Raw genomic sequence first — 57,671 nt, 5'->3', positions numbered from 1 at the left:
CTTTCAGGGAGTGAAAAGTTATGGGCGAGAAAACCAAAATAAAAGCGATTACTGACACCACACTGATAGATGGTGTCTACCAAACCGATTATCGCTCGGGAAAAGATCGAAGAAAAAATCGCCATGTGAAATGGCGATTTTATGAAAGGCGAATCGGACAAGATCCTCGTAACTCTCAAGTAAAAAAGATAGATGAGGAGATCTAGCTCACTCATCTATCCCGGATTACTTACTACCAATTACTTGGTTATGATTTCTGGCCCCATCAAGGTCGTTGGTAACCAAGTGGATACCCAAGGCACGTAAGTAACTATGATGAGGAAGAGGAACATCACACCAACCCACGGCAGCGCCGCTTTTACTACCTGCATCATCGACATCTTCGCGACCCCAGCAGTCACAAACAAGTTGAGACCAACCGGCGGCGTTATCATCCCTATCTCCATATTCACCACCATCATGATACCTAAGTGAATTGGGTCGATACCAAGTGCGATTGCAATAGGGAAAACCAGTGGTGCGACAATGATCAGCAGCCCTGATGGCTCCATAAACTGACCACCGATTAGCAGCAATACGTTAACCACAATCAGGAAGGTAATTGGCCCTAAACCCGCAGATAGCATCGATTCAGTAATCATTTGCGGAATGCGCTCCTCGGTAAGCACATGCTTTAGAATCAGAGCATTAGCAATGATAAACAGCAGCATAATCGTCAGCTTACCCGCTTCATACAAAGTATGTTTAGTATCTTTGTGTACAAAGGCTTGGAAGATTTTCACAATCGCAGGTTTGGTATTTTGCTTATCCGCAAACGGCCCCATGTCTTTATAGACAAAGTTAGCAATAAAGAACGAGTAAACTGCCGCAACGGCTGCCGCCTCAGTCGGCGTAAATACGCCACCGTAAATACCACCAAGGATGATGACCACCAGCAGCAAACCCCAACTCGCATCTTTTGCGGAGGCAAACATTTCGCCCCAACCGACAAAAGGCTGCTTAGGTAGGTTCTTCACACGTGCTGCGATGTAGATGGCAATCATTAACATCACACCAGCAAGTAAGCCTGGAATCACGCCACCTAGGAACATGCGACCAACCGATACGTCGGTTGCAGCGGCGTACACCACCATTACGATTGATGGCGGGATCAAAATCCCCAACGTACCGGCGTTACAAATAACCCCGGATGCAAACTCTTTCGAGTAACCATTGCGAACCATACCTGCGATAACGATACTACCAATCGCAACCACGGTGGCTGGTGATGAACCTGAAAGCGCGGCAAACATCATACACGCCACAACAGAAGCCATTGCAAGTCCACCGCGGAACCAACCCACCATAGCGATTGCAAAACGAATGATTCGTTTTGCTACACCACCGGTCGACATAAAGCTTGAAGCTAAAATAAAGAACGGGATCGCAAGTAGAGTGTAGTGCCCAGCAAAGGCATTAAAGAGTGTTTGCGCGACCGATGCCAATGACGCATCTGAATGCATCATCAAAAATAGCATACTGGACAAGCCCAGCGAGACAGCGATTGGCACACCTATCAGCATGAAGCCAATCACCATAACGAATAGCAACAAAATATCCATTATCTAGCTCTCCTTGTCGCTTTTATTATTTTTTGTATCCATTGCATCGCCTGCATCTGCAAGCTCCGCTTTCAGCGCTTCCAAATCTTCCTCAGCTTCATGACCGGCAATCAAACGATCTTGTTTGTTGGTTGCAATGTACCAAGTCACTTGAGCAAAACGGAAAGTCAGCAGTGCCATGCCAATTGGCAGAGCCATATAAGGAATAAAGCGCGGCATTTTTTCATAACGCTCGCCTTCATTAAGCCAATCGGCTAGAAATTGCAGCATCTCTGGCATTGGAATGTCATCGGTTTCGTACCAAGCGCGGTCGGTAACAAATGGGAACCAGTAGTTCCATGAACCAATGAGTAGCAAGATAGAAAACGCCAAACAGCACGCCGCTGCCAGCAAAGCGTAAACTTTACGCAGATTATCCGGCGCCATATTAATGATCACATCAACACCAATGTGAAAATGCTTTTTAACGCCATAAGAGGCACCAACAAGCACCATCCAAGCAAACATAAATACCGTGAGCTCTAATGCCCAAAGTATGTTGTCGTTAAACACATAACGAGAGATGACGTTGGCAAACGTCAATAGAGTCATTGCGCCAAGAAAAAAGGCGATAAGAGACTCTTCAATGGCGTCAGTTACCCGTCCGACTTTGGTAAAAAATGACTGTTCCATAGTTATTCGCTTCTAAATTGTTTCCCTAAAAGAGAAAAAGAAAAACAGGCCCTTATCCCGAAAACTCACATCACCTCAAAGGGGGCAAAGAGGCGATTGGAATATACCCAAGCAGCTAAAATCACTCGGGTATAAAAAGGACCTAAAATTATATTTGAAGATTAATTATTAGAATCTAGAGCGGCTTGGATTAGATCAGTGCCGATATCTTTCTCGAACTTATTCCAAACAGGTTGTAAAGCTGTTACCCACTGTTGGCGCTGTTCTGGAGTAAGCGTACGCACTACACCACCCGCTTCAATGATGTTGGCTTTGTTCTGGTTATTTACCTTGGTAGACTCAGCATTACGTGTTGCTGTCACTTCTTGAATAATCGTGTTTAGCTGTTCACGCTGATCCGCTGGTAGACCTTTCCAGAAATCCGTAGAAGTCACGACTAGGTAATCAAGAATACCGTGGTTGGTTTCAGTAATACCGTCTTGAACTTCGAAAAACTTCTTACCGTAGATGTTTGACCAAGTGTTCTCTTGACCGTCGATAACTTTAGTTTGCAGACCGCCGTACACTTCTTTAAATGACATCTTCTGTGGGTTTGCGCCTAGCTGTTCAAACTGTGCGACCAATACATCGGATGCTTGTACACGGAACTTCAATCCTTCCGCATCTTGAGGAGTCAGTAGTGGCTTATTCGCCGACATCTGCTTCATGCCGTTATGCCAAAACGCAAGGCCTTGCAGACCGCGACGGTTCATCGCATTTTTCAGCTTCTCACCTGATTCCGAGTTTTGGAAACGGTCAACCGCATCCACATCTTCAAACAGGAATGGAAGGTCAAAGATACGGTACTTTTTCGTGAACTTTTCAAACTTAGAGAGAGAAGGGGCAGCAAGTTGCACATCACCGTTTAGTAGCGCTTCGAGTACTTTGTTATCATCGTATAGCGTTGAGTTTGGAAAAACCTGCATACACAGTTTGCCATTCATCTCATCGTTTACACGCTGTTCCAGTAGTGAAGCGGCTATGCCTTTAGGGTGCTTATCTGTATTGGTTACATGGCTGAACTTAATCACTGTCTCGCCAGGGTCACAAGCGGCCATCGCATTAAAACTTGTCGCTGCCAGTACAGATACGGATAGTAGGGTCAAAGGCTTAAACATTATTATTCTCCTTGTTAAGTGGACAACCCCATCACTGGGTGTTGATGCTTAACTAAGGGCAATAACTAAGCCAACTTAGTTAACTAAATGTTAAATCATTATTTAACAAATAGTTAACTTATTGTATTTGTACGATTGCTAGCGATCGTTCTTAGGGATGCAAAATAAATGGGTAGATTTTCACCCATTAAAAATAACAAATGGGTGAAAGTCCCACCACGTTGCGAAAGATATCAAACTCAAGAATATTTTTTAGAATGAAGCCTTACAGCATCAATCTTACTTGGAGTCAGCAATTAACCGGCGCTCAACCTAAGCTCACTACTCGCATCAAAAAACACCGCTTTCGTCATATCAAATTTTAGTGGTACCACCTGCCCTGTTTGAGCGACAAAATCCGGAGCTAAGCGACAGGCCACTTCTTCTCCGTTGAGGCTAAACATCGCAATGGTATCAGGGCCCGTAGGCTCCAACACATCAAGCGATAGCGAAATACTTGGCTCTATCGCAGATTCATTATCTAAATGATTGAGCTCACAAGTGATATGCTCAGGTCGCAAGCCAATCACGATCTCCCGATTAGCATGTTCAGCTAGCCAGCTGGGTAACATCAATCGCTGCTTAGCACCTGCATGGTCGTGCACCTCAATAAATGGTTGTTTCTCCGCACTTAAACACACAACCTCTCGGATAAAGTTCATCGATGGAGAGCCCATAAAACTGGCAACAAACATATTATTAGGGGTTGCGTAGATTTCATTAGGTGTACCTAATTGCTGCACTTCCCCATCTTTCATCACCGCAATACGGTCTGCAAGGGTCATCGCTTCAATTTGATCATGTGTCACGTACACTATCGTGGTATTCAGTTGCTGATGCAGACGCTTTATTTGATGACGCATTTCTACCCTAAGTTTTGCGTCAAGGTTAGACAATGGCTCATCGAACAAATAGAGTTTGGGCCTACGGGCAAGTGCGCGCCCCATGGCGACGCGCTGTCGCTGTCCACCAGACAGTTGTGAAGGCTTGCGATCAAGTAAATGATCAATCTGCAGCATCTTGGCAACCCGCTGTACTTCAGCATTGATCTCTTTGTCTGCCATCTTGCGGATCTTCAAACCAAAAGCGATATTGCCATAGACCGTCATGTTGGGATAAAGCGCATACGACTGAAACACCATCGCGATATCACGATCTTTCGGCTCCACTTGAGACACTTCGCGCCCATCAATCACAATATGCCCTGAGCTGATATCCTCCAGCCCCGCAATGGTGTTCATTAGGGTCGATTTACCACATCCAGATGGACCAACTAAAATCAAAAACTCACCGGACTCAATACTAATATCGATACCTTTCAAGGTCTCTTGAGCGGCTTTCGGATAAGTTTTACGTATCTGTTTTAAATCTAAAGTTGCCATGTGTTATCCCTTCACTGAACCTGCTGTTAATCCGCGTACAAAATACTTTCCTGCTAAAACGTACACCACTAAAGTGGGCAGACCGGCGATAATCGCTGCAGCCATATCAACGTTATACTCTTTCACGCCAGTACTGGTGTTGACCAAGTTGTTTAATGCAACCGTGATTGGCTGAGTATCCGAGCCGGAATAGACCACACCGAACAAAAAATCATTCCAAATCGATGTAAACTGCCAGATCACGGTCACCATGATGATCGGCGTCGAGAGTGGCAGCAAAATCTTAAAGAAAATGGTAAAAAAGCCTGCGCCATCGAGCTTGGCCGCTTTGATCAACTCATCTGGAATGCCGACATAAAAGTTTCTAAAAAACAGAGTCGTAAACGCAGCGCCATAAATGATATGCACCATCGCAAGCCCGGTAGTGGTATTGGCCAAGCCAAGCTTGCCCAGCACAGCAGCCATTGGCAGCAAGATCACTTGAAAAGGAATAAAGCAACCAAAAAGCAGCAGACTGAAGAATAGGTTTGAGCCGCGAAACTGCCATTTGGTCACAACGTAACCATTAAATGCGCCAATTAAGGTCGAAACAATCACCGCTGGAACCACCATTTGAAATGAGTTCCAAAAGTAACCTTTTACTCCTTCACAAGTAATGCCGGTACATGCCCCGCCCCACGCTTTATACCAAGCATCAAAAACCCACTCGGTAGGTAAACTCATTAAGTTGCCCGATTTAATATCTGGTAAGGTTTTAAGTGAAGTGATCACCATGACAAATAATGGCATCAAATACACTAAGCAAAACGCAATCAACAAGCAGTAGAGGAACAGTCGCGAGAATTGAACGTTATTCATGACTTTTTCTCCCTAAGCTCGGAATAAAGGTATGGCACCAAAATCGCCAAGATGCCGGCTAACATCATCATGGCACTGGCGGCCCCCAAACCGATTTGACCGCGGGTAAAGGAATGCGCATACATAAACAGTGCTGGTAAGTCCGATGAATAACCAGGTCCACCAGCGGTCATGACCGTCACTAAGTCAAAACTCTTAATCGCAATATGGGAGGTAATAATCACCGCACTTAAAAATACCGGGCGTAAGCAAGGCAAGATAATACGCCAATAAATCGTCGGTAAGCTGGCACCATCAATTTGTGCGGCTTTGATAATTGACGCATCAATGCCACGAAGCCCAGCCAAAAACATCGCCATGACAAACCCCGAGGATTGCCATACTGCGGCTATCACTAAGGTGTAAACGGACATTTCTGAATCGACTAGCCAGTCAAATTTGAATGACTCAAATCCCCAGTCATGGAACAACTTTTCTAACCCTAAGCCTGGATTCAATATCCATTTCCAAGCGGTGCCTGTAACGATAAATGACAACGCCATTGGATAGAGATAGATGGTGCGAATCGCGCCTTCTTGACGAATATTCTGGTCCAGTAAAATCGCTAACATAACGCCAAGCGCAATCGAAATAACGATGAATAGCACACCAAATATACCCAAATTAGCAATCGATGTGAGCCAGCGATCGTTGTCCATCAGCTTTTCATACTGAGCAAAACCTACAAAATTAAAACTGGGTAAAAACCGAGAATTGGTCATAGAGAGTATTGCCGTCCAAAAGATGTACCCATAGATGCACACCACCGTAATCAGCATAGTGGGTGCGAGTACAATTTTTGGAAGCCAATGCTGTAAACGGTCGGCAAAACTCGGCCTAGCCACTGGGTGAGTCACCGAGTGGTTGATTGTCTGTTCCATAAAAAATCCTAGCGAAAATAAAGCAAGCCAAGGAGAGAATAGTTAGACTTTCTCAAGCCTAACTATTAGGAGGAATTTGCGAAATTAGATCGCCGCTTTAACCGCTTTTGCTAACTGATTCGCCGCTTGTTTCGGATCCGCGTTATCATCATTGAAGAAGTTGGTTACTACATCAAAGATCGCCCCTTGCGCGTAGCTAGTAGTCGCCATACCGTGCGCCATACTTGGAACTAAGTCACCGGTTTTGGCGGTCGACTTAAAGTCAGACATTGAATCTAAAGCACAGGAGTCAAACTTCGACATATCCATATCGAGGCGGACAGGAATCGAGCCTTTATTGAGGTTGAATACCTCTTGGAACTTAGGATCTAAAATGGTTTTCGCCAACGCTTTCTGCGCTTTACGGCTCTTTTCATCGCTTAACTCAAAGAATGCGAAACTATCAACATTATGGGTAAATTGCCCTGCCGTACCAGGCGCGGGGACACAGACGTAATCTTTACCAGCCACTTTGCCGGCGGCAGAAAACTCGCCTTTCGCCCAGTCACCCATAATCTGCATTGCTGCTTCACCATTGATCACCATTGATGTTGCGACGTTCCAGTCACGCCCTGGCGAGTTTGCGTCAATATAGTCGCGCATCTTTTTAAACTGAGTGAACACTTGCACCATCTTGTCACCAGAAAGTACATCCATATCTAACTCAACAAACGCCTTCTTATAATCGCTACTGCCCAAAACATCGAGAGCCACCGCTTCAAACACCGTTGCGTCTTGCCAAGGTTGGCCACCATGAGCAAGTGGAATGATGCCAGCAGCTTTTAGTTTATCGCCTGCGGCAAAGAACTCTTCTAAAGTGGTTGGTACTTTGGCGCCAGCTTTTTCAAAGGCAACTGGATTGGCCCATAACCAGTTTACACGGTGGACATTGACTGGCACGGCAACAAAACCATTGTTGTATTTCATGATATCAGTCACCATTGGCGGCACTGCTTTTTCCCAACCTCCTTGCTCGGCGACATCATCCAAGTTAGTCAAAAAGCCCAATCCGCCCCATTCTTGAATATCATGACCGACAATTTGTGCAGCCGATGGCGGATTGCCCGATACCGCGCGCGTTTTCAGAACTGTCATTGCGCTTTCACCGCCCCCGCCTGCTACAGCGAAATCTTTCCAATCGTGACCTTGCTCTTCAAGCATATCTTTTAGTTCATTGAGTGCTTTCGCCTCACCACCGGAAGTCCACCAGTGGAGTACTTCTACTTCACCGGCATTTACCACAGAAGAGGCAGTTAAAAGAGAAAGAGTCAGTAGGGTTTTGTTCAGTTTCATCGTTATCTTCCTTGTCAGGACTAGACTTTAAACGCCAGTGTGAAAACACCTCCCTGCGCGGTATTTTGCGCGTTTTCTTACACTTGGAGCTCGTTTGTTATGTTCGACATTGAGTCTAACCAATTGAAAACAAGCCGTTTGAAACAAATCGTAAAAACACAGTAACATTCCTGTTACATTAACCATCTAAGCCTGATGGAACAAAGAGTTCGACATGCAGCCCACCTTGAGGGCGATTGCTTAAAATGAGATCTCCACCATGCCCATGAACAATATTACGACAGATTCCCAGCCCTAACCCATGCCCCTCTAAATCTGGCTTAAGACGGCAATAAGGTTCAAATACTGCTTCAAGTAAATGATCGGGAACGCCGGGACCCTCATCTAAAATCGTCACCATCACCCCTTTATCGAGTGGCTTTGCCACCACATGCGCCTGATTGCCATATTTAACTGCGTTATCCAGCAAATTGCTGAACACTCTTTTGAGCGCTAACGGCTTTGCCATCACCAGCAAAGCCGGTTGAGCATCAATCGTTATCTTCAATTGGGTTTGATTGAACGGCTCTGCGATTGAATGCAACAAAGCAGTGATATCAATCTCCGCATTATTCTCGTGCAGATCCGTGTCTTTAACGCACTGTAAAGCGCCTTTCACTAGGATCTCTAGTTCATCGAGATCTTTATTAAATTTGTCTCGCTTGTTGTCGTCTTCAAGCAATTCACTGCGCAGTCTTAAGCGTGTAATGGGAGTTTTTAGATCGTGAGAGATAGAAGAAAACAGCTGCTCACGATCGGCAATATATCGCTGTATGCGGCGCTGCATACGATTAAATGCACGTGTCGCAGTGATTAATTCACTGGCTCCCTCTTCTTTTATCGCTGGTTGCTCAACATTTAAACTCATCTCATTCGCCGCTTTTGCTAAACGTTTTAAGGGTTTAATTTGCTGACGCATCAGCAAAAAAGTCAGCCCTAGTAGCAATGATGTTGAAATGGCCAAAAACCACCACTGCTCTTGGCTAAAAATACTGTCGTCTAAATTCATGTAGGGGGCGGGCAAAATCGCTGCTATATAAAGCCATTGATTTGCAGCAAGTTCTATCTGTACAACCAGTACAGGAGGATCAATTGGTGCCAGAGTAAGGGTATGCTGTACCCAAGATTTGGGCAGGTCGACTAAATAAAGATCGTTTTTGAGTAAACGTAAGTTTTGTCTTAAAGAGAAGTCAACATCAATAGAATTTACTCGAGGTAATTTTTGTTGCAATACGCCTTCAATCGCCCCGACAGACGCCCGCTTTAATGCATTATCTTTGATAGGCTCAACCGTCAGCTTCTGCTTATTAAATGAGACAAAGAAACGTGTTCCGCCCATATTGCGGATCTGATTAAGTACAATGTGACGATAACTAACTGGTAAAGATTCAAAGAATGTCACCGTCGAGGCAAACATATTGGCCAAGCTTTCCGATGTCGAGGTGATCCCTTCAATTTCCCGCTTTTTAGACTCTGTGTACCAAATGGTTGTCGCAATAAGTTGTGCGACAAGTGCCGCAAACAAGGTCAAAGCCAATGTTCGAGAGACTAACGAATTCATGCGCATGACTCTCTCCAACTCATTAGTGTTCGTAATTGACAGGAACAGAGAGGATATAACCATTACCACGCATGGTTTTGATATAACTAGGGTACTTACCACTGTCACCCAATCGCTGTCGCAAGCGACTTAACTGGACGTCAATCCCTCGTTCAAAAGGTAAAGCTTCTCGCCCGCGAGTCGCAACGGAAATGGTGTCGCGATCAAGCACCTCATTAGGTCGAGACAAAAACAGCATCAACAAGGTAAAGTCACTGCCTGATAGATCATGCTGCTGTTGATTATCTAGGTGGGTGAGTTTATGAGCTAACGTATCTAAACGCCAATCACCGAAAACTATCGATTTAGGTACCGCATTAACTAGCACATCTTCAGTTCGCTGGTGATTTTTCTGGCTTCGCCTCAATACGGCTTTTATTCGGGCAATTAAATGGCGAGGGCTAAATGGCTTCGCAATATAATCATCTGCGCCAATTTCCAAACCAATAATTTGATCGGTATCGTCAGAGACGGCGGTCAGCATGATAATCGGCACATCCGAATCGCGTCTGATTTGCTGACAAAGAGTAAAGCCATCATCGCCAGGTAACATGACATCCAGCAGGATTAAGTCTGGGTATGCGTGTTGTAGTTGCGCTTTAAGCTCCACACCATCTTTGACCGTACTGACTTGATAGCCTGATTTAGTGAGGTACTCATCAAGCAAATCTCGAATTTCTTGATCATCATCGACAACCAGTATGTGGGCATTCACTCACGACTTTCCATCTACAAAGGCTCATACTGGAATTTTATGATTTCACGCGCTAAGTGAGAGTAATATCTTGTCATTGTTTGAACTCACCTCAGACTTATTTCACACTTTGTTAACAATTGCATGCTGAGATAGATATTGCGCACATTTATCACTCAACGACCAATGTTATCGCCTAATTACTGAACAATTAGGAAAAACTGAGTAGCTAAAAGCACGATGAAGAACAACTTAATTGTTGTTTTAACGGTTTTGAAGGTGCATTTTCAAGTAAAGCGAAGTTTTTAGCAAACTCACCATTTCATGTCACCCAACAAGTATTTTGTTATTGGTTAAGGTGTCACTCGGCTATAAGAATTTTTTGGCCGTTGAGCGTATCGATTGGAGATAAGAGGTAGGCAATCGTTAGCCATTTTAAGTCTGTCTAATGGCTAAACTCAGACTTCAAACTAACTAATAAAATATGTGGGCGCTATAGGATAAGGGTACAATGTTAGTACCCACATACTTGATACTGCTTTACTAGATAATGTGTTGAACTAGGAAGAACACACTTACAATACCTGCCAGCGAAAAAATGCAAGTACGGCTAATCACTCCAAAATTGGAAGGTTGTATCATTTCTTGTTCTCTCATAACCACCTCACTTAATATGACATCTTAATTACAATAATATGAAAATTTGGCTAATTAACAATCAGATTTATCGTGAATTTTTTATGACAGAGCCAGAATAAGGGCTTAGTGATGGCTAAGCCCTAAAAGTATCAATTCAACCTAAAAATCGACATCTAGTTTTAGATAATAAGTACGACCAAACTCTTGTTCTTCATACTCATCTTCTGATTCATCAAGACGTTCATCTAGCAAGTTAGTAATGCCAAAACTAACAGAAAGCGCATCACTCACTTGGTAGCCAGCACCAACGTCTACAACCTCATAACCAGACAGCTGTTTGTCATCACTGTTAACTTGCTTGCCCACATAGTTAACGCCTGCAAACAAGTTCCAATTGTAGGATGGCGTCCAAGTGACCGTCGCATTCGCCAACCAATCCGGTGAATAAGTTAACTCTTCCCCTGTGGTTTTATCTTCGGTATCGATGTAAGTCGCATTCGCTGCTAAAAAGACCGTATCAGTGATATCAAACTCACTTTCTAACTCAATACCTCTGGTCTCAACCGAGTCATAGTTCACATATTGAATCAGTGGTTTTCCATCTGGTGCCGTGCCCACCGAGGTTGTTGTATCGCGATCAATAAGATCGTTAACTTGGTTGAAGAAAACGGTCCCTTGTACGAACCAACTTGGCTGATGGTAGAGTGTAGAAAACTCATAAGTCTTTGAGCTTTGCGGCTTCAAGTCTGGATTACCCACCAAGTAACAACTACCACCACAACTAATCAGGCGGAAGTTTTCATCTGATTGGAACATTGTCGGTGCTTTAAAGCCTTCTCCGTAACCACCTTTAAATGTCAAACTTTCGGTAGCATTGAAGACCAAGTACGCGCGAGGACTGATATCGCTACCAAACTGATCGTGATGAGTAAAACGCCCACTTAACGTAAGAGCTAAATCATCCGTCAAGGTTATTTCATCTTGAATATAAACGGCACTTTGACGGGCACTTGGTTTTGAAACATAGTCACGGTCATTTTCTAAAGTGGAGTAAGAAAGATCAAAGCCAGTCGTCAAGTAGTGGATTTCAGCTAACTCAAATGACACATTACCATCTAGACTATGGTTTTTTTGTTCTATCTGAGCCATACCCACTGCCGGATGCCAATGATCTTCATCAACAAAGCTTCGCTCATAGAAGTAACGTAAGTCGGAATCTCCCCAACTCCACTCGTTTTCCAATGCTAAGCCTGCCGTAAATTTACTGGTATCGTAATTACTCTCTACTAAAGAACCACGGCTAATGGCTAAATCGACGCGCTGATCATCGATGTAGCCTAAATCCAATATGACATTGGTGGAGTCGCTCGCGAGCCAGGTTAGACTTGTGTTGAGACTCGTTCTCTCTTGTTCCGAGGTAGGATTGAAGTTGTCTGTTGCGTTATCAGGGAACCACTCATCTCGCTGGCTAACATCAACCGCTGCAGTATAAAGAAGCTTATCCTCTACCACAGCGCCGCTGACAAAACCGCGGAAGTTATTAAAACCACCATCAGCTTTGGGCGCTGCATCGACTGGGTTGTCATCTTTAGGTTTGCTATAGGTAAAAGAGACATTACCTTGGGTTTCATTGGTTGGCTTCTTGAGAATAATGTTCACCACACCACCAATCGCCTCACTGCCATAGAGTGCAGACATCGGCCCACGAATCACTTCCACTCTCTCAATAGCACTCATAGGTATGCTAGATAAGTCAAAGCCAGCTCCTCGAATCACCGTTTCGCTTGAACTAATTCGGCGGCCATTGACTAGTACTAAAGCAAAGTTATCATTCGAAGAGTATTGGTTTTTCAGCCCACGAATGATGATCTTAGGTTCGCTACCTGTTGTTCTTGCAATCCTGACCCCTGCGACACTTTCTAAAGCAGTCGTAATATCAGTGGCCGGTAATCGATTAAGATCCTCTTCCGTCACCACCGTTAGCGAGGCAGGAGCATCTTGCAATGAAACCTCACTTTTTGTGGCGGTCACGACCATAACTTCCGATACATCAACGGAACTATCTTGGGCAAAAGTCGGGGCAACAACAACCCCTAGCGCTGCAACCAAAGTAGTGGGGCGCTTAAACATATCCATAATTTTTCCTTAATTAATGGTTATATAATTTTTTGTTTTTACTGAAATAAATAGTCAAGCCCGTTAGCGATAGTTACTCGCCAGCTATAGTAGTCATGTCCACTTGCGAGCTCGTCGAACTTCACGTCATAGTGTTTTTCTTGCAGTACTTGATACAACTTTCTATTGGTATCAATAATGCTTGCGCGATCTGGTTTCTGCTCAAACAGTCCTGCATTCATATAGATTTTCAGGCTGTTTTCCGGGGATTGACTGATCTGTTTGGTCAACCATTCCTTTTGCAGTCGGCTAGGCGCCCACCAAAAGGAACCCGACTGACTGAGGACATTGCCAAAGATTGCTGGATATTGGTGAGCGACGTACATCGACGCCAGCCCCCCATAACTCGAGCCTGTAAGGATGGTTTTGTTTGCAGGTGGGGCAATTTGGAATGTTTGTTTCACCCAAGGAATCAACTCGGTCGCCATAAATTCAGCAAAATCCGAATTGGGTGGCAGTTCTGTTCCACGCAATTTGCTAGTAGGATGATTGATGAAAATCGCTCGAAGTGGCGGTATTTTTTTCGCTGCAATGAGGTTGTCTAAAATTGTTGGTGTCGGAACGCGCGATAAGTATTGGTCGCCATCGAATACAATCAATAGTGGCGCATCTTTCGCTACTTGGTATTTTTGATGCGGTAAATAGACTTTAACCGAACGGGTATTGTTGAGAATATCACTCGCCAGTTGATAGGATTCAACTTGTCCTTGAGCTGAACCTAACTCCAAGGTGTATTGATCAGAAAACACATTACCGTATTCCATCGTAGATGCATCACCAAACTTATCATTTGCAGCAACGAATTTAGGTCGGATATTGAGCGGATCCGTTTGTGCTGTGGCCAGTACAGCTCGTCGCTGTTCAATCCACTCAAAGCCGGAAAGTTGCGGAACATTTGGAGCCATACGATAAGAAAGCCTGCTACCGTTTGGGACTTGGTAGCTTTTGTGCCAAATGTCACTATTCTTTAATCGTGAGAGATAAACATGGCCATCATAAGGTGCGCCAAACAGACGAACATTATGTTCATCACCTCTCCATAAAAAAGTAACGATGGCACTACCATCATGGTTGGGTTCGATTAACGGCGTACCTTTCAGCGCAATTTGTTGCCAAAACAGTTTTTCTGCATCTTCGATACCCGCAGAAAGGCTTTTGCTAACCTCAATTAATTTGGGACTAATTGGTGACTCATTCGGATTGACACTTTGATCAGATTTGAGTGATTTTTCTTCAACCACCACTTTAATTTGATTCTCTTTTTCCTGCGTAACAACTTCCAAAATATATTTACCTGGCGTTGTTGCTAGCCAAAAAATCTCACCATCACGCAAACCTTCATCGATAATTGTTTTTACGACTCGACCTTGTGAATCAACAATTCTGGCAAACGCTAACGACTTATCGCCCTCAACACTGCCGCGTATGTAGCTCGTCTCATCAACGTTTATCTCAGCTCGGTAATCATTCGATATCGTTAACGTTTCTTCAATTTCACTGACCGCGTGAACTGCTGTTGTCGTTAATGATGCTAAAAGAGAAATCACAACACTCTTCATAATAATAATTCTCACTCGCAATTGAGAATGAAAATTATAACCATGCGCGAATCTAATGAAAGGGGTGGTTATAATATTTGATCCTTATAGATCACATTACACGGTGTAACACATTACATAAGTTGCAAAATAATAAATGTCTTCTAACTTTGTATGCCTTTTAATCTACGATTTCATTCGCTAACTTAGTGAGTAGACACTGTTCAGCATCTGTAAAACGGTATTCGAAATTTTTGGCTGTAACATTTATCGATTGTCGCAGTTCAATCGGAACAGTTTGATTATTCTCCCTTAAGATTTGTAGAAACTCTTCGGTTGTTATATTGCGAACACGCTTAATCTCTTTATCAAAACCACCAATATCGGCCATCGGCGTAACAGCATCATCAGTTTTACGAAACGGGCTTTGAAACTTAGCTTCGGAGGCTTGATAATCAATATCTTCAAAACGCAACGCGGCTGCATCGGGTATAGCTTTAACTCGCATTTGACCATGCAATTTCTCCCACGTTACTGCGCACACAGACAAAGTAAACAAGGCTGGAACATTCTCAATTTTATTCGGTTGCGTCCAATTTCCTCGACTGAGTTCTCTACACAAAGATCCTAATGATTCCTCACTAATGCTTTCATAAGTGACTAAGCCCGCTTGACTCGAATAACTTAGCTTTAAGGTATCAAGCAGATAGTAAAAATGCCCCGTAAAGTGCCACTGCTTGGTACTGCCCTCAGTCGCAATAAAATCTGTCCTGTAACGCTTTTGCAGATTTTTCTTCATAAAATGAGCCATAATCCTGTGCATAACCCCTCCTCATATCACAAATTTCACATAATATAGATCCAAATGATAATAATTACCATTACGATTTATGAGGTAGCCTTGCAAATGGTTATGACAACAATCACGTGAAATAAAAAGTAAAGGAGAAAGCAATGAGCTTCATTGTTGGTTTAAGGAATCTTTTCTTTAGAGTCCTATATCGAGTTATCCGCCCACTTATTTTCTTAATGGATCCTGAAGACGCTCACTACCTATTTAAACGCGTAGGTGTATTTTTAGGCTCAAACCCACTGACTAAATCTCTAACATCACTACTGTTTAATTTTGAGCACAAAAGCCTAAATACCACTGTAGATGGCGTGGAGTACCGAAACCCAATTGGCCTTTCCGCTGGCTTTGATAAAGATGGCGAGTTAACAAGCATCTACCCTTCTATTGGCTTCGGGCTAGCTGAGCTTGGTTCATTTACTGGCGAAGTTTGTCCCGGCAATCCGGGTAAACGTCTATTTAGAATGGTGAAATCTAAATCTATCTTAGTTTGGTATGGTTTGAATAACCAAGGGGCTGAAAAGATATCTTCCCGTCTGCAAGGTACAAACTTCGGTAAGCTTAAAGTTGGTATCAATGCTGCAAAATCTAACATTACGCCCGAATTTGACTTACAAGATTCCATCGATGACTACGTAAAAACCATGCGGTTGTTTAAAGATATCGGAGACTATTACACCATCAACATCAGTTGCCCAAACACACAAGATGGCGAACCTTTTGTGGATAAACGTAACCTCGATGCACTGCTGATTGCGGTCAATCAGAATCGAGTTGAAGGGAGACCAATTTATGTCAAACTCGCTGCCGATATGGAAATTGAAGAGATAAACACCATCGTCGATTGCTGTGTTGAACACAAAATTGATGGTGTCGTTTTGACTAACCTCGCTAAGCCAGCTCACAATCAAGAGTATGTCAAAGAAGAGTTACCTTTCCACAAAGGGGCAATGAGCGGATTGCCACTGCAAAGGATCTCAACAGATGTGATTCGACATGTTTATCGACGTACGCGTGGAGAACTGACCATAATTGGTGTCGGTGGTGTATTTAGCGCTCGTGATGCTTACGAGAAGATCACTTCTGGCGCAAGTTTATTACATATGATCACCACGATGATCTTTGATGGGCCACAGAACATCAATGAGATCAATCGTGGCTTAGTAAAATTGCTCAAAGAAGATGGCTTTAATTCAATAGAAGAAGCGGTCGGCTCTCGTAACCCTCTCCCTAAATTAAAACAAACGCCTAACGATACCGAAGTAAAAGAAGTTGCTTAATAGCCAATTTTTATTACTCGCAAATAAGCCAGATTTAGCATGACTGGCTTTCTGATCCGAAAAAAACTATCTATTGGTGTGATCATTTCACATTTAGGCTTGCTGTAAGAAATTGCAAATAAATTAGAGCTTGATATCAATATTAAGACTTTGCTTACCATCAACATAGAATGCCAACACGCTGTATGTAAAATGGTTTAAAAGCCCTCTAAATACAGGAAAGTAAAGATGCTTAAAACCATATTCTTGGTACTGGTTCTTTCAAGTTTCAATGTATTGGCAGATTATGGAAATTTTGCTTGGTCGGTCAGTGACAATAACGGCAACCGGGTCTATGACACCAACAATGTCATCAAAGCCGCTATCGAGAACAATAATTTTATCCCATTGAGTTTTAACGCTCAGTTTGAAAGTGCCGCCCCAGAGCTTTTTAAACAAGTAGACACTTTAGGTCAGTTCGAGTTGGATGCGTTTGCCTCCCCTGCATTACTTAAAGGCATTAAAAGCCTTGTAACCGAGTTTGCTTGTGCCACCTATCGCTTTGAAGCTCGAAAAGGCGAAAGCCAAAAATGTAATGGTTTTGTCGCCGATAAAGATAAAAAAGAGGGAAAGCCTTTTCAAAGCGGGCAGTTTGTCGAAAAGCGACTCGACATTGCCATTAATAGTATTCGCCCTAACATGCCTAATCGCAGTTATGACATCTATCTCCCGAGCGCAAAAGAAGTTTCTTTAGAATACACATGGGGAGCGGTGCATGAACTCGGAACGTTTTTTGTCGACAAGCGAGATAAAAAAGATACGGTGTTAACCGTGTATATTGATGGTTATAAATTGGACGCAAACGGTGAGCGCGGCCCTAGAATAACCAAGCGACCCGAAATAATTTTCGTGGTTATCCCTGAGGCCAAAAAGATTGGTAAACAGAGTAACCAAGACAATGCGGCATCCTTTACTTTAGCGAAAGCCGACATCATAGTGCCACTGTACCAATAGATTTAAATTACTCGCCCCTCGGATTGAGGGGCGAATAAATGTTGCTTAGGCTGCTTCGATTACTTCGGCTGCTTAGCAAGCACTTGATCTATGTCGTCAGCACTATGGCGCTCCACCACTTGCTCCCACTCTTCACCCCAAGCTCGATTGACAATACGGCCACGTTGCACCGCTTGGCGTTCAGAAATTTCTTGCGCCCAACGAACGAGATGTGGATAGCTGGCAACATCCAAAAACTCTGCTGCGTCATAAAGCTTACCGAGTACTAAGTTGCCGTACCAAGGCCAAGTCGCGATATCAGCAATTGAGTATTCTTCGCCTGCCAAATAGCGATTATCCGCCAAGTGATTGTTAAGCAGATCTAACTGGCGCTTAGTTTCCATCGTGAAACGATTAATTGGGTATTCAAACTTCTCAGGGGCGTAAGCATAGAAATGCCCAAAACCGCCACCAAGATAAGGCGCACTGCCTTGCAGCCAAAATAGCCAGTTCATCGCCACTGTTTTGGTTGCCGGATCTTTCGGCAACAAGCAGCCAAACTTCTCTGCCAGATAAAGCAATATATGTCCCGATTCAAACACGTTTGCCACCGGAGACACAGATTTATCCACCAGCGCAGGAATTTTTGAATTTGGATTCACAGCGACAAAGCCAGATGAGAACTGATCACCATCACCAATTCGGATCATATGGGCATCATACTGAGCTTCAGTGATCCCTAAAGCCAGCAACTCTTCGAGCATAATGGTAACTTTTTGACCATTTGGCGTTCCCATCGAGTAAAGCTGTAAAGGGTGCTCGCCTTCTGGCAGAGCTTGCTCATGTCTCGCCCCAGCGGTTGGTCGATTAATGCTTGCCCAAGTTCCACCCGTTTCAGTATCGGTTGTCCACACTTTCGGTGGCGTATATTCACTTGTCATGACAGTTCCTTATCGATTGCTGTGTGATTCCGATTGGAATGACTATAGATAATCTGGTGACAAAAGCAGCAAAACACAACCTCTATTGATTAAATTGTTGCTTTGAATAACATCGACAACACAATTTATCCTTGACCCGACTACCAGTGTAAGGTTTAGTGTGCGCCCCCCTTTTTTCCCTAACGTTGAGGTTAAGATGTCCCTAGGATTTGATTTTGGAACGGCCAACTGCTGTGTCGCTCATCTTGTTGAAGATAAAGTCACACCGATCCCTTTGGTAGGAGAGAACATCTATTTGCCATCAACACTTTGCGCGCCAAATGCGGAGTCGGTTTCAGAGTACCTATTTCGCTGCTTAAACATCGAGCCAAGTAACGACGCAAACCAAGCGGTATTAAGAAGAGCTATAACAATCAACCGTGAAGAAGGGCTTGAAGTGCGCACCGATGACGTAAAATTCGGTAATGAAGCATTGGAGCTTTACCTCGAAGATCCTAAAGACGTTTACTTCGTCAAATCACCTAAATCGTTTTTGGGTGCAATGGGTTTGCGCGATTTACAACTCTCGTTCTTTGAAGATCTGGTCTGCGCTATGATGAGTAACATCAAACGCCGCGCGGAAAGTTCAGCAAGAAAAGAATTTACTCAGACTGTTATTGGTCGCCCTGTCAACTTCTTAGGTCGCGGCGGCGAAGCATCCAACATTCAAGCGGTGGATATTCTGACTCGCGCAGCAAAACGTGCTGGCTTTAAAGATATTGAGTTTCAATATGAGCCCGTTGCAGCAGGCTTGGACTTTGAGGCAACCTTAAATAGCGACAAAAAAGTACTGGTTGTCGATATCGGTGGTGGTACGACAGACTGCTCGATGATTCAAATGGGACCAACTTGGCGTGGTAAGCAAGATCGCCGTGATTCACTGCTGGCGCACACCGGTCAAATGGTGGGTGGTAACGATCTGGATATCTTCATCGCCTTTAAGTGTTTGATGACCGAATTCGGCTTGGGTAGCAAACTAAAAAGTGGGTTAGATCTGCCTTTAATCCAATTTTGGAATGCGATTGCAATTAACGATGTTCAAGCTCAACGTGACTTTTATGCCCACGATAACCTATCGATGCTGCGCCAGTTCCACAAAGAAGCAATGCAGCCTGAAAAGCTACAACGTCTGGTTAAGTTGCACCAAGAGACATTAGGTCACGGGGTTATCCATCAAGCAGAGTTGGCTAAAATTGCCATGTCTGAACATAACGATTACACCACCACTATCGACCTGGTGAGCGAAGCATTCAACGTGCCTACCACGCGTGAAGCCATTGATGCTGCAATTGAAAACCCAATGCACAAGATCCGCAGCTTGGTTCAAGACGCCGTAACACAAAGCGGCATCCAACCAGATGTGATTTACATGACTGGTGGTTCATCACGCTCAAAAGCGCTCACCTCAGCAGTGGCATCAGTGTTGCCAAATACAGAGATTGTCAGCGGCAACTACTTTGGTTCTGTCACCGCTGGTTTAACTCACTGGGCAAACCTAATCTATCGCTAATCAAAGCGGATAGCACAACTCACTACAAGGCTCGCGTCCTATTGCGAGCCTTTTGTTAAGTCGATACTCACCGATTGCAACACCCAATCACCGCACCATATTCCAACCTTTCACTCAACTTGATAACAGTTTGCTAAATTTCGCCGTATCCCGTTGTCTTTCGCATCATTCTCTCTACCTCATTTAGTAGGCTAGCTCTCATCTTTAGCGGTTTGCTATTGATAGAATTAGACAAATTCGACTGACCTAACTGCTCATGAGTCTCAATAAACAGCATTTTGATATCGTCACTGCCCTTACGATGCAATGCACGTCCCTCAATGCCCTCGCTTCAGTATTCAATATGACTTCGCGCAACCTGCGCTATGCGATTGAGAACATCAATTTCTATCTAGAAAAGTTGGGAATGACACCCATCGCCTTAACCAACGGCGAACTCCACTACCCGTATGATGCCAGTCCATTCTTTAGCGATGTATTCGCGACTAACTTTGTCTACTCCAAACTGGAACGGGAAGAATACTTAGCCGTCATTGCGCTCTTTGCACCGCAAACGCCATTATGTGAGATTCAGCAGTATCTTAAAGTCAGTCGCCCAACACTCAACAAAGATCTACGCGCCACCAATGAGATGTTCAGTAGCTTGGCATTAGAGCTCGAAGTGATCGATCAACACCTGCACGTTTCCGGCAAAGAGAAGCAAATACGTTACTTGCAAATGTGTTACGCCTCTAAATACCTTTTTTGTAAAAACGACCACGTTCATTATCTCAAAAAGCGCTATTTCTATGAACGGGATATTGTGTCGATTGTGCAGGCATATGTTGAAAAGTATCAGCCATATGACGCATTTTTAGCGGTTACTCAAATTGAACAAAGTGCCAACTGCGCTTTGAGTGATGAGTTTAGAAATCTCTTTACCATCTATGTGATGATCACCTTGAGCCGTATTCAGCAAGGGGTGTTTATTAACCGCAAAAATAACGGTACGTTTTTGCAATCAACCAAAGCATTTGGCTATATCAAGCAGGCGCTCGGTTGGCAACAGGAAGGGTATCATTTTGAAGCGCTGCATTTAGCCGAGTACTTCCTTGGCGGGATCAATACCGATGGCTTCTATGAAAAACGCCTGCAAGCGGAAAGCTTTATATTCCAACTGCTGAGTGTGATTAGCCAAGATTGCGGCAAAGATTTGTTAACTGATACCGCGTTGCTGAATGACATCGTCACCTACCTGACGACCGCCGTTTATCGCGCGAAGAATAATCTCAACACACAACTTGGTGAACAAAGCCCATATTCCAAAGCATTGTTTGAACAAGTTAAAACCGTTACCGAGCAGTATCGACATCATCTTGTTGAGCCACTGCGCAACGAGGAAATTGGTTACATTACCCGTTTAATCAATCGGGCGATTGAAGCGCGCAGCAGCCATTGTGTCTCTTTGGAAACCTTACTGGCGATTGCGAAAAGTAGCAGTGTTGAGCTCAACAACGAAGCGTTTGTGAGTCAGGTGCTGGCGCAACTCGGTGACAAGGTGATCGATGATCGCGCTTTACCCTCACTGGATGATCTACTCGTTACCCTAAGCGATACGTCAACATTGCCCGCTCAAGGTGAATTAGTGCCTATTCTCAACTGGTTAAGTGGTGAAATGGTACAACTTGGCCTAGTTAACGAACGCTATTCACACGGTATAGTCACGTTATTTTACGCCCGTAACCATGCCTACTTTGCTCAACACGGTTTACTCGTTTGTCACGGCAAAAGCGCATCACACTGTGAACGAATAAGCATCGCTCATTTGCGCTTGGATAAGTCAATCAGTGATGTTTTCCAGCGCAATATCCGCCAAATCATGATGATCAGCCATCTGGATAACGTACAGCACTTACGTGCTGTACATCAATTACACCAAAAGCTTACCGAGCAAGGACCGTTCCTTCTTGCCGCAGATACGGAAACCCCACTCAGCAATAGGAGTACAAGCGCGCTGTCTGCGTTTCATCCAACTGAGTAACCACATGCTTGAGCAAAGCGAGACAATTGAGCGCATCGCTTTGCTTCACTTGGGTATAAGCCGAATGGCAGTTACGTACAGGTAATATAATCGCTAAACCAGCAATGCCACTGCCTACCAACGTTGCCGGGCCATTGTCAGTACCGCCACCAGCAAGAAAATCGCGTTGAACGGCAATACCGTATTCTTTCGCCACATCACTGACCAAGTTCAGCAAAGGGTAATGCCCTAAAGCAATCTTGTCAGCTACCACTAAACATGGTCCGTGACCAAACAAACGTTGAGAACCAGACTGTGGCGTTAGATGTTTAGCCGTCGCCACATCCAGCACAATGACCACATCCGGCTTCAATTGCTCAATCGCAGTTTTTCCGCCTTTGGTGCCCACTTCTTCTTGCACTGTAGCAACAAAATAAAGATCACACTGTGGTGCGCTCTGTTTGAGTGAGCGCATCAACTCTGCTCCAAGCCAGCAGCCAATGCGATCATCCATCGCTTTGCCGACTAAGGTTTCGCTGTTATTTAACTGGAAGTGACGAGTAGCAAAGACCGCACTATCACCAATTTCGATACCCATTGCCGCCACTTGCTCGCGGCTTGTTGCACCGACATCAAGCCACAGGTCATCAATGGTGAGTTCTCCCAGCGGCTTATCGCTCCACAGCAGCCCTGTGAATTTTTCACCACTGCGGGTTTTGAGCTCGATTTCACTGTTGATCGCAACACGCGGATCAATACCGCCAAGCTTAAACACTTTCAATAAACCGTCACTACGAATTTCGCGGATCAAAAAGCCCACTTCATCCATATGTGCAACCACCGCTACTTTAGGACCAGTAGCGTTGCGATTGAGTCGTGCAATCAGGCTGCCTAAACCATCAAAGCTGATTTCATCAGCGATATCGGCAAGCTCATCACACAAAATTTTTCTTACTTCATACTCACGCCCAGATGGTCCATGAGCATTATTCAATTGCGCCAACAAACGGAAGTCATTCATTACTTTAATACTCCTGGCTCTCTGCTTTGGTGACCAGATTCTTGGGTTACTGGCTCAGTTGAAACAGGCTGTAAGGGAATCATGCGTAGCTCTCTTGGCAATTGAGTCAAACTTTCACAGCCGTTTTCAGTGATCACTAAGGTATCTTCAATCCTGACACCGCCGATCTGAGGCAAATAGACGCCCGGTTCAACAGTAACCACCATACCGACTTCTAATGTGGCGCTGCTATCGGAGGCAAGTTTCGGGTATTCATGACCTTGCAACCCAACGCCATGACCTAAGCCATGACAAAATGCCTCTCGATACCCTTGGCGAGCAAGGTACTGTCTAACACCATCATCCACTCGACTGGCAGCGATACCTGGTCGAAGCATTTCAACCCCCATTCGCTGCGCAGTAAACACCACATCAAAAATTGTCTGCAGTTGCTCAGAAACCTGTCCGGTACAAAACGTTCGGGTCACATCAGAGTGATAACCTTGATACACCACGCCAAAATCAATCGTGACCAGTTCATTTTGCTCAATGACACGCTGGGATGGTCGCCCATGAGGTAACGCCCCTCGCTCACCAGAAACCACAATCAGAAAATCAATGCTATCAGCCCCTAACATTCGCGCTTGGAACTCTAGGTGGGCCGCGAGTTGATGTTCAGTCATACCAAGATGAAAATCACGTAAACCTCGCTCAATCGCTGTTTCGGTGATTTCGCATGCCTTGCGGATCAGAGCAATTTCTTGCTCTGACTTCCAACGTCTCATAGGAGTGACGACATTGTTGGTCGGCACCAGTTGTTGCGAGAGCGCCTGTTTTAACTGTTCTACTTGTTGAAAACTTAGCGCATGGCTCTCAAAACCTAATCTCTGGATACCGTGAACATTGAGCCTTTGTTGCAGCGTCTCCAACCAACCGTGTTGGTCTGTCGACACTCTCAAACAATCCGGGCTTTGCTCTGCCACTTGCTGCCAATACTTACCTGCGACCAAGAGTTCGCACCCTGACTGCGTCAGCAATAAGTACCCGCCACTGCCAGTAAAACCGCTCAGATAACGCTTGTGGTGAGTGTCACTAACAAGCAAAGCATCAAACTGTTCTAAGTAAGGATCTAAGCTGAATGTCCGCATTTCAATATCCATTCATTCGTTATTTCGAGAAACCATGCATCGAGTGTGTTGCGTTAGAAATCGAGTCCCAGCTCATCCAACAATTCATCGTCTTTCTTACTGAATACTGATTTCTTCTCTTGTTCTGCTTTTAGCGCCGCTTCACGAGCCATCTCTTGTCTATCCATGATTCTAAAGAACGGGTAGTAACAGAAGAATGAGGCGACAATCTGTAGTGCTTGAACAAATGGCGTCTTCCAGTCAAAGCTTGTTAAGTAACCTTCAAAGAACAATGGTAGATACGGTGGATCAAAGAACGGTTTCGCTAAGAAGCCATATTTCATCAATACCAGTGGGAAGATACCAATCAGCGAACCACCCAGTACGAACGGGATAAATAGAATCGGGTTCAAGATAATTGGCGCACCAAATAGCACTGGCTCGTTAATACCAAACAAACTTGGCACTAAAGAAACCTGACCAACCTTGCGGTAGCGTTGAGTTTTCGCAATCAACATCGCGATAACCAGACCTAAAGTAACACCTGACCCTGTAAAGTTAACGAACGCTGAGAACGTACCGCCAGTAACAAAGTGAGTCAGTTCAACGCCTGCCGTTTTCGCGGCAATGTTTTCAGAAAGATATTGCACGAAGATTGGCGATAGGATCGGGCTTAATACTGCTGAGTGGATACCAAAGAACCAGAACAACAGACGTAGCATGATCACAAACCACACCACCCATAGGTTATCCAAGCTACCTACCACTGGCGCAAGCACTTGCATTAGGATTTCAGGCAGTAGTAAACCACCCGTCCACTCCGCAATAAAGTAACGTGCTGAAACAAACAGTACTGCAATAAATGCGGTCGGCGTGATCAGTTCAAATGAGCTAGATACGAAGTCTGGCACACCCTCTGGCATTCTGATCACCAGTCTCTTTTCGGTAAAGAAACGATAGATTTCCACACTGGCAATCGCGACAAATATCGCTGTAAATAGACCTTTTGAGTCAAAGAAGCGAATATCTAACGAACCATCTGGGTTGACCGACGTGGTCATGATCAAATAAGCAAAAAGGGATAAGGCAACCGCACCCACTGTATATATTTTGTAGCCTTCACTCAAAAAATAAGCAATTGCTATCACAGTGTAAATGGCGATAAAACCAAGTGAAAATTTAATTAAAAGATCGATAAGATAAGTGTTATTAATAAACCATTCTTGCACTGCTGCCGAATCAGAAAATACGTTTTTCAGTGCTTTTAATGGGTAAGCCATTGAACCTAATAATAGGATTGGCGTTAATACCACCATGCCTTTTTTAACGGCACTAAGATGGACTTGTTTATCTATTTTCTCTGCAATCGGCAATAATATTTTGCTGAGCAGCTTTTCAAAAGAGGCGAATAGGCTCATATACGTAACCTTCATTCATTATAATAGGTAACACCTGCGTGTATCCGCAGGTGGTAGGGAGAGAGGTAAAACTTAGTCAACCAGGCTCATTTGGTGCTTTTTATGGGCAAGTAGTGCTTGCTTAAGCACCGTCGCACCATCCATTGCACCGTAAATTTCTGCTGATAGTAGAACTGATGGTTTGTTATTTTCTAAAGCTGCCGCTTCAATGTTTTTATATTTGTGGCTTAGCTGAGGACCTACCAAGATCACATCAAAGTTATTAATTTTTTCTGACAGGCGATCTACTGAAATAGCTTCAAGTGTAAAATCTTCAATATTCAGCATTTGACTACCATTGATGGTTTTCTTCATTTCTTCCATCATCATCGTGGTTGAAAAACCGCCAGCACAAACTAATAAAATATTCATCATACAGCCCTTTGTTTTCATATTTGAGTACGGGCTAATTAACAAACATTTACTTACATTCGTCAACGAAACTTGATTTCACTGATATTGTGAAATCAAGTTTCATCGCTTTTTAATTCGCTTCTGCTAATGTGCAACCATCAAGTGAAATCCAAGGAACATCCCCATGAGCAACTCTCAAGAAATGAATGAAGAATTCGAAAAAATCATAATCTCTATCGTTAGTTATTCTGGCGAAGCGAAGGGCTATGCTTATGAAGCTTTAACGCTGTCTGAAGAAGGCAAATTTGAAGAAGCGGCAGCTATGATGGAACAATGCAACGTCAGCGTGCGCAAAGCACATGAAGTGCAAACTGACCTGATTCGCCAAGAGATCAGCGGTGAAAAAATCGTGGTGAGTATGATCATGGTACACGCACAAGACCACCTGATGACCACGCTATCTGAACGCGAACTCATCCGTAAAATGATTGAACAAAACCGTCGCCTATACAAATTAGAACAAGCATTGCTGAACCAATAAACTGCCTTTCCCCCAAAGGTTTGTCGCTCCTGCAGTAATGCCGACGTGGCGTGTAAGCGCCACGTCTCCCTCAGGTTTAATTTGGATATGATTTAATTTGGAACTGCGCAATGAGTTTTGATTTTTCTGCCCCTACCTGCCGCCTTAATAGCTATTCAACCCAATGGGATTACGTCAGTGACCGTTTTGGCGCTGCTGACCTTTTGCCATTCACTATTTCCGACATGGATTTCGCGGCGGCACCTTGTATTACCGCTGCGCTGCAAAAACGCTTAGACCACGGGATCTTTGGTTACAGTCGTTGGAATCATGATGACTTTAAACAGGCGATTTGCCATTGGTTTAGTAGCGAATATAACGCCAATTTAGACCCAGAAAGCTTGGTTTATGGACCTTCGGTCATCTATATCGTCGCAAAACTCATTCAGCTCTGGTCTGCTCCTGATGATGGCGTGCTGTTTTTCGACCCAGCTTATGACGCCTTTCGTCCACTGATAGAGAGCGCCAATCGCCAAGCATTGGCAAGTCCACTCACTTATGTCGACGATGATGAAAACAGCGGCTATCAAGTCGATTGGCAACACTTCACCACACAAGCGGAAGATCCGCGTTGTAAAGTGCTGCTATTGTGTAACCCGCACAACCCAACTGGCAAAGTTTGGTCGCGAGAAGAACTCAAGAAAATTGCCGAAATAGCCAAGCGTAATCAGCTCAAAGTGATCAGTGATGATATCCATATGGATATCTGCTTTACCCCGTATACACCTTGGGTAGAAGTCGCCTGTGACGATCAATGGGCAATCGTCAGCTCTGCATCGAAATCATTTAACATTCCCGCTTTAACTGGCGCGTATGCGGCGATAGCGTGTGAAGAAACCAAGCAAGCCTACCTCAATATTCTTAAACAGACGGAAGGGTTATCGTCACCCGCAATTCTCGGGGTGATTGCCACCATGGCGGCTTATCGCGAAGGTGCTCCTTGGCTACATACGCTGAAAGAATATCTGCACGGTAACTTGCAGTGGGTAACCGAGCGTCTCAATCAAGAATTTCCACAACTTAGCTTGCACGTACCGCAAGGGACCTATCTAGCGTGGCTGAATTTAACACCGCTCAATATCGATATGGATAAACTGCAACACGCGCTTATCCACCAGCAGAAAATTGCCATCATGCGCGGCGATTGCTACGGTCCACTTGGCATCAACCATTTAAGATTAAACGTGGGTTGCCAACGGGAAAAAGTCGAGCGTGGCGTGGAAGGGCTAATTAAAGCCATTCACTCATTAAGATAAACGGCTGATTCAATGAACAAAACCCAGCAGTTTGACACCACTGGGTTTTGAGTTAGCCAACGTTGATTAGTGAATGGGACGAAGCTTTAAACCAGTTCTTGGATGATTTTTTCCAGCTTGTCTAACCCTTCATTGAGGATTTCAGATTCGATTGTCAGTGCCGGTAGCAAACGGATTACGTTCGCTTTCACCCCACATGACAGCAAGATCACGCCATTTTCCTGCGCTTTACCGATAATAGCTTTAGTCAAATCTTGTAGCGGCTGACCCGTTTGCGGATCAGTAAACTCAATCGCCATCATTGCACCGTGCGTACGCACCTGACCGATCTGCGGTACTGTTTGCTGCAGCTTAGTCATACGTGCATTGACGATTTCACCAATGCCATTAGCTTTGGCACACAAGTCTTCCTCTTCGATAATCTTAAGCACTTCAAGACCTGCCACACACCCCATTGGTGAACCGGCATAAGTGCCGCCCAGACCACCAGCAGGAGCTGAATCCATTACCTCAGCTTTACCGACGACCGCAGAAATTGGGAAACCGCCGGCAATACCTTTCGCTAACGTCATCATATCCGGCTCAATACCCAAATGCTCTGTGGCAAACATCTTACCGGTACGAGCAAAACCCGCTTGGATTTCATCGGCAATCAACATGATGCCGTGCTTATCACAAATCTGACGTAGTGCTTGAGCAAACTCAGCTGGCGCTTTATAGAAACCACCCTCACCCTGCACAGGTTCAAAGATAATCGCCGCCACACGGGATGCTTCAATATCGCATGTAAACAGATCTTCAAGCGCTTGTAGGCTCTGTTCAACACTCACACCGTGGAATTCATTTGGGTATGGTGCGTGGAACACTTCACCAGGGAAAGGACCGAAACTCGCTTTATACGGCGCAACCTTACCAGTTAGTGCCATGGTTAAATTGGTACGACCATGGAAAGCCCCTTTAAACGCAATCACACCGCTGCGACCAGTATGCGCACGCGCCACTTTGACGGCGTTTTCGACCGCTTCTGCGCCTGTGGTTAAGAAAATCGCTTTCTTTGCAGACTCACCTGGGGCAATTTCTGTCAGCTTTTCTGCCAGTTCAACAAACGACTCATATGGCGTAACTAGCGCACAAGTATGGGAGAAGTTATCCAGCTGAGCCTTAACCGCTTCGGTAATGCGCTTATTAGAGTGACCGGTGTTGTTTACCGCGATACCCGCGGCAAAATCGATATAGCGATTGCCTTCGACATCCCAAATTAACGCGTTTTCTGCTTTAGCGACATAAATTGGGTAGAGCGCGCCCATACCGTTAGAAAATGCCTGACTTCTTCTCTGGTGCAGTTGTTGGTTGGTCATTGTCTATTCCTTGAGTTTGTGAGTGTACCTCCGCCAGGAATTACTCCCTTTGGCAGCTTAACTTTATGGTTATGATTATGTGCGCCGTTTGGCGCGAGATTAATTAACTGGGATCATCTTTGACGACAAACACCGAGCAATGAGAATGGCGCACAATCTTGGCGGCATTTGAGCCAAGAAAATATGAACGCAACTTGGGCTTGGCAGATGCCATTACAATCGCATCCACTTGAGAACGTTTGGCTTGCAGTACCACTTCATCGAATACCACACCATTGCGCACAATCGCCTTACCGCGGTGCTGCTTGGGTACATACATCTCAAGCATGGTTTGCACGCTGTCAAAGGCGCTTTTATGCTGCTCAGAAAAAGCACTGCCGGAAGCGGTTGGCACCATACTGTGGTGAACTTTCGCCTCATCAACGTAGAGCATGTCGATAACACCATGTTCATCGATCAATTTAAGCGCCATATCGACCTCTTTTTTCACCACATCTGGGTAGACAAGGTCAACGGGCATCAAGATTCGCTTAAGGCTCATACTAATTTACTCCCATCACTTTATTCGGTAGCCACATCACCACTTCAGGGAACATCATGCACATGATCAGCACACACAGTTTCAAAGCGATAAACGGCAGAATTGAGCGATAAATATCCATCATACTGACACCCGGAGGCGCGATACCTTTCAGGTAGAAAAGTGCGAAACCATAAGGAGGGGTTTGTACCGCGATCTCAATATTCAGAATCATCAAAATGCCGAACCAAATTGGGTCGTAGCCAAGCGAGACAACAATCGGGGTAAACAGTGGTGCACACATCAAGACGATGATCAGCTCGTCGATGATAAAGCCGAGCAGTAACATGATCACTTGCATCAGAATGATCACCCCAAGCGGAGGCAAGCCAAGATCTTGAGTGATTTGCGCTACCATATTTTGCACGCCACTTAACATGTGGAAGTTACTAAATAGCGACGCGCCGAGAATGATCCACATCGAGACACTGACTAACATCGCAGTCTCAAAACCCGATGACTTGAACATTTCAAAGCGAAAGCGCTTAAACAAAATAGCCAAGATAATCGCGCCAACTACCCCAATCGCCCCGGATTCTGTTGGCGTTGCAATGCCGGTAATAATGCTGCCCAATACCGCGACAATCAGTAGCAAAGAAAAGAAACCATCACGGGCTGTTGTGAACTTTTCTTTGCCCGACATTTTGGTTTCACTGCCAGTGCCAAGCGGAGCTTTTTTCGGGTTGAGTTTACAGCTGATAATGACGTAAGCCATCAGCAAAACGATCGAGATTAGCGCCGGAATGATCGCAGCAAGGAACATACGCCCTACCGAGTTTTGCGTCGTCGCAGCATACATGATCATTGGAATGCTCGGCGGGATCAAAATACCCAATCCGCCACCCGCCATGATCACACCAAGTGCTAAGCGTTTATCGTAGCCACGCTCTAACATCGGTTTGAGTGCGATACTGCCTGAAGTCATAATGCCGGCACCGATGATGCCTACCATCGCGCCAATCATCGAACAGACACCGATAACGCTGACCGCTAAAGAGCCGCGAATACGACCAATCACCATTTGGCTGGCATTAAACATCGCATCACCAATACCGGAGCGAGTCAGCAACTGTCCCATATAGATATACAGCGGGATAGCCAGCAAGATAAAGCTAAAGAAATTACTTTCGATGGTGGTCGGCACTAGGTTAAAAATGCCCTCGCCCCAAGTGAGATAACCCATCCCCATCGCGATACCGCCAAGGGCAAGCCCCACCGGTGCACCAAGTGCAAAACTGGCAAGAATGCAGCCAATGAGCAACAGCGTTAATACTTCAATACTCATAAATCCCCCGCTTGTTCGACTAGTGTCTCGGTTTCCTCGCTCTCTTCTGGAGCCTGCTCAATTAACGATTTACCGGTAAACAAGTAGTAAAGGTCTTGCACAATATCGCTGGTAAATTGGACGATGAACGCGCCACAAGCCACCACCATCATTACCCAGAAATGTGCCATCGATGGTGCCCATTCAGACTGACGGCGGTAGTTAAACTCGACGGCTTCTTCAAACTTACCCAGTGCCATAATCAGCACCACATAAAGAAAGAAAATCGCCAGCGAGTAAGAAAATAGATTGAACAGTGAACGCACTCGTGCCGAAACCGATAGATAGAGCACATCCACATTAATATGAGCTTTATTTTGTTGGGCTAATGCGCCACCTAGCGCAGCAATATAGCCAAATAAAAAAAGTGATACGTCGTATGCCCAAATGGTTGGCGCACCCAGTACATAACGAGAAAAGACTTCAAAAGCGACCGTCGCTGCCAGAATAGGCATTAAGAGCGATGCTGACACACCGATCAAATAGATTATCTTGTTCACGCCGCGACAGTACGTTGCTAACACTGTACTCAACATAGACTTCATCCCTAACAGCATAAAAGGAGGAAGGGGGGATCCTGCCCCCCTTATTGGTGATTCAGCCTGAGGGTCAATCTCGCTTTAAATCACCTTTGTTTTCAACATAGTTTTGCCGATAGTTTTTATTGTGTGTCTTGTACGATTTTGATTAGACGCTGGCTGTATTTGTCAGAATCGGCATACTCAGTCCATAGTGAACCTGCCGCTTTGTTCCACTGCTCGGCATCTGCTGCGCTTGGCTCTGGGCTCCACTTCATACCTTTTGCTTCCATATCAGCAATGGCTTGAGATTCCCAAAGGCGAGACTTAGTCATCTGCTCACGAGCGTGCATAGCACTTGCCGCGCGTACAATCGCTTTCAGATCATCCGGAAGTTTGTTCCATGCACTCTTGTTCACCACGATTGGCAGCGTTTGCGCACCAGCAATTGGAAGACGGTACATGTATTTCGCTACTTCAACGTGGTTACCATCGCGGTGATCGATAATGTTACTACCGATAGAACCATCGATAACGCCAGTCGCTAAGCTGGTGTAGATTTCGCTGTAAGAGAGTGATGCTGGTGACGCACCTAGGTTACGTAGGAATTTCCCGTAAGCGCCCGGCGCACGGATCTTTAAGCCTTCGAAGTCTTCAATTGAGTTAATTGGCTCTTTAGTTAGCACGTAAACCGGTAGCTGAATGTATGGTTCAAGCCAAACAAGGTTTTGCTTGTCGTAGGCTTCTTCCAGTACTTCACCCCAGCCTTTTTCGTGGAATAGTGCGCTGAGCTCACCCACATCGTCTGTCATTCCCGGTAGCCCCACTTCCACCACACCAGCAGGAAATTCGCCCGCATGCATTGGTTGGAAAGGTGCACCCATGGTCATAAGACCTGATTTAACCGAGCCAAGAACACCAGTTTGACCAACGCCTTCACCTGAATACATCATTTGCACTGCAATACGACCGTTCGACATTGCTTCAATGTTTTCCGCAAAACTTTTATACACTTCACCGTAAGCTGTACCGCGTGGATACAAGTTTACAAAGCGCCAATTATGCTCAGCGGCAAATGTCTCAGATACAGTTAAAAAAGTGCTTGATAGTGCAAGCGCGCAAGCAGCAACTTTTTTGGTTAGGCTTCCCTTGTTCAATTTAGTTAAAGTTTTAAACATGAACTTTCTCCTTGAGTGATTCTGTTTGCTCTGGCTCGGCCAGTAACAGTCGTCGTGACCAATTAATCCTTGGTTGTCACTGTGTAACTAATAATTACATTCTGTTTACATTCTTTAAATTCAAATTGCGCAAGAAAAATCGCTTAGAACTAGGCGCAGATTGCCGCTAACTAGTTATTCTAATTACAAAATCTGCAACAACGTTATCAGCGATTTTAATCAGCAAGAATGATCAAAGACTTATGCTGATTGGTATCACTAGAGCTATGCGAAATAACAGGCAAAAAAAAGCAGCACATCAGTGCTGCTAAAACATTTTGCCCCAATGGTCTGGAAGGGGACTAGTTAGGGAAAACATGTCAAACTAAGAAAGGAGAATCTATTATTTTTCCAGTTAGGACATTAAATGCCGTGGCATAAATACTTAATTTCTAGATAATCATCGATGCCATATTTTGATCCTTCACGTCCACTGCCCGACTCTTTTACACCACCAAACGGAGCCACTTCGGTCGAGATAATGCCTTCATTGATACCTAAAATTCCGTATTCCAGCGCCTCACTCATGCGCCAAACTCGTGCATGATCTCGAGTATAGAAATAGGCAGCTAAACCGTAAGGCGTATCGTTGGCTCGGCGCACCACATCCTGCTCATCAGTAAAACGGAAAATAGTCGAAATTGGACCAAACAACTCTTGATGAGCGATATCCATCTCTTCGGTGACATCAGTCAAAATGGTCGGTTGATAGAACTGCGCGCCATAGTCATGCCCCGCTCCGCCAAGTGTCAATGTGGCACCTTGTTCAATCGCGGTTTGTACTAATGCCGCAACCTTTTCAAACGCTTTTTGATTAATGAGCGGTCCAATCTCGGTCCCTTCAACCAGGCCATCACCGACAGAAAGTGCTTTAACCGCTTGGGTGTACTTCTCCATAAACTCATCATAAATCGCATCATGGATATAGAGACGGTTTGTACACACGCAAGTTTGACCGGCATTGCGATACTTTGAGATCACCGCACCTAACACTGCTTTATCAATATCAGCGTCATCAAAAACAATAAACGGTGCATTACCGCCAAGCTCAAGTGACACTTTTTTCACCGTGTCTGCCGCTTGGCGTAGGATTAATTTGCCCACTGGCGTTGAACCTGTGAACGACACTTTGCGCACCAATGGATGACGACAAAGAACATCACCAACTACAGCTGGACGTGAAGTCGTCACCACATTGACCACACCTTTAGGAATCCCCGCCTGCTCAGCCAGTTTAACCATCGCAAGCGCACATAACGGCGTATCTTCCCCTGGCTTAATCACTACCGTACAGCCCGCAGCAAGTGCTGGACCGACTTTGCGTGTGATCATTGCGACTGGAAAATTCCACGGAGTGATCGCAGCCACCACACCAATTGGTTGTTTGATGGTCATATAACGATTGTTCGGATTAGCCGCTGGGATCACGTCGCCATAAATGCGTTTCGCTTCTTCCGCAAACCACTCAATAAACGACGCACCATACAGCACTTCGCCATAGGCTTCTTTGTATGGTTTGCCTTGCTCTGTCGTCAGGAGTTTGGCGAGCGCATCGGCATTCTCGACAATAAGATCGAACCATTTCTTCAGCAATACGGCACGCTGCTTGGCAGTCGTCGCTCGCCATTCTTGAAACGCTGCGTGGGCAGCAACAACGGCAGCTTCTGATTCTTCCTTGCCCATATCAGGCACAGAAGTAATAAGCTCGCCAGTAGATGGATTAATAACATCAACCTGTTTGCCATCTGTGGCATCAACCCACTCTCCATTTATAAAACCACGGGATAAGACCAAATCTGCCATTAGTTCCATTCCTACTGTTATAAACATTAACAATGTCAAAGATAAAAAAAACCAAATCGCGCATAATAGCGCCAGAACGTAACAAAATTATAACAAGAGTTTGAGGAACATAAATATTCCTCGATAAACATAAAGTTTTACGGATCTAAAACAATGACTAAAAATTCTGTGCCCATCGGTCACATTGGTGACTACGAAATCAAACAACTGAAAATATTTAAAGTGGTCGCCGATTGCGGTGGCTTCTCTGCTGCTGAAACCGAACTGAACGTAAGTCGCTCAACGATCAGTATTCATATCTCTAACCTTGAATCGCGTTTAAACCTCATTTTGTGCCGTCGGGGACGGTCAGGATTTGCGTTAACGGAAGAAGGGGCGGTAGTTTATGATGCGACGGTCAAATTGCTCGGGGAACTGGAAGATTTTCGCAATACAATTAACCACTTAGATATTCAACCATCCGGTAGCTTAACGGTGCTGTTTAGCGACAATATCAGTTTGGATACCCGCGCCCATATGCCAGAGGTGATCCGTAATTTTGCCAATATCGCCAAAGAAGTGTATCTAACCGCTGAAGTCGCACGAATGACGGAAATTGAACGTAAAGTGCTACAAGAAGAAGCGGATATTGGCTTTATTCCCTTCCACCGCGAACTCGATGGACTGGAATACGAGCACTTCTATACCGATATCTGCTACCTCTATGCCAGTAAAGATAACCCTCTCGCTGAGCTTTCCGAGCAAGAGCTGTCCGATGAAGTGATTAATGGCTTTCCTGTTGCCTATGCTGGTATCAAAACTCAAGAACGGCTCAATTCGCACTTGGCAAAAATGAATCTTAAAGCCACCGCGTATAACTATGAGTCACGCTTAGCGCTGATTCTTTCCTCGCGCTACATTGGTTATCTGCCAGAAAACTATGCCAAGCCTTATGTCGACTCAGGTGAATTAGTTACGATTGCCCCAAGCGATCGTTACTACTACCTAGAGATCATGGCTATCACCAAGAAAACCAACTCAATCAATAAATTACGTTCTTTATTTATCAAAACCATGCGTGACTATTACCGAAAGATTAAAGAGTAATTCATCGCCTACAAACCACAAAAAACCTGAAGCTTAGCTTCAGGTTTTTCGTCAGTTAACCCGTTAAATTACGCGGTTTCAGCAACTTGTTCTGCTGGCGATTCCGCCTGCTCAATGCCCTGCTTTTGCATGATCTTATCGCAGATATAACCGCCAATCGGGATTGCCGATGTCGCCGCAGGTGAAGGTGCATTGCATACATGCAAACTGCGCGCACTCTCAGCAAACAAAAAGTCATGCACCAAGGTGCCATCACTCAATACTGCCTGCGCGCGTATCCCCGCAGGATATGGCTGCAAATCTTCCACTTTGATTTTTGGACAGTACTTATTAACCAATTTTAAGTAACCCGGTTTCCACCATGAGTTCTTGGTTTCAATAAGACCCGTTTTAAGGTGCTTGGCAGAGACTTTCCAAAAACCTGCAAAACTCAACATATCCAATACATCACGCAGACTGATATTAATCTTGCCGTAGCCTTCTCGCTTCCAGCCCTGCACCGCATTAGGACCGACCGTCACTGAGCCATCAATCATTCTCGTCAGGTGTACACCTAAGAATGGCAAATCAGGATCGGGGATTGGATAAATGAGATGATTCACGATGTCATTATACTTCGCTGGCAAACGGTAATATTCACCACGATATGGGATAATTTGAAAGTCAGTATCGATGCCCATCATTCGGGTCATGCGATCCGCCATAAGCCCTGAACACACCACAATAAACTGGCTATCAAAGTTAACCGGTTGACCTTTCGAGTGAGTTGAAATCACGACTTTATCGTCATGTTCAACTAAGCCACGCACTTCAGTTTCAAGTGAAGTCACGCCACCTGCATCGGCAAACTCTTGTGCCATTTTCTCCGTCACTTGACGATAGTTGACGATGCTTGTAGTCGAAACAAAAATCGCGCCTAAGCCGACAATATTCGGCTCACGCTGTTTAAGCTGTTGCTGATCCAACAGTTCAACATCCAAACCGTTCTGATGACAGCGATCGAATAACGCCTGCATGCGCTCGACTTCAAGCTCTGAGGTTGCTACCAGCAATTTTCCGCAGTTCTCTACGGGAATGTCATGCTTAGCACAAAACGCCGTGGTCGCCGCTACTCCAGCTTTGCAAAATTCTGCTTTTAGACTGCCCGGCGCATAGTAGACACCAGCATGGATCACGCCACTATTGTGACCCGTTTGATGGCAAGAAAAACCCGACTCTTTTTCAATAAGTAGAATCGATTTATCTGGGAAACGACTTTGTAATTGCCACGCCGTCGATACGCCAACAATCCCGCCGCCGACGACGACGTAATCATACATTTTGTTCACTTCGGTGCTCCTTCACTTTCTTTATTTTAGTTATACCCAAGAAACCTACTGAGTCGAGCCATACTATTTAGAAGTTATTTTCCCCTGAATAGTTCACTCGTTACCATAACACCTTGTTACCATAAACCTTGTTATCATAAACCTTAGTGGCGATGTTTTCTTTGAAGTTGCTTGGGTATAAATACGCAAATAAATTGAAGCTGCAGTTCACCCCACTGCAACTTCAATTTGATAAGAGAGTAAGCGGTTAAACTAGGCTAATGTTAGCCAGTTTCATTGCTTAACGAGTAAAGTGACCACGTTGACGTAGCAGCTCACGCTTTAAGCCTTCATGAGCAACAAACTTATCACGACCATGTAGCCAACAGTGGTTTTGTACCACCAGCATGCTACCAATGCGCACGCGCACGTTGAAACAGTTAGTATCACTCTCAAGAGACTCACTCATCTCGTTTAGGTATAGCCCTTGCTGCATGTTCTGTGGCTGAGCAAACTGGTCAATAAACAGCATGTGTGGCTTGCCATTTTTATCCTCTTCAAAAAAGACTGGGTGCTCAATGCTGTAACCGACATTTTTACTTGGTGGCGCGCTCCATACGATGTTTTGCTTCGCCATTGGGTGGTGGTAGAACTTCTCAAGATCTTGCCAATCATCAACGTGTAGCAATAGAGAGTCACCCATTTGCATGTTTTTCTCATCCATCTTCATCATCAAAACGAAGTCAGTACGCTCATTCACATAAGTACCGTCGTTGTGTAATTCCATACGGCGGTGAGCTTGACGTAGGTAGCTATCACTACTGTCCGCATTTTTCACTGTAAAGCGCGCGTAGTACTTACCATACATCGCATCAAAGTTTGGAAGGCCAATTAGGTGCGAAATAGCCGTAGAAAGAATCACGAAGAATTCACGTTGTGCTTCGCTATCTTCATACAGTGCTGCCGCTTCTTCTGATGGCTCAACTAAGAATGCTGCTCGCTCACGATCTTCCATCACTTCAACCAAGAACTGACCAAGCTGATAGTCACACGCTTTATCTAATGCATCCGCAACAGCGAAGCGTAGAAATGGCTTGTACTCGAGAGATTGCAGACTGTAGTTCTGGATCAGGTCAGCAAAGGTATCCAAGGTTTCTTTGCTCAGTGTGACCACTTGAAGACGTGCATTTTCTGAGTGAGCAGTCACAGTAAAACCACAACCTTCCTCTACATTATTATTGAAAACCTTAGCAATATTCATTGTTGAACTTCCTTATTTGGCTGAGCAGGCAAACTGCGTTTCACGTTATTTTGTTGTCATGCGATTAGGCTAATTTGCCCTCCGCTTTAGTTAACAAAACTATAACTTTTGCGAGGTCATATTAACAATATATGGTATATATACTTTCGATAACCAAAATAGATTGGCGGATAAAATGGACTTTAAACGGCTGCACTATTTTCACCAGTTAGCGAAGACAGGCAACTTCACCAAGGCGGCTGATCAGCTTGGTATCGCTCAATCAGCACTCAGCACCAGCATCAAAAAACTTGAGCAACAAACGGGTCTAAAGCTCATCAATCGCACCGAGCGACAGATGAGTTTGACGGCTGAGGGGCAAGTGCTTTTACGTCATGCCAAGATTATTTTGGAAGATGTCGAACAAGCAGAGAAAGAACTGCAAGAGCTAAAAGGATTAACCAGCGGGACGATTAGCTTTGGCGCTTCGGCGATGTTGGCGTCTTACTTTCTTCCGGATGCGCTAGAGCAATTCAAAAAAGCCTATCCGGGTATCCAAATCAAAATTCAAGAAGCCGGTACTGCCACCCTTGAGCAGATGCTGATCAACGGTGAACTCGATCTTGCGCTGATCCGCGGTGATCGTGAGCATGAGCAGATCCGACGGATCTTTTTAGCCGAAGATCATATCTCTGCCTGCGTGCCTAGCCATCACCCTTTCGCAAACAGGCAAAGCGTAACGTTAGAGGAGTTTTGCCAACAGCCTCTTGTGCTGTTTAAAAACGGCTACTTCTTACGCGAAGCCGTGAACAGCTATTGCCAACGACATAAAATCAAACCGGATGTCCACTTTGAAACCAACCTGCCTGAACTGTTGAAGTCAATGGTGAGAAAAGAGATTGGCATTGGTACTTGCTTACCGGTGTTGGTTGCCGATGATCCGCAACTAAAAGCCATCCCATTTGAGCCAGCCATACCTTTAAAGTTGGGCATTGGTTGGAAATCGAGCCACTATCTCTCTTCTGCTGCCAAAGCTTTCGTGAGTTTTTTACAGCAGACGATCCAACAGCAGAATCACGACGTAAACGGTACGCAAGTGAAATAGAACCTCTAAATCAGTAACCCTATTTTCTCTCGGTGGTTAGAGCCACTCTGAGCCGCTACACTGACTAAACATTTACACAGTAAGGATTCAAACCATGATTCAACAAGGACAAGCATTACCAGAAGCGACACTTAGCCAATTAACCAAAGATGGCATGGTAAACCACTCAACCAGCGAGCTGTTTGCGAATAAAAAAGTGGTGCTATTTGCCGTACCTGGCGCGTTTACTCCAACCTGCTCAGAAGCGCATTTACCTGGCTACATCGTGTTGGCTGACCAACTCAAAGCCAAGGGCGTCGATATGATTGCTTGCGTGAGTGTTAACGATGCTTTTGTAATGAAAGCATGGGGAGAAACACAAAACGCCGAAGAAATTGCCATGCTTGCTGATGGTGATGGCAGCTTTACCAAAGCGCTAGGCTTAGAAATGGATACCGCAACCTTTGGCGGCATTCGCTCACAGCGTTACGCGATGATCATCGACAACGGCGTAGTGACGACTCTTAATGTTGAAGCGCCGAAAGAATTTGAAGTCAGTAAAGCTGAAGCGATTTTGGCGGCTTTGGGATAAGTCAGCATATAAGTTTGGCGTAAATATGGTGCAATGGCACCATATTTGTTTTTTATAACCGACTAACCTATCAATAACATTTCAATAAATAATAAACATCACCCTCAAACCAACAGAAATTATTGAAATAAAAACTCAAAAATAAAACACAACAAAGTAAACTCCAATAATCAACACTCTCTATATCCTTGCCGTTGATTCCGAAATGAATGTTTTGTATTTTTATAAGACACTCAACATTCACAAGCAGTAAAAAATGTACATTTTATCTTTAATAATAAATTTAATTATTGTCTCTATCCTATTGTTAGACCCACACTACAAACCAGTGGGTTATTTTATGCTCTTTGCCTATAGTTTAAGCTTGCTTGGATTTGTATATAAAATAACTAAGACCAAGAGTATTGGCTACTTGGCTATGGCTGGTTTCGCATGCTTTATCCCTATCGGTGTTATCGGGATGATTGGAATGGCTAAACTTATGGAAGATCAAAAGAAAAAAGAATTCATATCGGAGATGGACAATGACTGATGTCACGCTTGAAAAGCCACTATTAATAATAAAAATTAACGAAACGAAAGCCCGTCCTCAACTGTTTATTGCCATATTATCTTTAGTGATAGGCCTACTCATGATCCCTTTATTAATAGGAACCAGCATTTTGTTTTTTGCGGTTTATTTCTTTCAAATAAAATCCGAGTTCATCAGAATCTATGAATCATACTCAGATATAAATCCTGGTTTAGCATGCTCACGATGGTTTATACCTAATAAATCTATTCGAAGTGTCAGGCAAGAAAAGAAGATACTTATTATCGATATAGAGCAAAATGGAAAGATGATATCTAGAAAAATACCACTTCAATTATTTTCTGAAAGTGACGCAAAAACAGTAGTCACTTTCTATAAAAATAATGCAGAATACAACTCCCAAAAACTATAATTTGCTTTACTAGTTCTTCTGTTCACTCTAACTTAGGTCGGTATGCTGAAAGTAGACTAATTATCGCTTTCTATTTGTGATTATTCATTTCAGAAAAAACAAGGAAACACCATGCCGCCTATCAAACAGCTCTCATCTACCGTCGTTTACCAAAATAACTGGATGTCGGTGAGAGAAGATAAAATTGAACGCGCTAGCGGTAAGCAAGGGATCTATGGCGTGGTGGATAAACCCGATTGTGCTGCCATCATTGCGATTGGTGATGGCAAAATCCACTTAGTTAATCAGTATCGCTATACCGTGCAAGGGAGCTTTTGGGAACTGCCTCAAGGCGCTTGGGAAGCCAAACCTGATGCGGATCATCTTGAGTTAGCCAAAGGTGAACTTAAAGAAGAAACGGGGCTGGTTGCCGACAGCATGGTCTATGTGGGTGTACAATTTATCGCGTACGGTTTTCTCAACCAAAAATGCCATATCTACCTTGCCACCGACCTAACTCAAACCGATACCCAGCTTGATCTGGAAGAGGAAGACCTCATTAGCCAAGCGTTTGAACTTTCGCAATTTGAACAGATGCTGATAAACGGCGACATTAAGGATTGTGTGACCACCGCTGCCTATGGTCTCGCCAAACTAAAAGGTTTGATTTAATCGGCTTGGTTTAGCTGCTTAGTTTAGCTGCTTAGTTTAGCGACTTATTTTAGCAGCTTGATTCAAAGGCCTAAGGTTTGAGCGAGGCACTATAACGACACGAACGCCAAAGCGAAACATACCCGCCCTACAAGCCATAGAACCAAAAAAGGCGTTAACCAGAACAATCCCGTTAACGCCTCAATTTCAATTCGGTTTAATCAGTCTTTTCAAAGACTCGATGCGGAATTACTCTTCCTCAACACCGCAATCATTACAGCTTTGTAGCGCGATTTCGTGCTCAAACACAGCTTTGTCGTTACCTTCAGCCAGTAGTTCAGCAATTTCATCAGCAACTTCTTGCTCATCTTCCGCTTCCACTTCATTTGCCAATTCTTCTTCTGAATAGCCAAAGAAATTCAACAACAAATATTCGCGCGCTTCTTCTTTCGTACAAGTCACATTAACTGAAAGATCTGCCTCAACATTACCTTGCTCGATAATCGCAGCCACTTGCGCTAGAACATCGTCTTTCATCGTTGGTGTTAGCCAACCAAGATCAGTGCTTACCGTGGTCTTGGTGCAGTTAAAGCATGGCAATTGATGGAAGTAGTATTGAAAGTTAGTCATGAGTCATATCTTCTGTGTATGTTGTATACCGCGATTATGCGCCTTTTCTAGCAAATTACTACTCTATAGAGATTGATATCCATCTCCCTATCGCCAACTTTTCTCATTGCATCAGCCGCGAAAAGATAAACACGCTTTCAATCAGATAGAAATGTCACTTATTCGAGACTCTCATCTTGCCAAATTACTGAATTCAAGGCATTAATGACCACGCGAATTCTTGCCGTTGCACTTAATCATCCTACCAATGGCAAAACACTATTTTTAGTTTTTGATTTGAAACGAATATGAAAGTAAGACTAGACGTAAAACAATTGCAGATTGGGCATTATGTTCATCTCCCGCTTAGTTGGGGACAGCACCCTTTCTTACTCAATTCGTTCAAGATCAAAACCCAAGAACAGCTCACTATTATCAAGCAGCTTGGTCTGAAATCTATCACGATCAATGCGCTTAAAAGTGACGTTCTCGATACGCCCGATGAAACAGCAGCGTCTGACAACCTTATTGCCCCTGAGACCGAATGTGAGCTTGTGCCTATCGCAGCAGAAGCACTCGATGATATGTGGTCGAAAAAGCAAGAAGGTCGTCAAAAACTTGCGGCGATTGAAGACAGAATTCAACGCTCCAAAGTCGCCTTTGCTGACACGCTTAACGATGTCCAAGACATTTTTGACTTGGACAAACTCACCCAAAGTCCGAGCATCAATAACGCTTTGGCGATCGTAAACTTTATCTACAAAAACATTAGTGGTGAGAGTGGCAGCGCAATCCACTTAATGAACGATTCGGTTGGCTACAGCCGCCTGCATTACCACTCACTCAATGTCTCGTTATTATCAGTCTTAATCTGTCAGGCGAAAGGCTTCACACCTAAGCAATGTCAACTGGTTGCGTTTTCTGGCTTGTATCACGACATTGGTAAAACTCAGTTGCCGCTGAGTTTGCTTACTGCTCATGAACCCATGGAAGCCGCTGATAGACAAAAGCTTCGCTCTCACTTGGATAAGAGTTTACAAATTAGCGCTAAAATTCCTAAATTTCCCGAAGCCGCGCTCAAACTCATTAGCCAGCATCACGAACGCAACGATGGTACAGGCTACCCAAAAGAGCTACATAAAGATGAAATCCACCAGCTATCTCGGATACTTATCTTAGCCAACGCCTACGATAACTTGTGCAATAGAATAGAAAACCAGTGCTGCCCTCATGATGCCCTCACCTATTTATACAATAAGTGCCGCGATCAACATGATGTGCAGGACATTATGGCGCTGATTCGTGTCGTCGGGGTTTATCCACCCGGAACTTTGGTTGAACTTTCTGATCACCAAATTGGCGTGGTGGTGTCGACCAACCAAGAAAATCGCCTCAGCCCGTTTGTTTTGGTCTATGACCAAGATGTACCGCGTGACCAAGCGGCGATTATCAATATTGGGGAATTTGGCTTAAACATCAACAAAGTATTAACGGATAAAGATTTAACGCTGGATCAGTATCACTACCTGAATCCTTCGTCGCAATCGACGTACTTTATTGATGTGGAGTGACCCACCAACATGATAACGATATTTTCTGATAACGCTTCCATGCTGCTTTTCATTTTACCTCCACTTTTCCTTGGCTTGTTTTATGTAGTCAGGAAGATAACTCGCCGCCGGAATTACCATAAACTGAACTCAGCTAAAATAGCGAGAAAGGGAAAATCCCTCACCGACGAGGACACAGCGTTTATCGAGTCATGCATTCATTTGAAAAAAGGCGACGATTGATTGATAAGGTAGGAGATTTTGTTGGTATGTCCCGCTTAATACTCTGCCGGTCTCTTTCACCTTACTACGAGCGGTCCAGTTACTCTTTGTCTTACCAAAGAGTAACCAGAAAGGCGCTTTAGTCTGCTGGTGTGGTCCGGTCGGTTTTAGGCGTTCCCGACGCCGAAAACCTAAAAATGCTGTCCTGCATTTTTACCTAGTTTGGTGTTTATCTTTGGTTATTCAGAGGATCTCTCTGAAATCGAAGTTGTTCTAAATTGGTTTTGCCCCATTCTAAGCTAGGGCTGTTCTGTACCTCATTTCTAAGCGAGGTGATTTGACCTATTTTTTCTTATGCCACAAAGTATCTATAGATATGCTGGCGATTCAAACAAACTAAGGACCACAAACAACATGAAACGTATTTTCATTAGCCATAGTCACAAGGATAGTGCGTATATTGCGGACATTAAGGGCGTTCGATTGAATGACAATCACAGCCTCTCATTTCATGACCGTTCCCTTGAGGAGCCGGTGTATAACGCATTTGGTCACATAAATCGACGATCTCCAGAAGATCCTGCTTCAAAGCCAGTACGAGACGAAATACTGGCATTACTACGACAGTCAGACAAACTGATAGTTTTGCTTGGTAACGATACCCATAGCAGTCTTTGGGTTCAGTGGGAGATTGAGCAGTTCTCTCGTATCCATGGAGAACGCTCGATAATGCTGATGCGCACACCCGATAATCATCGTGGAGGCGCACCAGCAACTGTGAGGCATTTATCTGTTGAAGGTTGGGACCTTCAATACCTCAGCAGATGGGCCAGGCGCTAATTATTTGCCTCGCTGATTTGGATTTATCTGCTTTCCTCGATTGCCGTGCACCTGGGAGTATTGTTTGTTGGTCCCTGGTGTGCCTTTGTTAGCGTTTGGCTGGTTTGCTGCATTGTTTGCGGGGGTGATTTTTTTTGTCATGATGTTTCCTTTTCATGTTGTTTAAAGTCAGGTTCAATTTACGGCTTAAACGTGCGCACTAACAGAGAGCCTTAACGGGAAACCCTGTGCTTTTTAGGGAAAGTAATGAAAAATCAAAGTAAGTTTGTAAGAAACGCCGAAGAGCTCAGAAACGAGCTCCGCGACCAGAAGATCTCTCAACCAACTTTCGCCGAGCGCTATTATCTTGATGAAGTGGATGAGAAAGCGGGTGAAGATAAGCTTTATTCACACTGTGAGCGCTTTAAGAGTCTGCTCAAAAGTACAGATCAACGTTCTCCTGAGCGCGTAGCGGCATACATCAATTATTTCAATCGCCATTACCGCAAAGAGGGAAAATACACTCAGGCTGATCGATATGCTGCTTGGGCTATGTATATAGAGTTGGACACTAGGATCGCAACAAAGACTTTGCAAAACGGTAAGACAGACAGTGCATTGGAAAGCCTTGCCTCACTGTTTGCTATTCATCGTTGTATCGCGAAAGAGAATGGACCTAATTGTCGGAATTACTTTGCGCTGGTCAATAACGTTCTAGAGGCCGAGCTTAGGCCCTTTACAAGCAAATGGCATGCAATAGCACATGACATTGACGATGCACTTTTTCGTCCAGAGCTTGAGGCGGTGCAAGAAAAACTTACCGAACTCAAAGATAAACTGCACGAGATATCAGATTGAAAAAAATCTGTCCACAAATGTTTCGGTTCATGCTGACCGAATGTGATGACCGGACGTTATCGCGGCTGGAACAGTTCTAGTTGATCGCCAGACTCTATGTTGACCAACAACTTTGAGAAGGAGGTCAATATGAGAAAGTTAGCTTCGGGAAAATGCAGTGGCATTAAAAGACCATTCAAGCTGGAAGAGATTTGGCGAATTAGAACTAGGCTAGAGCTTGAAAACGATTTAATGCAGCTTGCACTATTAAACCTAGCTATTGATAGCAAGTTAAGGGCGAGTGATTTGCTAAAGCTGCATGTATATGATGTTTCCTCGCAAGGAGTGATCTACGAGAGGGTTCAATGCATTCAGCAAAAGACAGGTACTGATGTGCATTACGAGATTACTCCGAGAACACAACAGAGTATCAGTCGGTGGGTCTACTCAGCGCATCTAGAGGCAAATAGTTTTCTATTTCCAAGTTGTCGTCGTAAAGACCAACCCATCAGCTACTCCTTTTATCGTACGATTATTAGAAACTGGGCCGCAAAGCTTGGTTTGAATGCAGATTATTACGGCACGCACTCTATGCGCCGTACTAAAGCTACTCTGATCTACGCTAGAACAAAAAACATAAGGGCGGTGCAAATCCTACTAGGCCATTCGAAACTAGATAACACTATTCGATACCTAGGCGTTGAACTGGAAGACGCTCTGAGGCTCTCAGAGCAAACTGACTGCTAGAAGGACTGATACAGGTTTTTCATACCTCTGAGAAGCCTGTGCCCCATTCCGCTTTAGTGCTATTACTAAGCAACGGATTACGCTGCTAAATTTTCGAGACTTGTAGTTATGGCAGAGAGCGGAATAGCGGAGCTCAGCATTTCCCATTTGTGTGCAAAAATCGACACTTCTATCCGACAACCTCCACGTGCATTGTTATGCAATGTCGTTGGGCTAGATAAGTGGTAATGGGCAAACGAATTACTACTCACTTGTGTTAATTGGTGAAGAGCTATCTGAATACATAGTTCTACCTGTTATTTACTAGAAAACTTATCTCGGTACTCTCTCGGTGTTATACCTTTGTAGTTCTTGAATAACCTATTGAAATTTGAAGTATTATTGTACCCTACCATTTGGCATATATGACTGACTTTAAGGCTAGACGTTTCCAACAATCGAGCAGCATGGCTCAATCGTATTTTTTTTAGCCTTTGACTAAACGTTTCGCCAAAATGACGAATAAAAATACGATTAACCGTTCGCTCACAACAAAAAATATGCTGAGACAGATCATGCAAGGAAATATCTTGAGCATAGTGCTGATTCAAATATTCAGATAGCGCTTCAATTCTATCTTTTTCAGACTCAAATTTAGCATGTTCAGAAGAACCTAAAGTCACGGGATTCTTGTCTTGAGTTACTACTGAAAAAACACGAAATAGCACCGATAGCTGCTCTAGGCTTGAGGTTTTATAATCAATCTGGTTGATAACTGTTTTCACTTCTAAAGCCGTTAGCGGGGAAAATTGAATGGATAAGCCATCGCCAAGTATACTGGAAAGCTTTCTCATTTCCTTACAGTGCATCAACATATTCGACACCCATTCTTTATCAACCCACAGGCTGTATCTCTCGGGGGGAAGCTTTGTACTATTCGCTACTAACCCTTTTAAATCATGGGGTATTTTTGGTGGAATCAAGAACAAAGAACACGAAGTGACATCTATATCAACACTTCCAATCCTTATTACTCCTTGGTAGTGATCCAGCAACAGAAATTCAAACTCACTGTGAAAATGAGGTTTCAATAACTCTAAGGGAGAGTTATCTAAATGATGCCTCCAAGAGTAACCTGGACGTATCAAACTTTTCGTAGGTATAGGTCTCATTCTGCCTAGCACCGATAAATACTGCCTTTAAATGTTGTCGAAATAATACCACTTAATGTCCTGATAGTGCGCCTAAATACGCGAAATATACCGAATAATTGACCCAAGAGCTTAGCTAACCTCGAAAACAAAATTAACAGCAACTTAAAGAGGTTGAAAGAATGAAGAACTATGCAAAATTCATCTTTGATATGGATGGGACACTTGTCGATTCAAAGGATGCAGTCGAGAAAGCATGGAGTCTATGGGCGCTAGAACACAACATTAATGTCGATCGTATTTTAGCTATATCTCATGGTCGCCCAGCAGACGAAGTCATTAAAGAGCTGATGCCCCACCTTAACATCAAGCAAGAAGTCACTAAGCTGGAAGCAATAGAAATGAATCATGTCGATTCAGTGAAACCTGTACGCGGAGCCATCGCTTTCTTGAACAAGTTAAACGATCACGACTGGGCAATATTTACTTCTGCGCCAAGGGAGTTAGCGGTTCAACGGTTGATGGCTGCCTCAATTCCAGTACCTCAAATATTGGTTACTGTAGAGGATGTACAAAAAGGAAAACCTGACCCTGAAGGCTACAAGCTAACGGCAAAAAAACTAAAAGTACTCCCTGAGCATTGTCTTGTTTTTGAAGATGCTCTAGCAGGTATACAATCCGCCCTTAGCGCTGGGTGTGATGTTGTTAACATTACCGCTGTAGCTCCTGCACAGCCAACTATAGCTGGAGTTGCGTTGGCAAGGGATTACTTTGATGTATCAGCTTATCTAAACGACCAATTCATTCAGGTATAAAACTATGGTTCAACCAAAAGTAAGGAACATTGTTTTCGACGTTGGCAACGTGATTGTCCGTTGGGAGCCTTTAGAAATTATTCGACTCACTTTTGTGGAGAGTGAAGATCATGAACAACTTGCCAAAGCAATCTTCCAATCTCAGACGTGGGTAAATTTGAACAAAGGACTCATATCAGAAACAGAAGCAAAAACTCAGTATCAGCAGACACTTGGGTTATCTGAGTGGGAGTGTGAACAGCTATTTTATTATGTAAAGCAGACTCAACGTCTAATAGTTGGTTCAATTGAACTTATCCAACACATTAAAAGTGCAGGTTATAGTGTCTATGCACTAACGGATAACGTTCACGAAATAGTTTCCTACTTAAAGTCAACCTACTCATTTTGGCCGCTATTTGATGGCGCGATAGTATCGGCGGATGTTGGTATGCTGAAACCTCAACCAGAGATTTATCACTCGTTACTGAATAAGTTCGAACTTATAGCATCAGAGACCGTGTTTATTGATGACATGCTTTACAACGTGGAAGGAGCAAAGTCTATTGGTATGCATGCAATTCAATTTGAAAATATAGACCAATGTGAAAAAGACTTAATTTCTCTAGGGCTGAATATCTAGAGCGTTTTAGGAGCTAGCTTCATTTGCATTTCTAGCAAAAAATTCTGCATAAAACTAATCGGATGCCACAGATAGAGATTGCTTGGTTTTGTCCATTTTAGCGCATATCAGCCATCGTAAGAAGCGATGGCTGTTTGTGATTTGGGGTACTAAAAGTTATCAGTGACAAGCCAAATTAGTAAACTCACTGACTCAGAATTGTCCAATAACAAGTTAGCTATTGCGGCTAGCTGATACCACCAAAAAGCAAAAGCCCCGACAACTCATTGAGTTATCGGGGCTTTCTTGAATAAATGGCACGCCCTGCAGGATTCGAACCTGCGACCACATCCTTAGAAGGGACGTGCTCTATCCAGCTGAGCTAAGGGCGCGCTACAGGGACGAATTATACGAGTTAGAACGCTTAACACAAGGGGTTTTCGTAACATTCTGATCTGAATGCTTAAAAAAAGTGCATTCTACGAGTTCAAGATTAAAAATAACACGAAGCAAACGTTTGCTTATAGATGTTCGTCAAATTTTTTGCGACAATGCACCGCGTATTTCTCGCCATTCAATTATGAAGGAAAGTCATGACAGCTCAAAACATAGATGGGACGTTAATATCGCAAACTGTGCGATCTGAAGTTGCAGCACGAGTAAAAGCACGCAAGGAAGCAGGCTTACGTGCACCGGGCTTAGCCGTAGTGCTTGTTGGTGAAGACCCTGCCTCTCAGGTTTATGTAGGTAGTAAGCGTAGAGCATGTGAAGAAGTCGGCTTTGTCTCTAAGTCTTTCGATCTTCCTGCAACTACGTCAGAAGAAGAACTGCTTAGCCTGATTGATGAACTGAATGGTGATGCGGAGATCGATGGCATTCTGGTACAGCTTCCGCTGCCAGCAGGAATTGATACCACGCACGTATTAGAACGAATTCATCCAGAGAAAGACGTCGATGGCTTCCACCCATATAACGTCGGTCGTCTCGCGCAGCGTATCCCTAAATTACGCTCATGCACGCCTAAAGGTATCATTACCCTACTCGACCGTTACAACATCGACCTACGTGGTAAACACGCTGTGATCGTTGGCGCTTCAAACATTGTGGGTCGCCCGATGACACTTGAGCTATTGCTAGCCGGCTGTACCACTACAACCTGTCACCGCTTTACTAAAGATCTTGAAGGTCACGTTCGCCAAGCTGACGTAGTAGTTGTCGCGGTAGGTAAGCCAAACTTTATTCCTGGTGAATGGATTAAGAAAGGCGCAGTCGTGGTAGATGTGGGCATTAACCGCCTAGATACTGGCAAGCTGGTCGGCGACGTTGAATACGCTAAAGCCAAAGAGAACGCGAGCTTTATTACTCCCGTTCCTGGTGGTGTTGGTCCTATGACGGTAGCAAGCCTGATTGAGAACACCATGCTGGCTTGTGAGCAGTTCCATACGGAGAAGTAGGCGGAGCGGAACGCTACGCTTACGGATGCGGGAACGCAAAGCGATGCTTTGCTTCGGGAATCGAGAACGCTAGCCAATGCCTAGCGACAAGATAAACAAAGGGCTGACGATCATCGTCAGCCCTTTTAGTTTTAATTCGGAGATTTACTCCACGGATCTCGAAGTGAGGCGTAAGCGAACATTCCCGCATCTCGAATCCGTAAGCGAGGTCTCCACCTCGCGTTCCAAAACTTAATCCACGGATAGTTTTAGTGCGTACTTTTCAACTCCCGGAGTGAAGCGTAAGCCGAACATTCCCGCATCTCGAATCCGTAAGCGAGGTCTTCACCTCGCGTTCCAAAACTTAATCCACGGAAAGCTTTTAGCGCGTGCCTCTCAACTCCCGAAGTGAGGCGCAAGCCGAACGTTCCCGCATCTCGAATCCGTAAGCGAGGTTTTCACCTCGCGTTCCGTATCCCTTAAAGACTCAGAATTACGCCAGCTAGTGAAGCGCTCATTAAGTTCGCCATTACACCTGCTGCGATGGCGCGGAAGCCATATTTCGAGATGAATGTACGCTTCTCTGGTACTACGCTGCCTAGACCACCGATTAGCATCGCCATGCTTGAGATGTTAGCGAAACCACATAGAGCGAACGTTACGATAGCTTGTGAGTGCTCACTTAGTAATGGTTTTGCTTCGATAAGCTGAATAAACGCGACAAACTCGTTAACCACAATCTTGTTACCAATTAGAGAGCCAGCAACGGTCGCTTCACTCCATGGCACGCCTAGTAGCCAAGCTACTGGTGCAAATAGGTAACCAAGAATTAGCTCAAAGCTTAAGTTGTAACCAAAGATGCTACCAACCCAGCCTAGTAGACCATTTAGAAGAGCAATAACACTGACAAATGCAAGCAGTGTTGCACCAACTGCAACCGCAATACGTAGACCAGACATTGCACCATCCGCTAATGCTTCAACCACATTAGTCGCTTTTGGCGTATCTTCATCTTCAAGTAGCACTTCTGGTTTCACTTCTTCGCTTTCTGGCATCATGATTTTTGCCATCAGCAGACCCGCTGGTGCTGACATAAATGCCGCAGCAATTAGGTAATTAAGCTCCACACCCAGTGATGCGTAACCAACCAAAGTACCACCAGCAACCGATGCTAGACCACATGTCATAACAGTAAAGAACTGCGAATCCGTCATGTGTTTTAGATATGGACGAACCACAAGTGGCGCTTCGATCATACCAACGAAAATGTTTGCTGTAGCAGAAAGAGATTCAGCACGACCGATGCCAAGAAGTTTTTGTAGACCACCGCCAATCAGGTTGATCACTTTTGGCATTAGACCAATATGGTACAAACCAGAAATCAGCGCTGAGAAGAATACGATGATACCTAATACGTTGATTGCAAAAGTGAAGCCACCTGTTGCTAAACCACCGAATAGGAACGCGATACCTTCTTGACCATAGTTAATTAGGTTAGAAACCGCTGCAGTCACGCTGCCTAGCGCTTCTTTACCTGCCGGAACATACAGAACTAGCAATGCGAACGTGATTTGCAGTGCAAACGCCAAAGATACCGTTCGGTAGTTAATATTTTTTCTATTTGTAGATAGTAGCCATGCTGTAAACAGGATCGCCACAATACCAAGGATTGAGTTCATAAAATGAATCCGACAAAAGTGGGGGAACAAGATTGGCGCCGGATAATAACCGCGAAAAAATGAGACGCAAGTCACGTTTGTTGCAAAGTTGTGGTTTTGAGTGGTTAGTTTTCAACCACTAATGTAACCATATGTTTTTTAACAGGATAAACGATTGCCAAACAACATTATTTCCAAATGGAAAATATGTTTCTGGCTTCAGAAAAAATAACTAAACGTTTGGTCGGCTAATATAAGGGGCTAATTGAACATCCCAGTGACAAGGAGAGCCAATTTTCTGTTTGATGAAATCAATCACCGCCGAGGTCTTTTTCGGCATGTAATGACGGCTTGGATACACGGCATAAAATGGCATGCTTTGACTAGCTCGCCACTCTGGCAGCAATTGGATCAACTGACCTTGCTTGAACTCATCACGGATCAGGTAAGTCGCCAAGTAAGCAATGCCCCACCCTGCGACTGCCGCATCACGCACCGCTTCGGCTAAGTCAACCGAGTAGTTACCACTCACTTTGACTGCTAACTGCTGCTCGCTATTGCTAAAGCTCCAGTTGGTGTAGTCACGCTCCCAACTGCGATAGATTAAACAGTTGTGCTCGGCTAACTCTTGCGGGTGAGTTGGCGCGGCGTGATGCATTAAGTAATCTGGCGAAGCGGCGACCACAAATTGGCAATCGGCGATACGCTGTGCGACGTAACCTTCTGGCAGTCGTTCATTATTGGTGATCCACAAGTCGAGCCCTTCTTCGAGCATATCCACTTTATAGTCAAACAGGTGGACCTCTACCTGCAGGTCAGGATGCTGCGCTCTTAACTCTTGGATGGCAGGAATGATATGCAGTGTGCCAAATGATTGTGAAAGACCGATTTTCACTAACCCTTCCACTTCATCTCGTTGGCTCTCAATCTCGGTTTGCGCCTCGTCGATCGTCTGCACGATTTGCTGGCAGTGACGATAAAAGCGTTCCCCCGCTTCGGTAGCGGTAAAACTGCGCGTAGTGCGCTGCACAAGCTTAACACCTAGCGATTGTTCTAACAGGGCAAGCTGTTTACTGACGTGCGAAACCGACACCCCTAAGCTTTTTGCCGCTTGGGTAAAGTTCTTATGTTTAAGTAGTGCAGCAAACACCACCATTTGTGCGGCTCGTTCTGAAAGCACAGCGTCTCCTAGAAAAATTGAAGGGGCTCAATGAGCCCCTTAGTATACGTGTTGGTATTCAACTTAATCTAGCATAATGCGGTCAGCTAAATGACTTACCGCTAGTGCAAAGTAGTATGAGCGGTTCCACTTCATCAACACGTTGTAGTTGTTGTAAACCAAGTATACACGGCCATCAGCTTTATCTGGTGCGGTTAACCATGCTTTGACATCGACGTTAGGTAACGCTTGCCCTTCGTAGCGAGTGATACCGAGTTTACTCCACTCAGCCAATGACTTTTCTTTGCCTTCGACACGTCCTTCTAGGTTCATATCAAAGCCTTCAGGTAACTTAACTTGGCGTCCCCAAGTAAAGCTGTCATCCCAACCTGATTGACTCAGGTAGTTCGCTGTAGAAGCAAATACGTCTGCTTTGGTATTCCAAATGTCTTTCTTGCCATCGCCATTGCCGTCAGCGGCAAAGTTGATGAATGAGCTTGGCATAAACTGACATTGGCCCATCGCACCAGCCCAAGAACCTTTCATATCTTCTACTTCGATATGACCTTGATCGAGAATGGTCAGTGCCGCCATCAACTCTTTGCGGAAGAACTCTTCACGGCGACCATCGTAGGCCATAGTTGAAAGCGCATCGACCACGCTATAGTTGCCAGTAAAGCGACCGAAGTTACTTTCCACGCCCCATAGCGCAACAATAAATCTTGGCTGTACACCGTACTCTTCACCAATGCGAGTCAGCTCAGCTTGGTGTTCTTTATATAACTCTTTGGCTTGTTTTACTTTCCAATCTGGCACTGCACGTGGAATATACTCATCCAACGTTAAGCGCTTTTCTGGTTGGTTTCGATCCGCTTTTACAGCGCGAGGTTTATAAGTGACCTCTGCAAAAGCACTATCAACGATTTGCGATGAAATGCCTTGTTCAAGTGCTTGTGCTTTTAAACCTTTAACGTACTGATCAAAATCTTTATCGTCAGCAAATGCTGCTGAGCTCAACGTTAGGCCTAGTACAACTGACAGTATTTTCTTCACTCTTACCTCCCTGAGAATCGGAGCTCTTATTCTGATTTTAGACGTGCTTTGTGTTCTTTGTATTCGTCTAATAGGTTCTTTGGTGGTGGCGGTAATTGCAAGAAAAATCCTTGCTCATTAATCGACTGTTTCACTTTTTCGATATCTACTTGTGCCAAAGTGCGACCCGCAAAGTTCACCATCATCACCATGGTAGGTTTACCAAACATTTGCATTAGTTGGTCAGGAACTTGTGAAAAATCATCTTTTTTCGGCACATATAAGTACGCGCCTTCTTTTTTAGCACTTTTGTAAATTGCACAAAGCATGGGTAGCCTTTAATCCATCAATCATTGGGAATATGTGTGTTTTGTCTTTTTTTTTAGCAAAACACGCAATTGACAGCAAGATAACTTGCTGAGCGTATTATGGGAATATAACATGACACCCCTAGTCGCAGGCAACGTCATTTCTGCAACAGCGAATTTCAAAAGAGGTCCAAAGTAAAAGATGTCACATACCCCAGATTTAAAAGGTAGTAGTTTTACTTTGTCAGTTTTACACCTTTCAGATAACGATGTTGAAAAAACCATTCGTTTTTTGCAGGAAAAGGTTGAACACGCTCCCGCATTTTTCGCATCAGCCCCTGTCGTAATCAATGTCTCTTTGGTAGAAGGTGATATTGATTTCGCTACCCTCAAACAAGGGATTGCTGATGTGGGTATGATCCCTGTTGGGGTCGCCGGTAGCAAAGACAAACGAACTCAAAATATGGCTCGTGAAGCTGGTTTTGCGATCATGTCAGCCAGTAAATCGCCAGCACAAGCGCCTGCTAAAATGGCACCGACTAAGATTGTTCGCACCCCAGTGCGTTCCGGTCAGCAAATCTACGCAAAAGACGCAGATTTAGTCGTGCTCAACCATGTAAGTGAAGGCGCAGAAGTGATCGCTGATGGTTCAATTCATATTCATGGCACATTACGTGGTCGCGCGATTGCAGGTGCGAACGGTAATACTGGCGCAGTGATTGTATGTAACAAACTAAACGCAGAATTAATGTCTATTGCTGGTCACTATTGGCTAACAGAGCAATTTGCCGAAGAGTTTTGGCAACAAAAGGTTCTATTCAGTTTGGAAAATGACTCGCTTAAATTCGAGTTATTGACGATTTAAAGATTATAAGGAATAAAGAATGGCACGCATTATTGTTGTGACGTCAGGTAAAGGTGGCGTAGGTAAGACTACATCAAGTGCTGCGATTGCGTCTGGTCTTGCGCTTAAGGGCAAGAAGACGGCAGTGATCGATTTCGATATCGGTCTACGTAACCTTGATTTGATCATGGGCTGCGAGCGTCGCGTTGTCTACGATTTCGTAAACGTAATCAACGGTGAAGCTACGCTAAACCAAGCAATGATCAAAGATAAACGCACTGAGAATCTATTTATTCTACCAGCCTCTCAAACTCGTGATAAAGATGCACTAACTAAAGATGGTGTTAAGCGTGTTCTAGAAGAGCTCGATGAGATGGGTTTCGATTTCATCATCTGTGATTCACCGGCAGGTATCGAGCAAGGCGCTCTAATGGCGCTGTATTTTGCTGATGAAGCGATTGTCACCACTAACCCTGAAGTATCTTCTGTACGTGACTCAGACCGTATTCTTGGCATTCTTGATTCTAAGTCTGTTCGCGCTGAACAAGGTCTAGAACCAGTTAAACAGCACCTTCTTCTGACTCGTTACAACCCTGCTCGCGTTAATCAAGGCGAAATGCTAAGCGTAGAAGACGTTGAAGAGATCCTACACATTTCTCTTCTAGGCGTGATTCCAGAAAGCCAAGCGGTATTGAACGCTTCAAACAAAGGCGTACCAGTAATCTTTGACGAGCAGTCAGATGCAGGCCAAGCTTATTCTGATACCGTTGATCGCCTGCTAGGTGAGCAAATTGACTTCCGCTTCCTAACTGAGCAGAAGAAAGGGATTTTCAAACGACTATTTGGAGGCTAACAAGGCATGTCATTACTGGAATTTTTCCGTCCGCAAAAGAAGACTTCTGCAAATTTAGCCAAGGAACGTTTGCAGATCATCGTTGCTGAACGTCGCAGTCACGACGATCCAGCGCCTTCATACTTGCCACAACTTAAAGAAGATATTCTTAAAGTGATCAGCAAGTATGTTGCGATTGATCCTTCAATGGTCGATTTAACGTTTGAACACAAAGATGACGATATCTCAGTGTTAGAGCTAAACGTTAAGTTGCCGGATGAAGAGAAGTAGGCATTTTTTCGCTTACTAAAGAGCCGATGCACATGCATCGGCTTTTTTGTATGCGAATAAATGGAACGCAAAGCGAAGCTTTGCTTCGGGATGCGGGAACGCTAGGCGACGCCTAGCTACGAGATAACGGAACGTTTCGCTGCGCTCCACTTCGGGATGCGGGAACGCGAAGCCGAGCTTCGCTTCGGGAAAGATAACGGAACGCTTAAAGCTACTAAACGTTCGGCTTCGCCTCTCTTCGGGAGTCGGGAACACTTGGCAACGCCAAGCTACGAGATAAGTAAAGGAATACGGAACGTTTCGCTCCGCTCCACTTTGAGATGCGGGAATGCTTGGCATAGCCAAGCTTGGGAAAAAGCCAGCGGTCAGCTCTACAATCTCAATTCTCATTTCTCGAAGGGTTCTCAAATCTCGCCTCTCGAAGCCCAGCCTGCTGGGCGATCCCACATCCCGAAGTGTAGCTCTGCTGCACGTTCCGTTTTTCCGCTTTGCGTTCCTCCCTCCCGAAGCACTGCATTGGCAGTGCATTCCCAAATCCCGCATCCCGAAGTGTAGCTCTGCTGCACGTTCCCTTTTTCCGCTTTGCGTTCCATCCTCCCGAAGCACTGCGTTAGCAGTGCGTTCCCAAATCCCGCATCCCGAAGTGCAGCTCTGCTGCACGTTCCGTCTTCCATAGCAAAGCTTCGCTTTGCGTTCCCAAGCGAAAGCGCAAAAAAAAGCCCCCATCTTTCGATGGGGGCTTCGAACCTTTTCCCGAATTAAGGTTACGTGCTAGCGAAAACCTTAGTTCATAACGGGGAAGCTAATTAAGCACCAGCTTTCTCTTTCTTACCTTTTTTCGCTTCTTCTTGGTCTGCTTTCTTCTTGATTACAGTAGTACCTTCGAAAGTTTCACCTTCAACGAAAGCTTTACCGTAGTAAGCAGCAAGTAGAACTTCTTTTAGCTCAGTGATTAGAGGGTAACGTGGGTTCGCACCAGTACATTGGTCATCGAACGCTTCTACCGCTAGTTCATCAACTTTCGCTAGGAAGTCAGCTTCATTTACGCCAGCCGCTTGGATAGACAGTGGAATGTCTAGGTCGCCTTTCA

At 44.5% G+C, this 57,671-nt stretch carries 55 protein-coding genes, 1 tRNA gene and 1 pseudogene; 23 read left to right on the top strand and 34 right to left on the bottom strand.

Translation table 11 applies throughout. The annotated features are described in order from the left end of the window. Nucleotides 1-20: 20 nt before the first annotated feature. A complete protein-coding gene (locus IRQ95_RS16090; RefSeq protein ID WP_194437879.1) occupies nt 21-206 on the top strand; it encodes a hypothetical protein in 186 nt (61 codons plus the stop codon). A 33-nt stretch (nt 207-239) separates the two neighbouring features. Here the strand turns inward: IRQ95_RS16090 and IRQ95_RS16085 are convergent, their stop codons facing one another. From IRQ95_RS16085 to IRQ95_RS16030, 12 genes are all read right to left on the bottom strand, one after another. Next, complete coding sequence (locus tag IRQ95_RS16085) at nt 240-1,601, bottom strand: TRAP transporter large permease (RefSeq protein ID WP_194437878.1); 1,362 nt, start codon at nt 1,599-1,601, stop codon at nt 240-242. Between the two features lie 3 nt (nt 1,602-1,604). Further along, nucleotides 1,605-2,273 (bottom strand): TRAP transporter small permease, encoded by a 669-nt coding sequence (locus tag IRQ95_RS16080; protein WP_123783544.1) that lies wholly within the window; start codon nt 2,271-2,273, stop codon nt 1,605-1,607. 161 nt (nt 2,274-2,434) lie between these two features. Continuing rightward, a complete protein-coding gene (locus IRQ95_RS16075) occupies nt 2,435-3,430 on the bottom strand; it encodes a TRAP transporter substrate-binding protein (protein WP_194437877.1) in 996 nt (331 codons plus the stop codon). A 296-nt stretch (nt 3,431-3,726) separates the two neighbouring features. Next, nucleotides 3,727-4,851, bottom strand: a complete 1,125-nt coding sequence (locus IRQ95_RS16070) for an ABC transporter ATP-binding protein (protein WP_194437876.1) — start codon at nt 4,849-4,851, stop codon at nt 3,727-3,729. Between the two features lie 3 nt (nt 4,852-4,854). After that, nucleotides 4,855-5,709: a carbohydrate ABC transporter permease gene (locus tag IRQ95_RS16065; RefSeq protein WP_123783541.1), complete on the bottom strand. Its 855-nt coding sequence runs from the start codon at nt 5,707-5,709 to the stop codon at nt 4,855-4,857. Then, nucleotides 5,706-6,629, bottom strand: coding sequence for a carbohydrate ABC transporter permease (locus IRQ95_RS16060; protein ID WP_194437875.1), 924 nt, complete (start codon nt 6,627-6,629; stop codon nt 5,706-5,708). Before IRQ95_RS16060 ends, IRQ95_RS16065 begins: the two co-directional genes overlap by 4 nt. Nucleotides 6,630-6,713: 84 nt before the next feature. Then, the gene (locus tag IRQ95_RS16055) at nt 6,714-7,961 is read right to left on the bottom strand and encodes an ABC transporter substrate-binding protein (RefSeq protein ID WP_194437874.1); all 1,248 of its coding nucleotides are present in this window, start codon (nt 7,959-7,961) and stop codon (nt 6,714-6,716) included. 178 nt (nt 7,962-8,139) lie between these two features. Then, complete coding sequence (locus IRQ95_RS16050; RefSeq protein WP_228481454.1) at nt 8,140-9,567, bottom strand: ATP-binding protein; 1,428 nt, start codon at nt 9,565-9,567, stop codon at nt 8,140-8,142. Between the two features lie 16 nt (nt 9,568-9,583). Then, nucleotides 9,584-10,315, bottom strand: a complete 732-nt coding sequence (locus IRQ95_RS16045; protein ID WP_194437872.1) for a response regulator — start codon at nt 10,313-10,315, stop codon at nt 9,584-9,586. Nucleotides 10,316-11,092: 777 nt separating this feature from the next. After that, nucleotides 11,093-13,069 (bottom strand): TonB-dependent receptor domain-containing protein, encoded by a 1,977-nt coding sequence (locus tag IRQ95_RS16040; protein ID WP_194437871.1) that lies wholly within the window; start codon nt 13,067-13,069, stop codon nt 11,093-11,095. Nucleotides 13,070-13,107: 38 nt separating this feature from the next. Next, nucleotides 13,108-14,655, bottom strand: coding sequence for an alpha/beta hydrolase-fold protein (locus tag IRQ95_RS16035; RefSeq protein ID WP_194437870.1), 1,548 nt, complete (start codon nt 14,653-14,655; stop codon nt 13,108-13,110). A 172-nt stretch (nt 14,656-14,827) separates the two neighbouring features. Next, nucleotides 14,828-15,445 (bottom strand): hypothetical protein, encoded by a 618-nt coding sequence (locus IRQ95_RS16030; RefSeq protein WP_194437869.1) that lies wholly within the window; start codon nt 15,443-15,445, stop codon nt 14,828-14,830. A 155-nt stretch (nt 15,446-15,600) separates the two neighbouring features. Here IRQ95_RS16030 and IRQ95_RS16025 point away from each other — a divergent pair, with 155 nt between their 5' ends. Beyond that, the gene (locus IRQ95_RS16025) at nt 15,601-16,776 is read left to right on the top strand and encodes a quinone-dependent dihydroorotate dehydrogenase (RefSeq protein ID WP_194437868.1); all 1,176 of its coding nucleotides are present in this window, start codon (nt 15,601-15,603) and stop codon (nt 16,774-16,776) included. Between the two features lie 228 nt (nt 16,777-17,004). Further along, nucleotides 17,005-17,769 (top strand): hypothetical protein, encoded by a 765-nt coding sequence (locus IRQ95_RS16020; RefSeq protein WP_194437867.1) that lies wholly within the window; start codon nt 17,005-17,007, stop codon nt 17,767-17,769. Nucleotides 17,770-17,828: 59 nt separating this feature from the next. Here IRQ95_RS16020 and yghU read toward each other — a convergent pair whose 3' ends face one another. Further along, nucleotides 17,829-18,689 carry a glutathione-dependent disulfide-bond oxidoreductase gene (gene yghU, locus IRQ95_RS16015; protein ID WP_194437866.1) on the bottom strand — a complete coding sequence of 287 codons (861 nt, stop codon included), beginning with the start codon at nt 18,687-18,689 and terminating at the stop codon, nt 17,829-17,831. A 196-nt stretch (nt 18,690-18,885) separates the two neighbouring features. Here yghU and yegD point away from each other — a divergent pair, with 196 nt between their 5' ends. Further along, nucleotides 18,886-20,238 carry a molecular chaperone gene (gene yegD, locus IRQ95_RS16010; RefSeq protein ID WP_194437865.1) on the top strand — a complete coding sequence of 451 codons (1,353 nt, stop codon included), beginning with the start codon at nt 18,886-18,888 and terminating at the stop codon, nt 20,236-20,238. A 256-nt stretch (nt 20,239-20,494) separates the two neighbouring features. After that, nucleotides 20,495-22,258 carry a BglG family transcription antiterminator gene (locus IRQ95_RS16005; RefSeq protein ID WP_194437864.1) on the top strand — a complete coding sequence of 588 codons (1,764 nt, stop codon included), beginning with the start codon at nt 20,495-20,497 and terminating at the stop codon, nt 22,256-22,258. Here IRQ95_RS16005 and IRQ95_RS16000 read toward each other — a convergent pair. From IRQ95_RS16000 to IRQ95_RS15985, 4 genes are all read right to left on the bottom strand, one after another. Continuing rightward, nucleotides 22,209-23,258, bottom strand: coding sequence for a M42 family metallopeptidase (locus IRQ95_RS16000; RefSeq protein WP_194437863.1), 1,050 nt, complete (start codon nt 23,256-23,258; stop codon nt 22,209-22,211). The genes IRQ95_RS16005 and IRQ95_RS16000 overlap by 50 nt on opposite strands. Next, on the bottom strand, nt 23,258-24,385 hold the full coding sequence (locus tag IRQ95_RS15995; protein WP_194437862.1) for a M24 family metallopeptidase: 1,128 nt from the start codon (nt 24,383-24,385) through the stop codon (nt 23,258-23,260). Before IRQ95_RS15995 ends, IRQ95_RS16000 begins: the two co-directional genes overlap by 1 nt. Before the next feature lie 53 nt (nt 24,386-24,438). After that, the gene (locus IRQ95_RS15990; RefSeq protein WP_194437861.1) at nt 24,439-25,782 is read right to left on the bottom strand and encodes a PTS sugar transporter subunit IIC; all 1,344 of its coding nucleotides are present in this window, start codon (nt 25,780-25,782) and stop codon (nt 24,439-24,441) included. A gap of 72 nt (nt 25,783-25,854) precedes the next feature. After that, entirely contained in the window at nt 25,855-26,196 is a 342-nt protein-coding gene (locus tag IRQ95_RS15985; RefSeq protein ID WP_228481452.1) for a PTS sugar transporter subunit IIB, read from the bottom strand. 163 nt (nt 26,197-26,359) lie between these two features. On the opposite strand from IRQ95_RS15985, the gene IRQ95_RS15980 reads away from it, so the two are divergent. Continuing rightward, nucleotides 26,360-26,716, top strand: coding sequence for a PTS lactose/cellobiose transporter subunit IIA (locus tag IRQ95_RS15980; protein WP_083627166.1), 357 nt, complete (start codon nt 26,360-26,362; stop codon nt 26,714-26,716). Between the two features lie 110 nt (nt 26,717-26,826). Continuing rightward, complete coding sequence (locus IRQ95_RS15975) at nt 26,827-28,011, top strand: MalY/PatB family protein (RefSeq protein ID WP_194437860.1); 1,185 nt, start codon at nt 26,827-26,829, stop codon at nt 28,009-28,011. Nucleotides 28,012-28,097: 86 nt separating this feature from the next. Here IRQ95_RS15975 and gabT read toward each other — a convergent pair whose 3' ends face one another. The 6 genes from gabT to IRQ95_RS15945 all read right to left on the bottom strand — a co-directional run bounded on the left by gabT (nt 28,098) and on the right by IRQ95_RS15945 (nt 34,811). Further along, nucleotides 28,098-29,369: a 4-aminobutyrate--2-oxoglutarate transaminase gene (gabT, locus tag IRQ95_RS15970; protein WP_194437859.1), complete on the bottom strand. Its 1,272-nt coding sequence runs from the start codon at nt 29,367-29,369 to the stop codon at nt 28,098-28,100. A gap of 103 nt (nt 29,370-29,472) precedes the next feature. Beyond that, a complete protein-coding gene (locus IRQ95_RS15965) occupies nt 29,473-29,910 on the bottom strand; it encodes a universal stress protein (protein ID WP_075649247.1) in 438 nt (145 codons plus the stop codon). Nucleotide 29,911: 1 nt separating this feature from the next. Then, nucleotides 29,912-31,234 carry a TRAP transporter large permease gene (locus IRQ95_RS15960; protein WP_194437858.1) on the bottom strand — a complete coding sequence of 441 codons (1,323 nt, stop codon included), beginning with the start codon at nt 31,232-31,234 and terminating at the stop codon, nt 29,912-29,914. Then, complete coding sequence (locus IRQ95_RS15955) at nt 31,231-31,809, bottom strand: TRAP transporter small permease subunit (RefSeq protein WP_075649249.1); 579 nt, start codon at nt 31,807-31,809, stop codon at nt 31,231-31,233. The genes IRQ95_RS15960 and IRQ95_RS15955 overlap by 4 nt, the downstream gene beginning before the upstream one ends. 125 nt (nt 31,810-31,934) lie before the next feature. Continuing rightward, nucleotides 31,935-32,969 (bottom strand): TRAP transporter substrate-binding protein, encoded by a 1,035-nt coding sequence (locus tag IRQ95_RS15950; protein ID WP_194437857.1) that lies wholly within the window; start codon nt 32,967-32,969, stop codon nt 31,935-31,937. Between the two features lie 402 nt (nt 32,970-33,371). After that, nucleotides 33,372-34,811, bottom strand: a complete 1,440-nt coding sequence (locus IRQ95_RS15945) for an NAD-dependent succinate-semialdehyde dehydrogenase (RefSeq protein WP_194437856.1) — start codon at nt 34,809-34,811, stop codon at nt 33,372-33,374. 153 nt (nt 34,812-34,964) lie between these two features. On the opposite strand from IRQ95_RS15945, the gene IRQ95_RS15940 reads away from it, so the two are divergent. After that, on the top strand, nt 34,965-35,897 hold the full coding sequence (locus IRQ95_RS15940) for a LysR family transcriptional regulator (RefSeq protein WP_194437855.1): 933 nt from the start codon (nt 34,965-34,967) through the stop codon (nt 35,895-35,897). 68 nt (nt 35,898-35,965) lie between these two features. Here IRQ95_RS15940 and lhgO read toward each other — a convergent pair whose 3' ends face one another. Both lhgO and glaH read right to left on the bottom strand, forming a co-directional pair. Beyond that, nucleotides 35,966-37,225 carry an L-2-hydroxyglutarate oxidase gene (lhgO, locus tag IRQ95_RS15935; protein ID WP_194437854.1) on the bottom strand — a complete coding sequence of 420 codons (1,260 nt, stop codon included), beginning with the start codon at nt 37,223-37,225 and terminating at the stop codon, nt 35,966-35,968. Nucleotides 37,226-37,505: 280 nt separating this feature from the next. Continuing rightward, nucleotides 37,506-38,465, bottom strand: coding sequence for a glutarate dioxygenase GlaH (gene glaH, locus IRQ95_RS15930; protein WP_194437853.1), 960 nt, complete (start codon nt 38,463-38,465; stop codon nt 37,506-37,508). A 175-nt stretch (nt 38,466-38,640) separates the two neighbouring features. Here glaH and IRQ95_RS15925 point away from each other — a divergent pair, with 175 nt between their 5' ends. The 5 genes from IRQ95_RS15925 (at nt 38,641) to IRQ95_RS15905 (ending at nt 41,715) form a co-directional block, all read left to right on the top strand. Further along, complete coding sequence (locus tag IRQ95_RS15925; RefSeq protein WP_075649255.1) at nt 38,641-39,549, top strand: LysR family transcriptional regulator; 909 nt, start codon at nt 38,641-38,643, stop codon at nt 39,547-39,549. Nucleotides 39,550-39,643: 94 nt separating this feature from the next. After that, complete coding sequence (locus IRQ95_RS15920) at nt 39,644-40,120, top strand: peroxiredoxin (RefSeq protein ID WP_194437852.1); 477 nt, start codon at nt 39,644-39,646, stop codon at nt 40,118-40,120. A gap of 256 nt (nt 40,121-40,376) precedes the next feature. Then, entirely contained in the window at nt 40,377-40,652 is a 276-nt protein-coding gene (locus IRQ95_RS15915; protein ID WP_194437851.1) for a hypothetical protein, read from the top strand. Continuing rightward, nucleotides 40,645-41,064 (top strand): hypothetical protein, encoded by a 420-nt coding sequence (locus IRQ95_RS15910; RefSeq protein ID WP_194437850.1) that lies wholly within the window; start codon nt 40,645-40,647, stop codon nt 41,062-41,064. Before IRQ95_RS15915 ends, IRQ95_RS15910 begins: the two co-directional genes overlap by 8 nt. 111 nt (nt 41,065-41,175) lie before the next feature. Continuing rightward, nucleotides 41,176-41,715, top strand: a complete 540-nt coding sequence (locus IRQ95_RS15905) for an NUDIX domain-containing protein (protein WP_194437849.1) — start codon at nt 41,176-41,178, stop codon at nt 41,713-41,715. Between the two features lie 228 nt (nt 41,716-41,943). On the opposite strand, the gene IRQ95_RS15900 is transcribed toward IRQ95_RS15905, so the two are convergent. Continuing rightward, complete coding sequence (locus IRQ95_RS15900) at nt 41,944-42,324, bottom strand: hypothetical protein (protein WP_194437848.1); 381 nt, start codon at nt 42,322-42,324, stop codon at nt 41,944-41,946. A 287-nt stretch (nt 42,325-42,611) separates the two neighbouring features. Between IRQ95_RS15900 and IRQ95_RS15895 the strand changes: the two genes are divergently transcribed. Then, nucleotides 42,612-43,874, top strand: coding sequence for a cyclic di-GMP phosphodiesterase (locus IRQ95_RS15895; protein ID WP_194437847.1), 1,263 nt, complete (start codon nt 42,612-42,614; stop codon nt 43,872-43,874). Between the two features lie 555 nt (nt 43,875-44,429). Then, complete coding sequence (locus IRQ95_RS15890; RefSeq protein WP_348541622.1) at nt 44,430-44,915, top strand: TIR domain-containing protein; 486 nt, start codon at nt 44,430-44,432, stop codon at nt 44,913-44,915. Here the strand turns inward: IRQ95_RS15890 and IRQ95_RS15885 are convergent, their stop codons facing one another. Further along, nucleotides 44,916-45,056 carry a hypothetical protein gene (locus IRQ95_RS15885; RefSeq protein ID WP_194437845.1) on the bottom strand — a complete coding sequence of 47 codons (141 nt, stop codon included), beginning with the start codon at nt 45,054-45,056 and terminating at the stop codon, nt 44,916-44,918. A 105-nt stretch (nt 45,057-45,161) separates the two neighbouring features. On the opposite strand from IRQ95_RS15885, the gene IRQ95_RS15880 reads away from it, so the two are divergent. Beyond that, on the top strand, nt 45,162-45,752 hold the full coding sequence (locus tag IRQ95_RS15880) for a hypothetical protein (protein WP_194437844.1): 591 nt from the start codon (nt 45,162-45,164) through the stop codon (nt 45,750-45,752). 129 nt (nt 45,753-45,881) lie between these two features. Further along, entirely contained in the window at nt 45,882-46,478 is a 597-nt protein-coding gene (locus tag IRQ95_RS15875) for a tyrosine-type recombinase/integrase (RefSeq protein ID WP_194437843.1), read from the top strand. A gap of 296 nt (nt 46,479-46,774) precedes the next feature. Here the strand turns inward: IRQ95_RS15875 and IRQ95_RS15870 are convergent, their stop codons facing one another. Then, the gene (locus tag IRQ95_RS15870; protein ID WP_194437842.1) at nt 46,775-47,548 is read right to left on the bottom strand and encodes an AraC family transcriptional regulator; all 774 of its coding nucleotides are present in this window, start codon (nt 47,546-47,548) and stop codon (nt 46,775-46,777) included. A 242-nt stretch (nt 47,549-47,790) separates the two neighbouring features. Here IRQ95_RS15870 and IRQ95_RS15865 point away from each other — a divergent pair, with 242 nt between their 5' ends. Beyond that, nucleotides 47,791-48,423 (top strand): HAD-IA family hydrolase, encoded by a 633-nt coding sequence (locus IRQ95_RS15865; RefSeq protein WP_194437841.1) that lies wholly within the window; start codon nt 47,791-47,793, stop codon nt 48,421-48,423. Nucleotides 48,424-48,427: 4 nt separating this feature from the next. Further along, the gene (locus IRQ95_RS15860; RefSeq protein WP_194437840.1) at nt 48,428-49,045 is read left to right on the top strand and encodes an HAD family hydrolase; all 618 of its coding nucleotides are present in this window, start codon (nt 48,428-48,430) and stop codon (nt 49,043-49,045) included. Nucleotides 49,046-49,339: 294 nt separating this feature from the next. On the opposite strand, the gene IRQ95_RS15855 is transcribed toward IRQ95_RS15860, so the two are convergent. After that, nucleotides 49,340-49,416 (bottom strand) — tRNA-Arg (locus tag IRQ95_RS15855). 201 nt (nt 49,417-49,617) lie between these two features. Between IRQ95_RS15855 and folD the strand changes: the two genes are divergently transcribed. Continuing rightward, complete coding sequence (gene folD, locus IRQ95_RS15850) at nt 49,618-50,478, top strand: bifunctional methylenetetrahydrofolate dehydrogenase/methenyltetrahydrofolate cyclohydrolase FolD (protein ID WP_075649263.1); 861 nt, start codon at nt 49,618-49,620, stop codon at nt 50,476-50,478. 458 nt (nt 50,479-50,936) lie between these two features. Here the strand turns inward: folD and IRQ95_RS15845 are convergent, their stop codons facing one another. The 4 genes from IRQ95_RS15845 to IRQ95_RS15830 all read right to left on the bottom strand — a co-directional run bounded on the left by IRQ95_RS15845 (nt 50,937) and on the right by IRQ95_RS15830 (nt 54,635). Further along, nucleotides 50,937-52,136 carry a NupC/NupG family nucleoside CNT transporter gene (locus IRQ95_RS15845; protein WP_123780770.1) on the bottom strand — a complete coding sequence of 400 codons (1,200 nt, stop codon included), beginning with the start codon at nt 52,134-52,136 and terminating at the stop codon, nt 50,937-50,939. Between the two features lie 211 nt (nt 52,137-52,347). Further along, nucleotides 52,348-53,295: a LysR substrate-binding domain-containing protein gene (locus tag IRQ95_RS15840; protein ID WP_194437839.1), complete on the bottom strand. Its 948-nt coding sequence runs from the start codon at nt 53,293-53,295 to the stop codon at nt 52,348-52,350. Nucleotides 53,296-53,358: 63 nt separating this feature from the next. After that, nucleotides 53,359-54,327, bottom strand: a complete 969-nt coding sequence (locus IRQ95_RS15835) for a lytic murein transglycosylase (RefSeq protein ID WP_194437838.1) — start codon at nt 54,325-54,327, stop codon at nt 53,359-53,361. Between the two features lie 26 nt (nt 54,328-54,353). Beyond that, a complete protein-coding gene (locus IRQ95_RS15830; protein WP_194437837.1) occupies nt 54,354-54,635 on the bottom strand; it encodes a YcgL domain-containing protein in 282 nt (93 codons plus the stop codon). A 181-nt stretch (nt 54,636-54,816) separates the two neighbouring features. On the opposite strand from IRQ95_RS15830, the gene minC reads away from it, so the two are divergent. Genes minC through minE form a run of 3 tightly spaced genes read left to right on the top strand, consistent with a single transcriptional unit; the run spans nt 54,817 to nt 56,581 of the window. After that, a complete protein-coding gene (minC, locus tag IRQ95_RS15825; RefSeq protein ID WP_194437836.1) occupies nt 54,817-55,479 on the top strand; it encodes a septum site-determining protein MinC in 663 nt (220 codons plus the stop codon). 19 nt (nt 55,480-55,498) lie between these two features. Beyond that, nucleotides 55,499-56,311 carry a septum site-determining protein MinD gene (gene minD, locus IRQ95_RS15820; protein WP_194437835.1) on the top strand — a complete coding sequence of 271 codons (813 nt, stop codon included), beginning with the start codon at nt 55,499-55,501 and terminating at the stop codon, nt 56,309-56,311. Nucleotides 56,312-56,317: 6 nt separating this feature from the next. Further along, on the top strand, nt 56,318-56,581 hold the full coding sequence (gene minE, locus IRQ95_RS15815) for a cell division topological specificity factor MinE (protein ID WP_075649271.1): 264 nt from the start codon (nt 56,318-56,320) through the stop codon (nt 56,579-56,581). An 806-nt stretch (nt 56,582-57,387) separates the two neighbouring features. Here the strand turns inward: minE and IRQ95_RS15810 are convergent. Next, nucleotides 57,388-57,671, bottom strand: a pseudogene (locus IRQ95_RS15810) (bifunctional acetaldehyde-CoA/alcohol dehydrogenase); the annotation flags it as partial.

It is taken from the genome of Vibrio fluminensis (genome assembly GCF_015278125.1).
GTDB lineage: Bacteria > Pseudomonadota > Gammaproteobacteria > Enterobacterales > Vibrionaceae > Vibrio > Vibrio fluminensis.
The sequence above is the reverse complement of the archived record's forward strand: the minus strand, read 5'-3'. Positions and strand labels throughout refer to the sequence as shown.

Excerpts from the sequence above, each read along its gene's own strand:
- IRQ95_RS16090 (WP_194437879.1), top strand. The coding sequence starts at position 21 with ATGGGCGAGAAAACCAAAATAAAAGCGATTACTGACACCACACTGATA.
- IRQ95_RS16085 (WP_194437878.1), bottom strand. The coding sequence starts at position 1,601 with ATGGATATTTTGTTGCTATTCGTTATGGTGATTGGCTTCATGCTGATA.
- IRQ95_RS16080 (WP_123783544.1), bottom strand. The coding sequence starts at position 2,273 with ATGGAACAGTCATTTTTTACCAAAGTCGGACGGGTAACTGACGCCATT.
- IRQ95_RS16075 (WP_194437877.1), bottom strand. The coding sequence starts at position 3,430 with ATGTTTAAGCCTTTGACCCTACTATCCGTATCTGTACTGGCAGCGACA.
- IRQ95_RS16070 (WP_194437876.1), bottom strand. The coding sequence starts at position 4,851 with ATGGCAACTTTAGATTTAAAACAGATACGTAAAACTTATCCGAAAGCC.
- IRQ95_RS16065 (WP_123783541.1), bottom strand. The coding sequence starts at position 5,709 with ATGAATAACGTTCAATTCTCGCGACTGTTCCTCTACTGCTTGTTGATT.
- IRQ95_RS16060 (WP_194437875.1), bottom strand. The coding sequence starts at position 6,629 with ATGGAACAGACAATCAACCACTCGGTGACTCACCCAGTGGCTAGGCCG.
- IRQ95_RS16055 (WP_194437874.1), bottom strand. The coding sequence starts at position 7,961 with ATGAAACTGAACAAAACCCTACTGACTCTTTCTCTTTTAACTGCCTCT.
- IRQ95_RS16050 (WP_228481454.1), bottom strand. The coding sequence starts at position 9,567 with ATGCGCATGAATTCGTTAGTCTCTCGAACATTGGCTTTGACCTTGTTT.
- IRQ95_RS16040 (WP_194437871.1), bottom strand. The coding sequence starts at position 13,069 with ATGGATATGTTTAAGCGCCCCACTACTTTGGTTGCAGCGCTAGGGGTT.
- IRQ95_RS16030 (WP_194437869.1), bottom strand. The coding sequence starts at position 15,445 with ATGAAGAAAAATCTGCAAAAGCGTTACAGGACAGATTTTATTGCGACT.
- IRQ95_RS16025 (WP_194437868.1), top strand. The coding sequence starts at position 15,601 with ATGAGCTTCATTGTTGGTTTAAGGAATCTTTTCTTTAGAGTCCTATAT.
- IRQ95_RS16020 (WP_194437867.1), top strand. The coding sequence starts at position 17,005 with ATGCTTAAAACCATATTCTTGGTACTGGTTCTTTCAAGTTTCAATGTA.
- yghU (WP_194437866.1), bottom strand. The coding sequence starts at position 18,689 with ATGACAAGTGAATATACGCCACCGAAAGTGTGGACAACCGATACTGAA.
- yegD (WP_194437865.1), top strand. The coding sequence starts at position 18,886 with ATGTCCCTAGGATTTGATTTTGGAACGGCCAACTGCTGTGTCGCTCAT.
- IRQ95_RS16005 (WP_194437864.1), top strand. The coding sequence starts at position 20,495 with ATGAGTCTCAATAAACAGCATTTTGATATCGTCACTGCCCTTACGATG.
- IRQ95_RS16000 (WP_194437863.1), bottom strand. The coding sequence starts at position 23,258 with ATGAATGACTTCCGTTTGTTGGCGCAATTGAATAATGCTCATGGACCA.
- IRQ95_RS15995 (WP_194437862.1), bottom strand. The coding sequence starts at position 24,385 with ATGCGGACATTCAGCTTAGATCCTTACTTAGAACAGTTTGATGCTTTG.
- IRQ95_RS15990 (WP_194437861.1), bottom strand. The coding sequence starts at position 25,782 with ATGAGCCTATTCGCCTCTTTTGAAAAGCTGCTCAGCAAAATATTATTG.
- IRQ95_RS15985 (WP_228481452.1), bottom strand. The coding sequence starts at position 26,196 with ATGATGAATATTTTATTAGTTTGTGCTGGCGGTTTTTCAACCACGATG.
- IRQ95_RS15980 (WP_083627166.1), top strand. The coding sequence starts at position 26,360 with ATGAGCAACTCTCAAGAAATGAATGAAGAATTCGAAAAAATCATAATC.
- IRQ95_RS15975 (WP_194437860.1), top strand. The coding sequence starts at position 26,827 with ATGAGTTTTGATTTTTCTGCCCCTACCTGCCGCCTTAATAGCTATTCA.
- gabT (WP_194437859.1), bottom strand. The coding sequence starts at position 29,369 with ATGACCAACCAACAACTGCACCAGAGAAGAAGTCAGGCATTTTCTAAC.
- IRQ95_RS15965 (WP_075649247.1), bottom strand. The coding sequence starts at position 29,910 with ATGAGCCTTAAGCGAATCTTGATGCCCGTTGACCTTGTCTACCCAGAT.
- IRQ95_RS15960 (WP_194437858.1), bottom strand. The coding sequence starts at position 31,234 with ATGAGTATTGAAGTATTAACGCTGTTGCTCATTGGCTGCATTCTTGCC.
- IRQ95_RS15955 (WP_075649249.1), bottom strand. The coding sequence starts at position 31,809 with ATGTTGAGTACAGTGTTAGCAACGTACTGTCGCGGCGTGAACAAGATA.
- IRQ95_RS15950 (WP_194437857.1), bottom strand. The coding sequence starts at position 32,969 with ATGTTTAAAACTTTAACTAAATTGAACAAGGGAAGCCTAACCAAAAAA.
- IRQ95_RS15945 (WP_194437856.1), bottom strand. The coding sequence starts at position 34,811 with ATGGCAGATTTGGTCTTATCCCGTGGTTTTATAAATGGAGAGTGGGTT.
- IRQ95_RS15940 (WP_194437855.1), top strand. The coding sequence starts at position 34,965 with ATGACTAAAAATTCTGTGCCCATCGGTCACATTGGTGACTACGAAATC.
- glaH (WP_194437853.1), bottom strand. The coding sequence starts at position 38,465 with ATGAATATTGCTAAGGTTTTCAATAATAATGTAGAGGAAGGTTGTGGT.
- IRQ95_RS15925 (WP_075649255.1), top strand. The coding sequence starts at position 38,641 with ATGGACTTTAAACGGCTGCACTATTTTCACCAGTTAGCGAAGACAGGC.
- IRQ95_RS15920 (WP_194437852.1), top strand. The coding sequence starts at position 39,644 with ATGATTCAACAAGGACAAGCATTACCAGAAGCGACACTTAGCCAATTA.
- IRQ95_RS15915 (WP_194437851.1), top strand. The coding sequence starts at position 40,377 with ATGTACATTTTATCTTTAATAATAAATTTAATTATTGTCTCTATCCTA.
- IRQ95_RS15910 (WP_194437850.1), top strand. The coding sequence starts at position 40,645 with ATGACTGATGTCACGCTTGAAAAGCCACTATTAATAATAAAAATTAAC.
- IRQ95_RS15905 (WP_194437849.1), top strand. The coding sequence starts at position 41,176 with ATGCCGCCTATCAAACAGCTCTCATCTACCGTCGTTTACCAAAATAAC.
- IRQ95_RS15900 (WP_194437848.1), bottom strand. The coding sequence starts at position 42,324 with ATGACTAACTTTCAATACTACTTCCATCAATTGCCATGCTTTAACTGC.
- IRQ95_RS15895 (WP_194437847.1), top strand. The coding sequence starts at position 42,612 with ATGAAAGTAAGACTAGACGTAAAACAATTGCAGATTGGGCATTATGTT.
- IRQ95_RS15890 (WP_348541622.1), top strand. The coding sequence starts at position 44,430 with ATGCCACAAAGTATCTATAGATATGCTGGCGATTCAAACAAACTAAGG.
- IRQ95_RS15885 (WP_194437845.1), bottom strand. The coding sequence starts at position 45,056 with ATGACAAAAAAAATCACCCCCGCAAACAATGCAGCAAACCAGCCAAAC.
- IRQ95_RS15880 (WP_194437844.1), top strand. The coding sequence starts at position 45,162 with ATGAAAAATCAAAGTAAGTTTGTAAGAAACGCCGAAGAGCTCAGAAAC.
- IRQ95_RS15875 (WP_194437843.1), top strand. The coding sequence starts at position 45,882 with ATGAGAAAGTTAGCTTCGGGAAAATGCAGTGGCATTAAAAGACCATTC.
- IRQ95_RS15865 (WP_194437841.1), top strand. The coding sequence starts at position 47,791 with ATGAAGAACTATGCAAAATTCATCTTTGATATGGATGGGACACTTGTC.
- IRQ95_RS15860 (WP_194437840.1), top strand. The coding sequence starts at position 48,428 with ATGGTTCAACCAAAAGTAAGGAACATTGTTTTCGACGTTGGCAACGTG.
- folD (WP_075649263.1), top strand. The coding sequence starts at position 49,618 with ATGACAGCTCAAAACATAGATGGGACGTTAATATCGCAAACTGTGCGA.
- IRQ95_RS15845 (WP_123780770.1), bottom strand. The coding sequence starts at position 52,136 with ATGAACTCAATCCTTGGTATTGTGGCGATCCTGTTTACAGCATGGCTA.
- IRQ95_RS15830 (WP_194437837.1), bottom strand. The coding sequence starts at position 54,635 with ATGCTTTGTGCAATTTACAAAAGTGCTAAAAAAGAAGGCGCGTACTTA.
- minC (WP_194437836.1), top strand. The coding sequence starts at position 54,817 with ATGTCACATACCCCAGATTTAAAAGGTAGTAGTTTTACTTTGTCAGTT.
- minD (WP_194437835.1), top strand. The coding sequence starts at position 55,499 with ATGGCACGCATTATTGTTGTGACGTCAGGTAAAGGTGGCGTAGGTAAG.
- minE (WP_075649271.1), top strand. The coding sequence starts at position 56,318 with ATGTCATTACTGGAATTTTTCCGTCCGCAAAAGAAGACTTCTGCAAAT.